The organism is Luteibacter yeojuensis, assembly GCF_011742875.1.
In the GTDB taxonomy this organism is placed as follows: Bacteria; Pseudomonadota; Gammaproteobacteria; order Xanthomonadales; family Rhodanobacteraceae; genus Luteibacter; species Luteibacter yeojuensis.
Map to the genome: position 1 here is coordinate 1990868 of NZ_JAAQTL010000001.1, position 53567 is coordinate 2044434.

The 53567-nt window shown below is 66.5% G+C and carries 61 protein-coding genes and 2 pseudogenes (1 of these 63 cut by a window edge); 10 read left to right on the forward strand and 53 right to left on the reverse strand.

Annotated features, from left to right (window positions below):
• On the forward strand, nucleotides 1-1126 hold the final stretch of the coding sequence (gene rapA, locus HBF32_RS09055) for an RNA polymerase-associated protein RapA (protein WP_166699334.1). It extends 1706 nt beyond the left edge of the window; only the last 1126 of its 2832 coding nucleotides appear in the window; the start codon falls outside the window, past its left edge; it ends in the stop codon at nucleotides 1124-1126.
• 161 nt (nucleotides 1127-1287) lie between these two features.
• On the opposite strand, the gene HBF32_RS09060 is transcribed toward rapA, so the two are convergent.
• The 4 genes and pseudogenes from HBF32_RS09060 to HBF32_RS09075 form a co-directional block, all read right to left on the reverse strand.
• Complete coding sequence (locus HBF32_RS09060; RefSeq protein ID WP_166699335.1) at nucleotides 1288-1938, reverse strand: rhomboid family intramembrane serine protease; 651 nt, start codon at nucleotides 1936-1938, stop codon at nucleotides 1288-1290.
• Between the two features lie 53 nt (nucleotides 1939-1991).
• Nucleotides 1992-3582: pseudogene (locus tag HBF32_RS09065) on the reverse strand (hypothetical protein).
• 161 nt (nucleotides 3583-3743) lie between these two features.
• Nucleotides 3744-4841: an OmpA family protein gene (locus HBF32_RS09070; RefSeq protein ID WP_166699336.1), complete on the reverse strand. Its 1098-nt coding sequence runs from the start codon at nucleotides 4839-4841 to the stop codon at nucleotides 3744-3746.
• A gap of 197 nt (nucleotides 4842-5038) precedes the next feature.
• Nucleotides 5039-6490: a bifunctional 2-methylcitrate dehydratase/aconitate hydratase gene (locus tag HBF32_RS09075; RefSeq protein ID WP_166699337.1), complete on the reverse strand. Its 1452-nt coding sequence runs from the start codon at nucleotides 6488-6490 to the stop codon at nucleotides 5039-5041.
• Between the two features lie 288 nt (nucleotides 6491-6778).
• On the opposite strand from HBF32_RS09075, the gene HBF32_RS09080 reads away from it, so the two are divergent.
• Nucleotides 6779-7459, forward strand: coding sequence for a TerC family protein (locus HBF32_RS09080; protein WP_166699338.1), 681 nt, complete (start codon nucleotides 6779-6781; stop codon nucleotides 7457-7459).
• A 91-nt stretch (nucleotides 7460-7550) separates the two neighbouring features.
• On the opposite strand, the gene HBF32_RS09085 is transcribed toward HBF32_RS09080, so the two are convergent.
• The 7 genes from HBF32_RS09085 to HBF32_RS09115 form a co-directional block, all read right to left on the reverse strand.
• Complete coding sequence (locus tag HBF32_RS09085) at nucleotides 7551-8405, reverse strand: outer membrane protein (protein ID WP_240147807.1); 855 nt, start codon at nucleotides 8403-8405, stop codon at nucleotides 7551-7553.
• A 149-nt stretch (nucleotides 8406-8554) separates the two neighbouring features.
• Nucleotides 8555-9949: a coiled-coil domain-containing protein gene (locus tag HBF32_RS09090; protein WP_166699339.1), complete on the reverse strand. Its 1395-nt coding sequence runs from the start codon at nucleotides 9947-9949 to the stop codon at nucleotides 8555-8557.
• Nucleotides 9950-9952: 3 nt separating this feature from the next.
• Nucleotides 9953-10561: a hypothetical protein gene (locus tag HBF32_RS09095; protein ID WP_166699340.1), complete on the reverse strand. Its 609-nt coding sequence runs from the start codon at nucleotides 10559-10561 to the stop codon at nucleotides 9953-9955.
• Nucleotides 10558-11241 (reverse strand): C39 family peptidase, encoded by a 684-nt coding sequence (locus tag HBF32_RS09100; protein ID WP_338039751.1) that lies wholly within the window; start codon nucleotides 11239-11241, stop codon nucleotides 10558-10560. The genes HBF32_RS09095 and HBF32_RS09100 overlap by 4 nt, the downstream gene beginning before the upstream one ends.
• Entirely contained in the window at nucleotides 11238-11597 is a 360-nt protein-coding gene (locus HBF32_RS19305) for a hypothetical protein (RefSeq protein WP_240147808.1), read from the reverse strand. The genes HBF32_RS09100 and HBF32_RS19305 overlap by 4 nt, the downstream gene beginning before the upstream one ends.
• Nucleotides 11598-11681: 84 nt before the next feature.
• On the reverse strand, nucleotides 11682-12608 hold the full coding sequence (locus tag HBF32_RS09110) for a hypothetical protein (protein ID WP_166699341.1): 927 nt from the start codon (nucleotides 12606-12608) through the stop codon (nucleotides 11682-11684).
• A complete protein-coding gene (locus HBF32_RS09115; protein ID WP_166699342.1) occupies nucleotides 12601-12879 on the reverse strand; it encodes a hypothetical protein in 279 nt (92 codons plus the stop codon). Before HBF32_RS09115 ends, HBF32_RS09110 begins: the two co-directional genes overlap by 8 nt.
• Nucleotides 12880-12907: 28 nt before the next feature.
• Between HBF32_RS09115 and HBF32_RS09120 the strand changes: the two genes are divergently transcribed.
• The gene (locus HBF32_RS09120; RefSeq protein WP_166699343.1) at nucleotides 12908-14926 is read left to right on the forward strand and encodes an FAD-dependent oxidoreductase; all 2019 of its coding nucleotides are present in this window, start codon (nucleotides 12908-12910) and stop codon (nucleotides 14924-14926) included.
• A 110-nt stretch (nucleotides 14927-15036) separates the two neighbouring features.
• On the opposite strand, the gene prpC is transcribed toward HBF32_RS09120, so the two are convergent.
• The 3 genes from prpC to HBF32_RS09135 form a co-directional block, all read right to left on the reverse strand.
• A complete protein-coding gene (gene prpC / locus HBF32_RS09125; protein WP_166699344.1) occupies nucleotides 15037-16191 on the reverse strand; it encodes a bifunctional 2-methylcitrate synthase/citrate synthase in 1155 nt (384 codons plus the stop codon).
• Between the two features lie 11 nt (nucleotides 16192-16202).
• A complete protein-coding gene (gene prpB / locus HBF32_RS09130) occupies nucleotides 16203-17090 on the reverse strand; it encodes a methylisocitrate lyase (protein ID WP_166699345.1) in 888 nt (295 codons plus the stop codon).
• A 173-nt stretch (nucleotides 17091-17263) separates the two neighbouring features.
• Complete coding sequence (locus HBF32_RS09135) at nucleotides 17264-18847, reverse strand: alpha/beta hydrolase (RefSeq protein WP_166699346.1); 1584 nt, start codon at nucleotides 18845-18847, stop codon at nucleotides 17264-17266.
• A gap of 146 nt (nucleotides 18848-18993) precedes the next feature.
• Here HBF32_RS09135 and HBF32_RS09140 point away from each other — a divergent pair, with 146 nt between their 5' ends.
• From HBF32_RS09140 to HBF32_RS09155, 4 genes are all read left to right on the forward strand, one after another.
• Nucleotides 18994-19950, forward strand: coding sequence for a diacylglycerol/lipid kinase family protein (locus tag HBF32_RS09140; RefSeq protein WP_166699347.1), 957 nt, complete (start codon nucleotides 18994-18996; stop codon nucleotides 19948-19950).
• Nucleotides 19947-20744: a metallophosphoesterase family protein gene (locus HBF32_RS09145; RefSeq protein ID WP_166699348.1), complete on the forward strand. Its 798-nt coding sequence runs from the start codon at nucleotides 19947-19949 to the stop codon at nucleotides 20742-20744. Before HBF32_RS09140 ends, HBF32_RS09145 begins: the two co-directional genes overlap by 4 nt.
• Before the next feature lie 108 nt (nucleotides 20745-20852).
• Nucleotides 20853-21296, forward strand: coding sequence for a DUF2231 domain-containing protein (locus tag HBF32_RS09150; RefSeq protein WP_166699349.1), 444 nt, complete (start codon nucleotides 20853-20855; stop codon nucleotides 21294-21296).
• Complete coding sequence (locus HBF32_RS09155; RefSeq protein ID WP_166699350.1) at nucleotides 21289-22605, forward strand: PQQ-dependent sugar dehydrogenase; 1317 nt, start codon at nucleotides 21289-21291, stop codon at nucleotides 22603-22605. Before HBF32_RS09150 ends, HBF32_RS09155 begins: the two co-directional genes overlap by 8 nt.
• A 12-nt stretch (nucleotides 22606-22617) precedes the next feature.
• Here HBF32_RS09155 and HBF32_RS09160 read toward each other — a convergent pair whose 3' ends face one another.
• Complete coding sequence (locus tag HBF32_RS09160; protein WP_240147809.1) at nucleotides 22618-23424, reverse strand: SDR family oxidoreductase; 807 nt, start codon at nucleotides 23422-23424, stop codon at nucleotides 22618-22620.
• A gap of 55 nt (nucleotides 23425-23479) precedes the next feature.
• Nucleotides 23480-25039, reverse strand: a complete 1560-nt coding sequence (locus HBF32_RS09165) for a POT-type proton-dependent oligopeptide transporter (protein ID WP_166699351.1) — start codon at nucleotides 25037-25039, stop codon at nucleotides 23480-23482.
• Nucleotides 25040-25136: 97 nt separating this feature from the next.
• Here HBF32_RS09165 and HBF32_RS09170 point away from each other — a divergent pair, with 97 nt between their 5' ends.
• Nucleotides 25137-26168: an oxidoreductase gene (locus tag HBF32_RS09170; protein ID WP_166699352.1), complete on the forward strand. Its 1032-nt coding sequence runs from the start codon at nucleotides 25137-25139 to the stop codon at nucleotides 26166-26168.
• 75 nt (nucleotides 26169-26243) lie between these two features.
• Here the strand turns inward: HBF32_RS09170 and HBF32_RS09175 are convergent, their stop codons facing one another.
• From HBF32_RS09175 to HBF32_RS09185, 3 genes and pseudogenes are all read right to left on the reverse strand, one after another.
• Nucleotides 26244-27110: a sulfurtransferase gene (locus tag HBF32_RS09175; protein ID WP_166699353.1), complete on the reverse strand. Its 867-nt coding sequence runs from the start codon at nucleotides 27108-27110 to the stop codon at nucleotides 26244-26246.
• A pseudogene (locus tag HBF32_RS09180) lies at nucleotides 27104-27894 on the reverse strand (CoA pyrophosphatase). The gene HBF32_RS09175 and the pseudogene HBF32_RS09180 overlap by 7 nt, the downstream one beginning before the upstream one ends.
• 120 nt (nucleotides 27895-28014) lie before the next feature.
• Nucleotides 28015-28731, reverse strand: coding sequence for an FKBP-type peptidyl-prolyl cis-trans isomerase (locus HBF32_RS09185; protein WP_166699354.1), 717 nt, complete (start codon nucleotides 28729-28731; stop codon nucleotides 28015-28017).
• 151 nt (nucleotides 28732-28882) lie between these two features.
• Here HBF32_RS09185 and HBF32_RS09190 point away from each other — a divergent pair, with 151 nt between their 5' ends.
• Nucleotides 28883-29665 (forward strand): enoyl-CoA hydratase/isomerase family protein, encoded by a 783-nt coding sequence (locus HBF32_RS09190; protein ID WP_166699355.1) that lies wholly within the window; start codon nucleotides 28883-28885, stop codon nucleotides 29663-29665.
• Nucleotides 29666-29771: 106 nt separating this feature from the next.
• Here the strand turns inward: HBF32_RS09190 and HBF32_RS09195 are convergent, their stop codons facing one another.
• The 5 genes from HBF32_RS09195 to HBF32_RS09215 all read right to left on the reverse strand — a co-directional run bounded on the left by HBF32_RS09195 (nucleotide 29772) and on the right by HBF32_RS09215 (nucleotide 36232).
• Complete coding sequence (locus tag HBF32_RS09195) at nucleotides 29772-30596, reverse strand: DUF1684 domain-containing protein (protein ID WP_166699356.1); 825 nt, start codon at nucleotides 30594-30596, stop codon at nucleotides 29772-29774.
• 123 nt (nucleotides 30597-30719) lie between these two features.
• Nucleotides 30720-32561, reverse strand: a complete 1842-nt coding sequence (mutL, locus tag HBF32_RS09200) for a DNA mismatch repair endonuclease MutL (protein WP_166699357.1) — start codon at nucleotides 32559-32561, stop codon at nucleotides 30720-30722.
• A gap of 61 nt (nucleotides 32562-32622) precedes the next feature.
• Complete coding sequence (locus HBF32_RS09205) at nucleotides 32623-34155, reverse strand: N-acetylmuramoyl-L-alanine amidase (protein WP_166699358.1); 1533 nt, start codon at nucleotides 34153-34155, stop codon at nucleotides 32623-32625.
• Nucleotides 34156-34301: 146 nt separating this feature from the next.
• On the reverse strand, nucleotides 34302-34763 hold the full coding sequence (gene tsaE / locus HBF32_RS09210) for a tRNA (adenosine(37)-N6)-threonylcarbamoyltransferase complex ATPase subunit type 1 TsaE (RefSeq protein WP_166699359.1): 462 nt from the start codon (nucleotides 34761-34763) through the stop codon (nucleotides 34302-34304).
• Nucleotides 34760-36232: an NAD(P)H-hydrate dehydratase gene (locus tag HBF32_RS09215; RefSeq protein ID WP_166699360.1), complete on the reverse strand. Its 1473-nt coding sequence runs from the start codon at nucleotides 36230-36232 to the stop codon at nucleotides 34760-34762. The genes tsaE and HBF32_RS09215 overlap by 4 nt, the downstream gene beginning before the upstream one ends.
• Before the next feature lie 35 nt (nucleotides 36233-36267).
• On the opposite strand from HBF32_RS09215, the gene queG reads away from it, so the two are divergent.
• Complete coding sequence (gene queG / locus HBF32_RS09220; RefSeq protein ID WP_166699361.1) at nucleotides 36268-37338, forward strand: tRNA epoxyqueuosine(34) reductase QueG; 1071 nt, start codon at nucleotides 36268-36270, stop codon at nucleotides 37336-37338.
• A 20-nt stretch (nucleotides 37339-37358) separates the two neighbouring features.
• On the opposite strand, the gene HBF32_RS09225 is transcribed toward queG, so the two are convergent.
• From HBF32_RS09225 to rpsJ, 29 genes are all read right to left on the reverse strand, one after another.
• Nucleotides 37359-38732, reverse strand: a complete 1374-nt coding sequence (locus HBF32_RS09225) for a class II 3-deoxy-7-phosphoheptulonate synthase (protein ID WP_166699362.1) — start codon at nucleotides 38730-38732, stop codon at nucleotides 37359-37361.
• Nucleotides 38733-38757: 25 nt separating this feature from the next.
• Nucleotides 38758-39261, reverse strand: a complete 504-nt coding sequence (locus HBF32_RS09230; RefSeq protein ID WP_166699363.1) for a disulfide bond formation protein B — start codon at nucleotides 39259-39261, stop codon at nucleotides 38758-38760.
• 258 nt (nucleotides 39262-39519) lie between these two features.
• Nucleotides 39520-39903: a 50S ribosomal protein L17 gene (rplQ, locus tag HBF32_RS09235; protein ID WP_166699364.1), complete on the reverse strand. Its 384-nt coding sequence runs from the start codon at nucleotides 39901-39903 to the stop codon at nucleotides 39520-39522.
• 209 nt (nucleotides 39904-40112) lie between these two features.
• Nucleotides 40113-41111 carry a DNA-directed RNA polymerase subunit alpha gene (locus HBF32_RS09240; protein ID WP_029213872.1) on the reverse strand — a complete coding sequence of 333 codons (999 nt, stop codon included), beginning with the start codon at nucleotides 41109-41111 and terminating at the stop codon, nucleotides 40113-40115.
• Between the two features lie 16 nt (nucleotides 41112-41127).
• Nucleotides 41128-41754 (reverse strand): 30S ribosomal protein S4, encoded by a 627-nt coding sequence (gene rpsD / locus HBF32_RS09245; RefSeq protein ID WP_029213873.1) that lies wholly within the window; start codon nucleotides 41752-41754, stop codon nucleotides 41128-41130.
• 11 nt (nucleotides 41755-41765) lie between these two features.
• Complete coding sequence (rpsK, locus tag HBF32_RS09250) at nucleotides 41766-42152, reverse strand: 30S ribosomal protein S11 (protein ID WP_007513384.1); 387 nt, start codon at nucleotides 42150-42152, stop codon at nucleotides 41766-41768.
• Nucleotides 42153-42164: 12 nt separating this feature from the next.
• Nucleotides 42165-42521 carry a 30S ribosomal protein S13 gene (rpsM, locus tag HBF32_RS09255; RefSeq protein WP_166699365.1) on the reverse strand — a complete coding sequence of 119 codons (357 nt, stop codon included), beginning with the start codon at nucleotides 42519-42521 and terminating at the stop codon, nucleotides 42165-42167.
• A gap of 125 nt (nucleotides 42522-42646) precedes the next feature.
• On the reverse strand, nucleotides 42647-43969 hold the full coding sequence (gene secY, locus HBF32_RS09260) for a preprotein translocase subunit SecY (protein ID WP_166699366.1): 1323 nt from the start codon (nucleotides 43967-43969) through the stop codon (nucleotides 42647-42649).
• Between the two features lie 4 nt (nucleotides 43970-43973).
• Entirely contained in the window at nucleotides 43974-44405 is a 432-nt protein-coding gene (gene rplO, locus HBF32_RS09265) for a 50S ribosomal protein L15 (protein WP_166699367.1), read from the reverse strand.
• Nucleotides 44406-44410: 5 nt separating this feature from the next.
• Complete coding sequence (rpmD, locus tag HBF32_RS09270) at nucleotides 44411-44614, reverse strand: 50S ribosomal protein L30 (protein ID WP_166699368.1); 204 nt, start codon at nucleotides 44612-44614, stop codon at nucleotides 44411-44413.
• Nucleotides 44607-45116 carry a 30S ribosomal protein S5 gene (gene rpsE, locus HBF32_RS09275; protein WP_072322784.1) on the reverse strand — a complete coding sequence of 170 codons (510 nt, stop codon included), beginning with the start codon at nucleotides 45114-45116 and terminating at the stop codon, nucleotides 44607-44609. Before rpsE ends, rpmD begins: the two co-directional genes overlap by 8 nt.
• A 121-nt stretch (nucleotides 45117-45237) precedes the next feature.
• Nucleotides 45238-45588: a 50S ribosomal protein L18 gene (rplR, locus tag HBF32_RS09280; protein ID WP_090054978.1), complete on the reverse strand. Its 351-nt coding sequence runs from the start codon at nucleotides 45586-45588 to the stop codon at nucleotides 45238-45240.
• A gap of 30 nt (nucleotides 45589-45618) precedes the next feature.
• Entirely contained in the window at nucleotides 45619-46146 is a 528-nt protein-coding gene (gene rplF, locus HBF32_RS09285) for a 50S ribosomal protein L6 (RefSeq protein WP_166699369.1), read from the reverse strand.
• An 11-nt stretch (nucleotides 46147-46157) separates the two neighbouring features.
• Entirely contained in the window at nucleotides 46158-46553 is a 396-nt protein-coding gene (gene rpsH, locus HBF32_RS09290) for a 30S ribosomal protein S8 (RefSeq protein ID WP_166699370.1), read from the reverse strand.
• A 127-nt stretch (nucleotides 46554-46680) separates the two neighbouring features.
• Nucleotides 46681-46986 (reverse strand): 30S ribosomal protein S14, encoded by a 306-nt coding sequence (gene rpsN, locus HBF32_RS09295; protein ID WP_166699371.1) that lies wholly within the window; start codon nucleotides 46984-46986, stop codon nucleotides 46681-46683.
• 13 nt (nucleotides 46987-46999) lie between these two features.
• Complete coding sequence (gene rplE, locus HBF32_RS09300; RefSeq protein ID WP_166699372.1) at nucleotides 47000-47539, reverse strand: 50S ribosomal protein L5; 540 nt, start codon at nucleotides 47537-47539, stop codon at nucleotides 47000-47002.
• 12 nt (nucleotides 47540-47551) lie between these two features.
• The gene (rplX, locus tag HBF32_RS09305) at nucleotides 47552-47863 is read right to left on the reverse strand and encodes a 50S ribosomal protein L24 (RefSeq protein WP_166699373.1); all 312 of its coding nucleotides are present in this window, start codon (nucleotides 47861-47863) and stop codon (nucleotides 47552-47554) included.
• A gap of 14 nt (nucleotides 47864-47877) precedes the next feature.
• Entirely contained in the window at nucleotides 47878-48246 is a 369-nt protein-coding gene (gene rplN / locus HBF32_RS09310; protein ID WP_072322777.1) for a 50S ribosomal protein L14, read from the reverse strand.
• Between the two features lie 11 nt (nucleotides 48247-48257).
• Entirely contained in the window at nucleotides 48258-48518 is a 261-nt protein-coding gene (gene rpsQ, locus HBF32_RS09315; protein WP_166699374.1) for a 30S ribosomal protein S17, read from the reverse strand.
• 12 nt (nucleotides 48519-48530) lie between these two features.
• Entirely contained in the window at nucleotides 48531-48716 is a 186-nt protein-coding gene (rpmC, locus tag HBF32_RS09320) for a 50S ribosomal protein L29 (RefSeq protein WP_166699375.1), read from the reverse strand.
• A complete protein-coding gene (rplP, locus tag HBF32_RS09325) occupies nucleotides 48716-49129 on the reverse strand; it encodes a 50S ribosomal protein L16 (RefSeq protein ID WP_166699376.1) in 414 nt (137 codons plus the stop codon). Before rplP ends, rpmC begins: the two co-directional genes overlap by 1 nt.
• Before the next feature lie 11 nt (nucleotides 49130-49140).
• On the reverse strand, nucleotides 49141-49875 hold the full coding sequence (gene rpsC, locus HBF32_RS09330; RefSeq protein ID WP_166699377.1) for a 30S ribosomal protein S3: 735 nt from the start codon (nucleotides 49873-49875) through the stop codon (nucleotides 49141-49143).
• A gap of 15 nt (nucleotides 49876-49890) precedes the next feature.
• Complete coding sequence (gene rplV / locus HBF32_RS09335) at nucleotides 49891-50226, reverse strand: 50S ribosomal protein L22 (protein ID WP_029213891.1); 336 nt, start codon at nucleotides 50224-50226, stop codon at nucleotides 49891-49893.
• On the reverse strand, nucleotides 50226-50498 hold the full coding sequence (gene rpsS / locus HBF32_RS09340) for a 30S ribosomal protein S19 (RefSeq protein ID WP_029213892.1): 273 nt from the start codon (nucleotides 50496-50498) through the stop codon (nucleotides 50226-50228). The genes rplV and rpsS overlap by 1 nt, the downstream gene beginning before the upstream one ends.
• Nucleotides 50499-50510: 12 nt before the next feature.
• The gene (gene rplB / locus HBF32_RS09345; RefSeq protein WP_166699378.1) at nucleotides 50511-51332 is read right to left on the reverse strand and encodes a 50S ribosomal protein L2; all 822 of its coding nucleotides are present in this window, start codon (nucleotides 51330-51332) and stop codon (nucleotides 50511-50513) included.
• Nucleotides 51333-51350: 18 nt separating this feature from the next.
• Entirely contained in the window at nucleotides 51351-51644 is a 294-nt protein-coding gene (gene rplW / locus HBF32_RS09350) for a 50S ribosomal protein L23 (protein WP_046967254.1), read from the reverse strand.
• Nucleotides 51641-52243: a 50S ribosomal protein L4 gene (rplD, locus tag HBF32_RS09355; protein WP_166699379.1), complete on the reverse strand. Its 603-nt coding sequence runs from the start codon at nucleotides 52241-52243 to the stop codon at nucleotides 51641-51643. Before rplD ends, rplW begins: the two co-directional genes overlap by 4 nt.
• Nucleotides 52244-52254: 11 nt before the next feature.
• Nucleotides 52255-52896, reverse strand: a complete 642-nt coding sequence (gene rplC / locus HBF32_RS09360; RefSeq protein WP_072322771.1) for a 50S ribosomal protein L3 — start codon at nucleotides 52894-52896, stop codon at nucleotides 52255-52257.
• Between the two features lie 20 nt (nucleotides 52897-52916).
• Nucleotides 52917-53228 (reverse strand): 30S ribosomal protein S10, encoded by a 312-nt coding sequence (gene rpsJ, locus HBF32_RS09365; protein ID WP_014402136.1) that lies wholly within the window; start codon nucleotides 53226-53228, stop codon nucleotides 52917-52919.
• Nucleotides 53229-53567: the final 339 nt, after the last annotated feature.

Sequence of the window (53567 nt, forward strand, 5' to 3'; positions counted from 1 at the left end):
CATCGGCCAGAAGCACGACATCGTCGTCCATGTGCCCGTGCTCGAACAGAGCGCGCAGCACGTGCTGGCCCGCTGGTACGACGAGGGCCTGGATGCGTTCCGTACCAGCCCCGCCGACGGGCGCGAGCTCCTGCGCCGCTTCGGCAGCCTGCTTGCCGGCCTCGCCGACGAACACGCGCGCGAGGACGACGACCGCGACCAGGAACTGGACGCCCTCATCGCGGAAACGCGCGGCGCGCATGAGGAGCTCTCCGCGCTGATCCACGCCGGTCGCGACCACCTGCTCGAACTCGCCGCCAGCCGCGATCCGCATGCGGGCGACCTCGCCGGCAGCTTCGCCGCCGAAGACGACGACCCGGTGCGCGACCTCTTCGTGCAGCGACTGTTCGAAACCTATGGCGTGCATGCGGAGGAACTCGCGCGCGGCATCGTGTTGCTCGATCCGCAATACCTGTCCACGGACGGCCTGCCCGGCTTCGCCGATGGCCCGGTCTCGGTGACGTTTTCCCGCGACATCGCGCTGGCCCGCGAAGACCTTCCCCTGCTCCGTCTCGACCACCCGATGGTGGCCGCGGCGATGGACCTCCTCGTCTCCGGCGAAGACGGCAACGCGGCGTTCCTCGTCGACGATGCCCTTCCCGTCCGCACGGCGCTCTTGCAGGCCGTATTCGTGCTCGAGATCGTCGCCGACCGCACGCTCGACGCGGGCCGCTTCCTTCCCGCCACGCCGCTGCTGCTCACGGTGGATACGAAGCTGGGCGAGCGCCCCCAGTTCCGCCCGAGCGATGTCGCGTTGCGCCGCGCCGCCGACCGCAACATCGAAGTGCCGCGTTATCGCAAGTTCCTGTCAAAGCTGGTGCCGCCGATGCTGGACCGCGCACAGGATCTCGCCGCGGCGCGCGCCGACGTGCTCAAGGCCGAGGCCATGGACGCCGCGCGCCGCGAGCTGGATGCGGAACATGCGCGCCTGGTCGCGCTGCACTCGGTGAATCCCTCGATCACCGACGAGGAGGTGGACGCCATCGCCGCCGAGCGCGACGCCCTGCTCGCCGCCATCCCGGAAGCGCGCGTGCGCCTGGATGCCGTGCGCTTCGTGGTGAGCCCGGATTTCCTGGCGCTGCGCTAGGGGCACCCGGATGCAGGAGCCGCTATAGCGGCTCCTGCAGAAGCGGGCCTAAGGGAACCTTGTGGGAGCCGGCTACGCCGGCGATCCCGCGGCAGCGGGCCAGCGTGCCGCGAGCACCCATCGCCGCTGAAGCGGCTCCTACAAAGACAGTTGCTACAGGGTCAGCGGTAGCTTGGTGGCCTCACGCCCCACGCCCAGAGCAGGCAAAGCCCTGCCACGAGGCCACCCAGGTGGGCGAAGTGCGCAATGCCGGACAGCGTACCGGTGACGCCGAAGATGAGCTCGGCAGCACCGTAGAGCGTGACGAACAGCCACGCGGGAAGGCCGATGGGGATCGGAATCAGGATCAGCTTCTCGCGCGGGAACAGCATCGCGAAAGCGCCGAGCAGGCCGAACACGGCACCGGACGCGCCGACCGTCGGATACATGCGCTCCGACTCGAAGAGGTAGACGACGACGAGCTGCGCGACCGCCGCCGCCACGAGACAGGTGAAGTAGTAGATCGTGAAGCGCTTCGCGCCCATCACGCGCTCGATCAGCCCGCCGAACATGTACAGCGCGTACATGTTGAGCAGGATGTGCATGATGTTGCCATGCATGAAGCCGTAGGTGACGACCTGCCAGATCCGGAAGCCGATGCCCGCGACATCGCCGCCACCAAGGTCCACGGCGACATCGTGGCCGTACGGCCACAAGGCGAACCAGCGCGTCAGCGCCAGCGTGTCCTGGTCGCGCAGGAAGTATTGCAGAGCGAACACGAGGATGTTCGCGATCAGGAGGTTCCGGGTGACCGGCGGCAGGTTCGTCGGCATCGTCTCGATATCAGTCAGTCAATGCCCAAGGGTGGCTGCGCCGGCGGTCCAATTCAAGCGTGCGTCGCGGCAGACGAACGGCCGAACGACAGCAGGAACAGTACCCCCGCCAGGGCGCCATAGGCCGCGACGAAGGGCCAGACCAGCGCCTGTGCCGCCGCATCCAGCGTCCACGGCAGGTAGACCGCGCCGATGGGCTCCACCGAATGGATCAGCCCGAAGGCCGTCAGCACGGCACCCAGCGCCACGATGCCGGCTGCCTTGCGCACCTGTCCATCGATCATCGCCACGACGAAGCTGGCCCAGACCATCGACGTGACGATGAAGCCGTTGCCCAGGATCACGATCACCGCCATGCTGGGGAGGCCATGGCTCGCATCGGCGTACAGCGCGGCGAAGCGCGCCGGATCCACGATCGTCGGATCGCCCAGCTTGATCGCGAGCATGCGCGCGATCGCGGGGAAGAAGGCGAAGACCACCGCGCCCGCATAACGCAGCGGTGTCGCCTCGAACGCCTGCGTGGTGATGCCGATCGACACGAACACGAGGATCGGCGCGAGCACCGCCACCGGCAGCAGTTCCACCAGGTTCGACAGGTACCCGAGCACGCCGCCCAGGCCGATCACGAGGCCCGTCGCCAGCGTGTAGCCCGTGCGCGCGCCCATCGCCTTGTACGCCGGCTGCCCGATGTACGGCGTGGTCTGCGCCACGCCGCCGCAGACGCCGGCCACCAGTGTCGCCAGGGCTTCCACAAGCAGGATGTCGCGTGTGGGGTAGTCGTCGCCGGCGGCGCGCGCACTCTCGGTCACGTTGATGCCACCGACGACCATCAGCAGGCCGAACGGCAGGATCAGCGGAAGATAGGGAACCGTCGCGGCAAGACCTTGCACGAAGCCCAGGTTAGGCCACGGGAAGCCCAGCCGCCATTGCCAGTGATCCGGCGCGTCATAGCCGCTGCCCAGCCATCCCATGGGCCCCAGCCCGTAGTAGAGCAGCACGCCGACCAGGAAGGCGCCGAGCACGCCCGGCACGCCGAAAGGCAGCCGGCGCTTCGCCACCAGGCCATAAAGCACGACGCCCAGCCCGGCGAAGCCCACCACCGGCACGCGCATGATCTCCACCAAGGGCAGAAAGCCCATCAGCACGAGCGCGATGCCGGCGATCGATCCGAGCAGGCCCGCGCGCGGCACCGAGCGCTGCACCCATGCGCCGAAGAACGAGAGCACGAACTTGAGGAGGCCCATGACGACCAGCGACGCCATGCCCAGCCGCCACGTGGCCTCGCCCGCGGCCGTCGCGTCCAGGCCCGCCTGCCGGTATGCCGCGAAGGCTGGCCCCAGTACCAGCAGGGCCATGCCGATGGTCGTCGGCGCATCGATGCCGAGCGGCATCGCGGTGACATCCGAACGGCCGGTGCGCGCCGCCAGCCGGTGGGCCATCCATGTATAGGCGAGGTTGCCCAACAGGACGCCGAGCGGCCGTGCCCGGGAACATCCGGCGAAAAACGATATCCGCCGGTATCCCGAAGAGACCCACCAGCGCGCTCGCCATGAAGGCCAGCAACGAAAGGTTGTCCACCACCAGCCCGAGGACACCGTTGAGGTCGCCACCGCCGAAGCGGCGTCGATGAGGAGATGAAGTCATTCCAAACCCTGTCTTTTCGGGACCCGACGTTGTCGGTAGGGCTAGCGTACCGCTGTCGCGGGGGCGACGGGTCCTCAAATACTCCCGCTCGTCCATGGTGCACAAAAAAAAGAGCCCGGCTTGCGCCGGGCTCTTTTCTGTTGCTACCGATCGTGCCTGGATTACTGCTGGACCTGCAGTTCCGTGCGACGGTTGCGAGCGCGGCCTTCGGCCGTGTCGTTCGTGTCGATCGGGTTGTTCTCGCCGTGGCCGATGGGGCCTTCCAGACGATCCGCGCCAATGCCGTGCGAGGTCAGGTAGTCGTACACGATCTTCGCACGACGCTCGGACAGGCCCTGGTTGTAGGCGTCCTTACCGACGCTATCCGTGTAACCGGCAACCGTGACCTTGACCTGCGGGTAACGCTGCAGGGTGTCGACAGCCTGGTCGAGGACGCCCAGCGATTCGCTGGTCGGCTCCTGCAGGGTCGGGCCGATGTTCGTCTCGCCCTTCTTCGGACGGTCGAACTTGAAGTTGACGCCGCGCAGGTCGATGACGACCTTCTGCGGGCAACCATCCGGGCCGACGATCGTGCCAGCCGGGGTGGCCGGGCACTTGTCGTCGCAATCGTTCACGCCGTCGCCGTCGGTATCGAGCGTCGAGCAGTCCGGAGCGGCCGGGGCCGGAGCAGCGGCCGGAGCCGGAGCAGCCGGCGGCTCGCCGAAGCGCGAAACGATCGAGAAGCCGAGGAACCAGTCGCCGTAGCCGTTCTCGCTATCGTTGGTCTTGTCGTCCCAGTCGTAACGGTAGCCGGCTTCGACACGGATGTCGGAGCTGTCGGTGATGGTCTTCGACACGCCGACGCCGAGCTGAGCGGCCGGGGACCAGCCGTTGTCCGACGGGTTGTGATGGTACGAACCCATCACGCCGGCGAGCAGGTACGGACGCCAGCTGTCCCACGCACCGGCGTAGAAGCGGGCGGCAACGCCGTAGCTGTTGTTCGACCAGTGGCCAGTGCCATCGTTGTCGCGCTTGGTGCGGTCGGCGAAGATGTCGATCGACGCGTTGTTGGAGATGAACTTGCCGAAGCCCAGGCCGTAGTAGACCTGGCGGCTGTTGGTGTTGCGGTCGGTGTCGTTGTAGTAGCCGCCGACGGTGGGGGCGATGTACCAGCGGCCGTCATAGCCGTTACCCGCCGTGTCGGCGGACTCCTGCGCGTGAACGGCACCCACGCCGCCCAGGGCCAACCCGATCAGCAAAAACAAGCCCTTACGTTTCATCGGTGTCTCCTCATTATTGGTATTCGCGTCCGCGCTCCACCCCAGACGGAAATCGCGCGTAGAACTCTTTGTCGAATCCGGGGACTTCGGCTGTCCCTCGCTTTGGTACCCCTTTAACGGGCGGCGGCAGTTTAGCAAAAATCAAACAATTGGGCACATGCCCAAAACCGCCGTTCATACTCGAGTCACGGCGATTATCAAGCCGTGAAGAGCGTCATGAACTCGTGAATGGGCATGGCGTCCAGCGTCTCCGGCGACGATGTGATCGCCAGCAGCTTCTCCACGCGCTCGGCGGGCCATTCGGCGCGCAGGGCGGATTCGAACTTCTTCAGCAGCACGGGAATGCCTTCGGCGCGGCGCTTGCGGTGACCGATCGGATAATCGATGGAAACCTTTTCGGTCGACGAACCGTCCTTGAAAAACACCTGGACCGAGTTGCCGATATAGCGTTTTTCGGCATCGAAGTAGTCCTTGGTGAACTGCGGGTTCTCCACCACGGTCATTTTGTCGCGCAGCGCGTCGATACGCGGATCGGCCGCCACCGAATCGTTGTAATCGTCGGCGGTCAGGCGGCCGAAGATCAGCGGCACGGCCACCATGTACTGGATGCAGTGGTCGCGGTCGGCATAGTTGGCCAGCGGACCGGTCTTGTCGATGATGCGGCAACCGGCTTCCTGGGTTTCGATCACCACCTTCTCCACCTCGTCGAGGCGGCCGCTCACCTGGGCGTGCAGCGCCATGGCGCACTCCACGGCGGTCTGGGCATGGAACTCGGCCGGGAAGCTGATCTTGAACAGCACGTTCTCCATCACATAGCTGCCGAACGGGCGCTCGAACTCGAACGCGTTACCCTTGAAGGCCACGTCGTAATAGCCCCAGGTCTTCGCCGAAAGCGCGGACGGATAGCCCACCACGTTGCGATAGACGGCGTTGATCGCGTGGGTGACGGCACGGCGGCAGGCGTCGCCGGCGGCCCAGCTCTTGCGCGGGCCCGTGTTCGGCGCATGGCGGTAGGTGCGCAGGGCGCCGTTGTCGATCCAGCTGTGCGAGACGGCCGTCGTGATCTGTTCCTTGCCACCGCCCAGCATGGCCGTGGTCACCGCCGTGGAGGCGAGGCGCACGAGGATCACATGGTCCTGGCCCACGCGATTGAAGCTGTTCTTGAGGGCGTAGCAGCCCTGGATCTCGTGCGCCTTGATGGCGTAGCCCAGCACGTCGCGCACGGTGAGCGGCTTGCCGCCCTCCTTCACCGCCTTGCGGGACAGGTAATCGGCCACGGAAAGGATGGCACCGAGGTTGTCCGAGGGGTGACCCCACTCGGCCGCGAGCCAGGTGTCGTTGAAGTCGAGGTAGCGGATCTGCGTGCCGATCGCGAAGGCGGCCTGCACCGGGTCCAGTTCGTGCGAGGTGAACGGCACGCGGGAACCGCCGGCGAGCGTCGCGCCGGGGACGACCGGGCCGAGATGCTTCACGCAGTCCGGGAACTTCATGGCCAGGGCGGAGCAGGCCAGCGAGTCGAGCAGCATGTAGCGCGCGGTGTCGTAGGCCTCCTGCGAGTCGATCTGGACATCGGCCACGTAGTTGGCGATGTCCACCAGCGGCTGGTCCGGATCGGGACGCGTGGCGGAACGGATGTCGTGTGCGCTCATGGACTTCACTCGAGAGAGTTGGGAAAGCCGGCGATTTTAACCGGTCACCCCGGGTCGATGTCTTGCCGCGCTGCATCCCAACAGGGACAATGGGTTCCACTACCACCCGAAGGGGAGTAGTTCCGCGGGCCGTCCCGGTCCGCGTGCGTCGATCGTCAGTACGGGCGCCCCATGCGCCCCGGTCGTCGCGGCGGCTTCGCGCCGGGAACGAGACTTTTGCGGTGACGACGGGCGCGCGTACCCGTCGCCGCCGCATGGGTCCACCCCAGCGCGCCAAGGCCCTATCGCATGGATTTCCTGAGTCCCGAATTCTTCTCCGGCCTCGCCGCCATCATCCTCCTCGACCTCGTGCTGGCCGGCGACAACGCCATCGTCATCGCCCTGGCCGCGCGCAACCTGCCGCCGCACTTGCAGAGGAAGGCCGTGTTCTGGGGCACCTTCGGCGCCATCGCCGTACGCGTCGCCCTCACCTTCGCGGTGATCTGGCTGCTCAAGTTGCCGGGCCTGATGCTGGTGGGCGGCCTCCTGCTCCTGCCGATCGCCTGGAAGCTGCTGAAGCCCGGCGAGCACGATCCGGAGGTTTCGGCCGCCTCCGGCTTCTGGTCGGCGATCCGCACCATCGTCGTGGCCGACGCCCTCATGGGCCTGGACAACGTCCTGGCGATCGCGGGCGCCGCCAAGGGCCATATGGGCCTGGTGGTGCTAGGCCTGGCGATCAGCGTGCCGCTGGTGGTGTGGGGCTCCACCCTGATCCTCAAGCTCATCCACCGCTTTCCGATCATCATCTATATCGGCGCGGGCGCCATCGCATGGACGTCCGCGCGGATGATCGCGCACGACGGGCTGGTGGCGGCCTGGTTCCAGGCAAACGCCTGGGCGCCGTGGACGCTCGACGCGGTGCTGGTGCTGGGCATCTGCCTTGGTGGCTGGCTGTGGGCGCGCAGGGCCGGGCGTAAGGCTTTGGCCTAGGCTCTCTGTAGGAGCCGCTATAGCGGCGAGGGAACCTTGCGACAAAACGGCAAGACTGCTCTCGCCGCTATGGCGGCTCCTACACGAGCGCTTAGAAGCGGAAGCGGACGTAAGCCGCCGGGCCGTGCAGCTTCATGTCGAGGTCCAGATCGTAGTTGCGCTTGTCCTGGTTCAACTTGATCCGCGTATACGCGTATTCGGCACCGAAGCCCACGTTCTCCCAGGGGAACCACTCGACGCCTACCGCGGCATCCCAGATGTGCCCGTTGAGCCGGCCGCCGTTCTTCTTCACGCCGTTGGCGTTGACGTACATGCGCCACTGGTCGCTGAACGCATGGCGCCAGCCCAGCTGCAGGTTCGGCGCCCAGGCGTCGGTACTGGTGCTCGCGCCTTCCTGGAAGGTCTCCCCGTTCACCGTCGCGGAGCCGAAGATGCTGCCGTGTACCTTGTAGTACGCCGCGCCCAAGCCCACACCGAAGACGTCGTCGCCGGTTCCGAACCACCACTTGTAAGCCGCGCTGCCGAAAGTGAACTTCAGGTCGCCCTTGACCCGCGCCGTGGCGTCGATCGGATTGCCGAGGAAATTGATCTGCTCGGAGAGGGTCTTCGAGTGGGAGCGATCGACCTCGTAGTAATCGAAGGAGAAGCCCTGGTGCTCGCCGATGAGGAAATCGAGGCGGACCCGGGGCACGGTCTTGTGCTTCTTGAAGTCGAGATCGTCCTCGAGGTTCACGTCGCCGCTGGTGTTCATGATGCCCGTATGGGCGCCGATCGTCGTGTCGTTGTTGGTGTAGTAGCCGCCGGCCCAGATGCTGACGTTGTCCAGCGCGCGCGACTGGGATTTCTTTCCGCCGTCCTGCGCGTGCGCGGCGGCGCCGAAGGCCACGAGAGAAGCGATGGCCAGGCCGGTGGCGGCCTTGGCATGACGATGTGAACGTGTGCGCATTCCAAACTCCCTGCAAAGTTTTTTGTTCGTACCCCCGGACGAAAGATTAACGAGCGGTTACGTGTGCATCGTGTGCACGGGAACCTTCGCGCATGAAAGTGCGTTCAGGCACGGTCGGTGAAGCACAGGTGAAGACGAAATCCACGACGTCAAAGCGTGATGGGTACGCGTACCGTGATCGTCGTATCGGGCGTGTCGCGCGTGATGCCCACGCCGAGCGTCACGTTCAACGTCTCCTTGTCGTTGAAGCGGTACGAACCGCCGATCAGCAGCGAACCCAGCGTGGCCCGCGCGGAACCGGGCAAGGGATGGTTGTTCTGCCGGGTGCGGCCCACGAACGCCTGGTCGTAGCCGATGCTGATGGAGGCCTTCTCGTTGAGCGAGAGGCCCATGCCGATGCTGATATCGGCGATGTCGCCGGCCTTCACGTCGCCCAGGAACTGCTTGCCGGCGCCGAGCACGTTGCGGCTCACGTTCTTGCGTTCGAAGTTGTGCAGGTAGCTCAGGTTGCCGAAGAAGACCACGGGATCGGAGGGATACAGCCAGGTGACGCCCAATTGCGCGGAGTAGAAGCCCGTACCCGTCGGGCTGCGTAGCGGCAGTCCCGTACCGGTGAAGTTCTCCACGCAGCGCGTGACGCAATCGCTGGTGACTTCGAACGGATCCCGGCCGGTACGCGACTTGGCGCGGAACCAGCCGATGTAATACGGCTTGTCGGCGCCACCGTCGTTCAGCTGGTAGCGCAACGTGGCCTCGATGTCGCCGAGCCCCTTGCCGCTCGTGGTGAACAGGCGGTCCTGCGCCGTGCCGGTGAATATCTCGCGACTGATCGTGTCCGTGTGCGTGTCCACGTAGGGCACGCGCACTTCCACTTCCATGCGATTGGTGAGGCCGTAGCGGAAGGCCAATGCGCCGGTCTGCGTCGTGGTCTTCACCTGGCGCACGTCGACCAGACCGATGAGGATCGCCGGAATCACGGTGTAGCCGACGAGCGCCACGCGATCGCTCGAGGAATAGCCGTACTGGTAGGACGGCTCCAGTATCAGTTTCCCGCGCGGCGTCAGCACACCGGGCTGGTCGAAGATCGGCGCGACCTCGGGCGGGCGCTCGTCCTGCTCGGGGCGCCTGCCCACCGGCTGCGTGGCGGCCACCGGCGCGGACGCCGGGGCGACAGGCGCGCCGGGAGGCGGCGCACCCGGCGGTTGTTCCTGCGCGGGGGCGGCCTGCGCCCTCGGATCGGCGAGGGCGGCGGAGCCGCCGCGCGCCTCCTCCAGCGCATTCAGCCCGATCGCACGGCGCAGGTCGTTGTACTGGACTTCCTGCGCGGCCAGCTCGCGCTTCATCTGCTCGAGCTCGGCCAGCTGCTCCGCCATGCGGCTGCGCATCGCGTCGATGCGCCTGCCTTGCGCCTCGATCTTCTCGCGCAAGGCCGGATCGACCGGCGAGTCCTGCGCGAGGCAAGCACCCACCCACATCGGAAGCACGGCGAGTGCGAGTGCACTCGCGCATGTCCTTGCCTGCATCACCCTGCCATTGCGATACATGCGTCAGTTCCCCCGGTACTGGATCACCGCGTTCTGGATCGACTCCGCGACGCGCATGTTCTGCAACATGTTCGCCGTGTTGACCGAAGCGTCGATCGTGGTCGTGGCCGAGATGGCCTGGTTGTCGAGCGAGTTCTGCACGATGAGTCCCGGCAGGCCGGAAGACGGAAGGCTGGCCGTCACCGCCGTCTGCGGGATCTGTACGGATGCCGCGCCCGGTGTCGCCGCGGACACCGTAACGGGGGGCACGCCCACCGACGGCGCCTGGGAGACGACGACGGGCATCGTCGGGACGGCGTCGGCGACGCTGCCCATGCCGTTGGTCACCACCGTGGTGCGCAGCGCCTCCTGCAGCGCGGTTGCCTGCTCGTTGGTGATCTTCGCGATGTCCGGCACGCTGATGCTCGTGCGTATGGCCTCCATGCCGTTGACGAGCACCGTGCGCTGCAGCGCGAACGATGCGCGCAAGTCGTCGCCGAAGTCGAAGCCGCCGCGGATGCTGTCCAGTCGCGCGTCGGAAACCGCCCGGTTCACCGGAAAATCCGCAGCGCCGGCGGTGGCAGGCAGGCCACTGGCCAGTACGGCGGCAATAAGGAGGAGTCGGGTGTTCATATGTCCCCCGGACCGCGCTTGGGCATGACGAGAGGACCGAGCCCGTTGCGCTCGATGCCCTCGCCGATGGGCGCCGCGGGTGCGACGGCCCAGTCGCGCGGACTGTTGAAGATGGCGTGGTCCCGCTGGTTGTGGATGACGAAGACAACGCGGTTGGTCCACATGGCGTCGAACCGACGCTTCGACATCGCGCGCGTGCCGCGGGCCGGATCGCCCACCAGCACACGGCCGTTCTTGTATCCCTTCACCACGACGAAGTGGTGGTACCCGCGCTCGTTGATCAGCACGATCGCCGGAATACCCTCGTCGTCGAGGCGCTCCAGCGGCACCTCGAAGCCGTCGGCATCGAAGCCGCGCGAAGCGAGGAAGCGCTTGATGTCGAGCAGCGAAAACCCTTCCTTGCCGATCTTCGCGCGGTCGCCATGGATGTACATGGTGTCGAACGCCGACTGCTCGTCCACCGGATAGCCATACTGGTAGGTGAGCAGCGTCGCCACCGCCGCGGAGCCGCAGCTGAAATCGTATTTCTGCCGGATCGTGTTGCGGAAGCGTGCCTCCTTCAAGCTGGTCATCCGCACCGGATACGACGTGCCGGGACTCGTCTGCACCTCGACCTTCATCGCCGGTGCGGCGGGCGCCGCCAGCAGCAGTCCGAGGGCGAGGGCGCAGGCGATCTTCACGGGTTCATCCGCACGGTGACGATCGTCGAGTTCTGGATCAGCACGTTGTTGCCCGAGTTCTGGATCACCGTCGGCAAGCCGGTCGCGTTGCCGAAGGCACTGCCCGAGATGTAATTGCCGCCGGTGACGTTGTCCGTCGCCTCGGTGTTGGTCATCGTGCCGTTGAGGTTCTGCTGGTTGGTGGTGGTGGCGCTGCCGCCGGTCATGTCCTTGAGTCGCTCGGGGGATGTGGCCGGTCCGAACGAAGGGGGCGGTCCTCCTTCGCCGGGTGGCGTGGCGTACGCCGCTCCACAGGCGCAGGCCAGGGCCAGCAAGGCCGCCGGCACGCGCATTCGATATTCGCGAGACTGCCGCATGGGTGCTCTCCTGAAGGTCTGCGCACTGCCCTTCGGGTAACCGCGGAACGCGCGAGGCGCCCCGCGGTTCCTCCGCTGTCGCCGTTACGGGGACGGAGCCGAGCCGACGCTCAGGTTGGCCTGGACGTTCACGCCCTGCTGGATCAACGACGCCGCGCCGCTGTTCTGCGCGAAGTTGGAGATGCCCGCAGCCGCGGCGCCCGCGCTGCCCATGTCGTTGTACATGTTGAACGCACCGGCATCGGCATAGGCCGTGCCGCCCGCGCCACCGGCGCCACCCGCGGCACCCGTGCCCGAACCGCCCGTGCCCGCTGCGCCCGCGCCACCGGCGCCGCCGGCGCCGCCGGCCGCCATGGCCGTGCCGCCCGCGCCACCCGTGCCGGTCGACGCACCGGAGGTGCTCGTCGCCGCGCCCGAGGTACCCGCACCGCCCGTGCTGGCGCTCGCGCCGCCCGTGCTCGCCGTGGATCCGCCCGTCGCCGTGTCGTTACCGGCGCCACGCGCGTTGGCCCTGCCGCCGTCGCCGGAAGCATCGCCGCCGTCGCCATGGGCACCACCGCCCCACGCGACGCTCATTGACCCGGCGTCGCCACTGGAGGACGAGCCGTCTCCACCGACAGCACCACGCGCACGCGCGTTACCGCCGTCACCGCCGGATCCGCCACGACCGCCATACCCTTTGGCGCCGTAACCGTCGCCGCCGGATCCGCCACGTCCGCCGTTGGCGTCACCCCAGTTTTTGGCCACGTTACCGATGCCGCTGACGCCAACATCGCTGACGCTGCCGTTGAGCGTGGTGTAAGACACCGCATTGGTGGTGTTGAACGACCCGCTGGTGGTCTTGGTGTGGGTCGAGCTGTCCGTGTAGGTGGAACTGTCTGAGTACTGCACGGCAATCGACTTGCGCTGCGCCGAAGGTCCGGCGCCTCCGGTCTGAGTGTCGTCGGCCATGGCCGGCAAGGCCAGTCCGGTGGCGAGGCAGATCGCCGTGGCGATAAGAGTCTTACGCATGGGAGAGTCTCCTGTGAGCGACGCGAAACCCCTGTTTTTTCTCGATGACCGGCGGTCCTGCCAACGCACCGGGTTCCATAGAAGGAGCAAATTGCGTGCCTTCCGTCGCGTCGGCGACGAGACCTGCTGCGATGCGGGTTTCCACGCTTTTCTTCGGCTTACGAACGGCATCGGTTGTAACGGCGCCGATACACGCCGTAACGCGGCTAATGCGGATGATTTCGTGAAGGCGCGAGGGCCTATTGCCGTTCTTGCCCGTTACGCCCATCATTCGAACGATCGTTTGAACGGAGCCTCCCGTGGCCTACCCGCACCTGCTCGCCCCGCTCGACCTCGGCTTCACCACCCTGCCCAACCGTGTGCTCATGGGGTCCATGCACGTCGGCCTGGAGGACAAGGCCGCGGACTTCGACAAGCTGGCGGCCTTCTACGCCGAACGCGCCCGCGGCGGCGTCGGGCTCATCGTCACCGGCGGCATCGCACCGAGCCTCCGCGGCTGGCTGAAACCCATGGCGGGAACGATGTCGATGCCCTGGCATGTCGCACGGCACCGGAAGGTCACCCGCGCGGTGCATGCGGAAGGGGGGAGGATCTGCATGCAGATCCTCCATGCCGGGCGCTATGGCTATCACCCGTTCTCCGTGGCCCCCTCGCGGATCAAGTCGCCCATCACGCCCTTCACGCCGCGCGCGCTGTCGGCCCGCGGCGTGGAACGCTGCATCGACGCCTTCGTGCGCAGCGCGAAGCTCGCGCGCGAGGCCGGATACGACGGCGTGGAGGTGATGGGCTCGGAGGGTTACCTCATCAACCAGTTCCTCACCGCGAGGACGAACCGGCGCACCGATCGCTGGGGCGGCTCCGCGGAGAACCGCATGCGCTTCCCCATCGAGATCGTGCGGTGCATGCGCGAGGCGGTCGGCAAGGACTTCATCATCGTGTACCGGTTGTCGATGCTCGACCTCGTCGACGAGGCCCAGTCGTGGACCGACATCGTCGCGCTCGGCAAGGGCATCGAGGCAGCCGGGGCGACCCTGATCAATACCGGCATCGGCTGGCACGAGGCGCGCGTTCCCACCATCGTCACCAGCGTGCCGCGCGGTGCCTTCTCATGGGTCACGCGGCGGATGAAGGGCGAGGTGTCGCTTCCGCTCGTCACGACGAACCGGATCAACATGCCCGACGTGGCCGAGCAGATCCTCGCCCGCGGGGATGCCGACATGGTGTCGATGGCGCGCCCCTTCCTCGCCGACCCCGAGTGGGTGAACAAGGCGCGCGCGGCGCGGCCGGAAGCGATCAACACCTGCATCGCCTGCAACCAGGCCTGCCTCGACCATGTCTTCGTCAACCGGCGCGCGTCCTGCCTCGTGAACCCGCGCGCCTGCCACGAGACGGAGCTTAACGTCCTGCCCGCGACAGCGAAGAAGCGCGTCGCCGTCGTCGGCGCCGGCCCCGCGGGCCTCGCCGCCGCGACCACGCTCGCCGAGCGCGGGCATGCCGTGACGCTGTTCGATCGCGCGCCGCGCATCGGCGGCCAGTTCAACATGGCGAAGCGGATCCCGGGCAAGGAGGAATTCCATGAAGCGCTGCGCTACTTCGACCATCGGCTCGACGCGACGGGCGTGGAGCGCCGCCTCGGCACGGAGGCCGGGGCGGATGTGCTCGCCGCGGGCGGCTTCGACACCGTGATCCTCGCCACCGGCGTGCTGCCACGCGCGCTCGACCTGCCGGGCGCCGATCATCCCAAGGTACTGAGCTACCTCGACGTGCTGCACGGCGACGCGCCCGTGGGGCACAAGGTGGCGATCATCGGCGCGGGCGGCATCGGTTTCGACGTGGCCGAGTTCCTGACCGAGGCCGCGCCCTCCCCCAGCACCGACATCGCGCGCTGGACGAAGGAATGGGGCGTGGACATGGCGGTGGCCACCCCCGGCGGCCTGATGCCCGCCCAGCCGGAAAAGCCGGAACGCCAGGTCTGGCTGCTCCAGCGCACGGCCGGACGCCCGGGCGGACGGCTCAACAAGACCTCGGGCTGGGTACATCGCGCCACGCTGAAGAACAAACGCGTGCAGATGCTCGGCGGGGTGGGTTACGACCGCATCGATGATGCGGGGTTGCACGTCGTGATCGACGGCCAGCCGCGAGTGCTGGATGTGGACAACGTGATCGTCTGCGCGGGGCAGGAGCCGAACCGCGAGCTGCACGATGCGCTGCTGGCGCGTGGCATGGACGTGCGCCTGGTAGGCGGCGCGGACGTGGCGGCCGAGCTGGACGCGAAGCGTGCGATCGACCAGGCGACGAGATTGGCGGCTGCCCTCTGACAAGGCCGTCCACCTTTTTGCAGGAGCCGCTACAGCGGCGAGAGCAATCTTGCGGTGTGTCGCGAGATTTCCTCGCCGCTGTAGCGGCTCCTACAAGGTGCCGCGAAGGATCAGCGCTTCTCGATCGGCGTATACGCCTGGTCTTCCGGACCCGTGTAATTCGCGCTCGGGCGGATGATCTTGCCGTCCTCGCGTTGCTCGATCACGTGCGCGCTCCAGCCGGAGGTGCGCGCGATGACGAAGAGCGGCGTGAACATCGCCGTCGGCACGCCCATCATGTGGTAGGCCGAGGCCGAGTACCAGTCGAGGTTCGGGAACATCTTCTTCAGTTCCCACATCAGCTTCTCGATCTTCTCCGACACCTCGAACAAGCGGGGGTTACCGCCATCGGTGCAGAGCTTGCGCGAGATCTCCTTGATGATCTCGTTGCGCGGATCGGACACGGTGTACACCGGATGGCCGAAGCCGATGATGATTTCCTTGCGCTCGACGCGCGCGCGGATATCGGCTTCCGCCTCGGCCGCGTTGCGATAGCGTGCGATGATCTCCATCGCCACCTCGTTCGCGCCGCCGTGCTTCGGGCCGCGCAGGGCGCCGATCGCACCCGTGATGGCCGAATACATGTCCGAGCCGGTACCCGCGATGACGCGCGCGGTGAACGTGCTGGCGTTGAACTCGTGCTCCGCGTACAGCACCAGCGAGCGGTCCAGCGCGTGCGAGTGCAGGTCGCTGGGCTTGCGACCATGCAGCAGGTGCAGGAAGTGCGCCGCGATCGACTCGTCGTCGGTCTCGGTCTCGATGCGCTTGCCATTGTGGCTGAAGTGGTACCAGTACAGCAGCATCGAGCCGAAGCTGGCCATCAGGCGGTCGGCGATGTCGCGGGCGCCGGTGAGGTTGTGATCGTCCTTCTCCGGCAGCACGGTGCCGAGCACCGAGGCGCCCGTGCGCATCACGTCCATCGGATGCGTGGCGGCGGGCAGCAGTTCCAGCGCGGCCTTCACCGGCGCGGGCAGGCCACGCATGCGCTTCAGCTTGGCGCGGTACGCATTCAGCTCCATCCAGTTCGGCAGCACGCCGTGGACGAGCAGGTAGGCGACTTCCTCGAAGGAGCCCTTGGCGGCGAGGTCGTGGATGTCGTAGCCGCGGTAATGCAGGTCGTTGCCGCTGCGGCCGACCGTGCACAGCGCGGTGTTGCCGGCTGCCACGCCGGACAGCGCGACCGATTTCTTGGCCTTCGGCTGCGTGGTGGTTGTCGTGTCGCTCATTCGGTGACTCCTTAGCCCTTCTTGGAGAACAGTTCGTCGAGGTGACGTTCGTAAGCGTGGTAGCCGATGCGGTCGTAAAGCTCCTCGCGCGTCTGCATCGTATCGATGACGTTGCGCTGATGACCGTCTCGGCGAATGGCGGTGTAGACGTTTTCCGCGGCCTTGTTCATGGCGCGGAACGCGGACAGCGGGTAGAGCACGATGCCGACGCCCACGCTGCCCAGTTCCTCGGTGCTGAACAGCGGCGTCTGGCCGAACTCGGTGATGTTGGCGAGGATCGGCGCCTTCACGGCGTCGACGAAGCGCTTGTAGGTGGGCAGGTCGTAAGCCGCTTCGGCGAAGATCGCATCGGCACCGGCTTCCACGCAGGCTATCGCGCGCTCGATGGCCGCGTCCACACCGTCCACGGCGATGGCGTCGGTACGGGCGATGAGGAAGAAATCGGGATCGGTCTTCGCGTCGGCGGCGGCCTTGACCCGGTCGGCCATTTCGCCGGCGCTGACGATTTCCTTGCCGGGCCGGTGACCGCAACGCTTGGCGCCCACCTGGTCCTCGATGTGGCACGCCGCCGCGCCGAACTTGATGAGGCTCTTCACCGTGCGCGCTATGTTGAACGCGCTGGGGCCAAAGCCCGTGTCGATGTCGACCATCAGCGGCAGGTCGCAGACGTCGGTGATGCGGCGGACATCGGTGAGCACATCGTCGAGGGTGTTGATGCCCAGGTCCGGCAGGCCCAGCGAACCCGCGGCCACGCCGCCGCCGGACAGGTAGATGGCGCGGAAACCGGCCCGCTTCGCCAGCAGGGCATGGTTGGCGTTGATCGCCCCGATCACCTGCAGCGGCTGCTCCGCCGCGAGCGCGGCGCGGAAACGGGCGCCGGGCGAGGGTTGCTGTGCCATGGAACTCTCCGCGTAAAGAGGACCATTTTAGCGCACCGGCGGCCCCGACCCGTGCTGCGTCGCGGCGGACACCCTGGCCCCTTGTAGGAGCCGCTATAGCGGCGAGAGCAACCTCGCGGCGCCCCCGCAAGATTCCCTCGCCGCTATAGCGGCTCCTACAAGGTCGGCCCGGCTTACTTCTCCTGCCCCGGCCTCGCCACGCCGTACATCTCCCAGGCGATCTTCTTCAGGAGCGCCTGGCCGTCGCCGCCTTCCTTGTAGAGATCGAAGTGGGTCTTCCCGGGCAGGAAACGGATGTCGCTCTTCGCGTGCAGTCCGTCGAGGGTCTCCTTGAGCAGCTTCGCGGCACCGTCGAGATAGAACGTGTCCGCCGTCCCGACGATGACGTGGATCTTGCCGTCGAGATCCGGCTTCAGCACCGGCCACTGCGTGCGGAGGCGCTGGGCGATGTCGTAATGCGCACGCCAGTATGCCGCCACGTCGGCGTCCACGGCGCCGGTGTCGCGGTTGAACATCGGCTGCGGCCGGCCGTCCTTGCCGCGCGGCGAGAACACCCATTCGAACGAGGCGAGCTGCCCGCCATAGGCGCCGAGCACGCGCTCCAGCCTGGCGAATGTCTCGAAGGTGGCGATGACCTTGCCCTTGTCGCGCACCAGCGGATTCTCGCTGCCGTCGGGCTTGCGGTAGGCGTTGGCGCCCGGCCGGGTCAGGTCGATGCCGGTGAAGTCGCGGAAGTCGCTGGGATCGGGCGATGTCGACCAGGTACCGCCGAAGATCTTCGGATAGCGCGTCTGCAGCCACAACGTGGCCCAGCCGCCGGACGAGTGACCCTGGAGGAAGCGGCCGGACGGCTTCGCATCCATGCGGTAGCGGCCTTCGAGCCAGGGGATGTATTCCGTGGTCAGCGCCTGGCCCCACGGGCCGTTGTTGACGGAATCGGCGAACTCGTGGGTACCGGTGGGGCCCGATTCGTCGAGCAGCACCCAGATCATCGGCGGCATGTCCTTCTTCGACATGGCCAGCCAGAGGCCCGCGATGGTGCCGGCGTAGCGATCGAAGCCGCCCGTGAAACCATGCGTGAGGAACACGGTGGGATAACGCGCCGCGCCGTCGGGGTCATAACCCGGCGGCGTGACCACCCACGCGCGGATGGACTGGGGATGTCCCGCGAAGGCGGTGAGCAGCGGGCTCTCGAGCACTTCCGCATGGGCGTGCCGGCGTGCCTCCGGCAACGCGTCGCGCACGTCCTGCGGTACCTTCGGCGAAAGTGTCCAGGGATCCCTGGCGGGTACCGTCCTGCTCAGCTTCAGCGCGGGCAGGACGCCGCCCGGCACGAGCCTGACCGGCACGACCTCGCTGATGAGGTCGCCCTCGTGACGGCCGCTGTAGTTGTAGTCGTGACCGACGTCGAGCACCGCCTGGAAGAAGTAGTCGCCCGGCGGCAATGCGGAAAAGCCTGCCGGAAACGCCTCGCCGTCCGTGTCCAGGTCGACAGGCTGCCCCGGCGCGATCCAGCTCACCTCGCGCGCGGCGACGGACACCGCCTTTGGCTGGAACGGGTTCGTATCGACCTCCGCGGGCCTTTCCGCGGTGGCGGGCATCGCGAAAAGGAGGAGCCGGCCGGACGTGCCCTTGTCGCCCACGCCGTCGAGCGAGACGCGGACGATGCGATGCGCGAGCGGCGCCTCGTCCGCATCGACGGCGAAGCCTCCAGCAAGGAACGCGAGCGCGGCGAGCGTGCGGGAAAGGTTTTTCATTGGGCGATCCCCTTCTCGGGCCGCGGCAGCGCGGCATGGCGGTGGCGCCGATCCTGCCACGGGACACCGGGCGGGCGAAATGGACCATCGGTCACGCCGGTGCCCCTTTCATGCGCCCATGACGGCGCGGATGGTTGTTTGTAGCGATGCCTACTCCACCCGAATCCTTTCCCTTCGCCATCGTCATGAATGCCGGCTCGGGCCACGGCGAAGCCGATGCGGCCCGAGAGGAGATCGCCGCGATCCTGGACGCGGCGGGCCGTTCCCACCGGTTTTTCCTCATCGAGGGCGAGGACGATATCCAGAAGGTCGTGCGCGCCGCCGCGACCCATGCGAAAGCCACCGGTGGCGCCCTCGTGGCCGCCGGTGGCGACGGCACGATCAATGGCGTGGCGGGCATCGCGTGGGAGGAAGACCTCGTGATGGGTGTGCTGCCGCAAGGCACGTTCAATTTCTTCGGTCGCACGCACGGCATTCCCAGCGGCACGCGCGAAGCCACGGAGGCCCTTCTGCGCTCGACGCCCCACGATGCGCAGATCGGCAGGGTCAACGACCGCATCTTCCTGGTGAACGCCAGCCTGGGCCTCTATCCGCAGGTTCTCGAGGACCGCGAGGCGTGGAAGCAGCGCTTCGGACGCCATCGCATCGTGGCGCTGTGGTCGGGGCTCGCCACGATGATGCGCGGCTACCGGCCGTTGCGCATCGAAGTGAGCGACGGCGAGCGCACGCGTTCGCTGCGCACGCCCACCCTTTTCGTCGGCAACAACGCGCTGCAGCTGGAGAAGATCGGACTGCCCGAGGCAGAGGACGTCCGCTGCGCCGACGGCCGGCTGGCGGGCCTCGTCCTGAAGCCCATCGGCAGGCTGACGATGCTCGGCATCGTCCTGCGCGGCGCGCTCGGCAAGCTGGGCGAGGCGGAGAACGCCGTGAGCTTCGCATTCCGCGAGATCACGGTCGTCCCGAAACACGAACGCCATGCGATCAAGGTGGCGCTCGACGGCGAGATCGTCTGGCTCGCTCCGCCCATTGCCTTCCGCGCGGCGCCTCGCCCGTTGCGTCTCCTGACCGACCGCGTGCGCCAGCCGGGGGAGGACCCGGGTTGAGCCTCGTCGTCCAGATCTCCGATCCGCACTTCGGCACCGAACGCCCGGAGGTGGTTGAGGCCCTGCATGCATCCATCCGGACGCTGCGGCCGGACCTCGTGATTCTTTCGGGCGACGTGACCCAGCGCGCGCGCCGTGCCCAGTTCACGGCGGCACGCCGGTTCGTGGACGCCTGCGCGCGCCCCACCCTCGTCATCCCCGGAAACCACGACATTCCGCTGTTCAATCTTTTCGCCCGCCTGTTCGATCCTTTCGGGAACTACCGGCGGGCATTCGGCGACGACCTCGAGCCCGCGTTCGAGAACGACGAGCTGCTGGCGATCGGCGTCAATACCGTGCGCGCGGCACGGCATACGGTCGGCGAGGTGTCGGACGCGCAGATCGAGCGCGTATGCCGGCGGCTGGAGAAGGCCGCCGACGCACAGCTGCGCATCGTCGTCACGCACCAGCCCGTGCACGTGATCCGCGAAAAAGACATCGCGAACCTGCTCGTCAACCACGAGCGCGCCATCGCGGCATGGGCCGAGGCCGGCGCCGACCTCGTGCTCGGCGGGCACATCCACCTGCCCTATGTGAGACGGCTCGACGCGGAGGATCGCAAGCTCTTGCGGCCCCTCTGGTCCGTGCAGGCGGGAACGGCGCTGTCCACGCGCATCCGCGAGGGGATCGGCAATTCGTTCCATGCGATCCGCTACGAGCGGACGGATGCCTGCAGCGTGGAACAGTGGGATTACGACGAAGGGGTGCGGCGGTTCGGCGCAGGGCGGCGCACGGCGATTCCGTTACGGCGCTGAGCGGCCCTGCGAGCCGGTTCCCATCGGCACTGTCATAAAGCACGCCCATACGCGTTATCGACGTATAACGGGTCTACTATCTCCGGGTCCATCCAAGGGGCACCACCCATGAGCTATCCACCCGCACCAGGCCGTTCCGCCGTGGCCAACGCCGTCTATGGCCTGCTCAATCCCATTCCCTTCGGTTTCTTCGTCGCCGCGCTGGTCTTCGACATCGTCTATGCGAAGACCGGCACGATCCTGTGGGCGAAGGGCGCCGCCTGGCTGATCGTCATCGGCCTGCTCTTCGCCGTGATCCCCCGCCTGCTGAACCTGGTCCAGGTATGGATCACCTCGCGCCGGTTCAGTACCGGGGCGGACCACGTCGATTTCTGGCTGAACGTCGTGGCCATCGTCGCCGCGATCCTCAACGCCTTCGTCCACAGCCGCGACGCCTACGCGATCATGCCCGCGGGCGTATGGCTTTCCGTCGTTACCGTGACGTTGATCGCCGCCGGCCACGTCGTTATCGCCGTACGCTACTCGACGGCCCGGGAGATCCTCCATGACTAAGACCTTCCATCGTGGCGCGCTTGCCCTGGCCTGCGTGGCCTTGCTTGGCGCATGCAGCGAGAAAACCTCGCAGGACGCCATCGAGCAGACCGGCGCCGATCCATCCCTGCCCAAGGCGAAGAACTTCCTGGTGCCGCCGATGCAGGTGCCCGAATACGCCGGCTGGAAACAGGGTGCGGCGCCTACCGTCGCGCCGGGGCTGAAGATCGAGAAGATCGCCAGCGATCTCAAGCATCCGCGCCAGTTGCTCACCCTGCCCAACGGCGACGTGCTGGTCGTCGAGGCCAACGGCCCCGGCGAGGAAGCGGTCACGACACCGAAGCAGTTGATCGCCGGAATCGTGAAGAACCGTTCCGGCAAGGGCGCCAAGGGCGGCAACCAGATCACCCTGCTGCGCAAGACGGCTGCCACTGGCGAGTGGGAGAAGCACACCTATATCCGGAACCTGCATTCGCCGTTCGGCGTGCAGCTCATCGGCAATACGCTGTACGTCGCCAATACCGGTGCGATCGTCACCTTCCCTTATACGGAAGGGGCGAACGAGATAACGACACCGGGCGTCGAGTTCACCGACCTGCCGTCGACGGTCAACCACCACTGGACGAAAGCCCTTCAGGCCAACGGCGACGGCACCAAGCTCTACGTGGGCGTGGGTTCGAACAGCAACATCACCGAGAACGGCATGGAGGTCGAGTACCGTCGCGCCGATGTGCTGGAAGTGGACGTCGCCACCCGCGGCAGCCGCATCTACGCCTCGGGCATCCGCAACCCCACCGGCCTGCAATGGGATTCGACCACGAACACGCTATGGGCCATCGCGAACGAGCGCGACGAGATCGGGGCGAACCTCGTTCCCGATTACATGACGTCCGTGACCGAAGGTGCCTTCTACGGCTGGCCCTACAGTTATTACGGCCAGCATGTGGACAGCCGCGTGATGCCGCAACGGCCCGACATGGTGAAGAAGGCGATCAAGCCCGATTACGCGCTGGGCTCGCACGTCGCGGCGCTCGGTTTCCTGCTCAGCCAGCGGAACGCCCTGCCGGCGAAGTACCAGAACGGCGCCTTCGTCAGTGAGCACGGCAGTTGGGACCGCTCGCCGCTCAGCGGCTATGCGGTGGTCTTCATACCGTTCCAGGGCGGTAAGCCGGCCGGCAAGCCCGAGACGCTGGTAAGCGGCTTCTATTCGAAGGACGAGAAGCAGTTGTACGGGGCGCCGGTGGGCGTCGTGTTCGACAAGGACGGCGCGCTGCTCATCGCCGACGACGTGGGTAATGCGGTGTGGCGGGTGACATCCGCCACGCCGTGACGCAGAGCAGGATCACACGTAGTGCATCCTGCGTGTCATGCCGCCGTCCATGGTGATGTTCTCGCCGGTGATGAAACCGGCCTGCGAGGACAGCAGGAAGACCGCCAGCGCACCGATATCGGGCGGCAGGCCCACGCGCCCCACCGGATGCTGCGCGTGGTCCGCCGCCGAGAGCTTCGGCTTGCGCCGCGCCGACGGCTTTCTCCACTCGTCCACGACAATCCAACCCGGATTGATGGCATTCACCCGCACCGGACCGGCGCTGATCGCGAGCGCATGGGTGAAGGCCACGATGCCGCCCTTGCTCGCCGCATAGGCCTCGGTATCCGGTTCGGACTGGTGCGCACGGGACGACGAGATGTTGACGATGGCGCCGTTGCTTTCGCGCAGGGCCGGCAGCGCATGCTTGCAGCAGAGGAAGGTGCCACCGAGGTTGGTATCGATGCGCCGCTTCCATTCGCTCCATTCGAGCCGTTCCAGCGGGCCGTTTTCCGGTCCGGCGATGCCGGCGTTGTTCACCAGCCCGTCGATGCGTCCGTACCGGCGCAGGGCGGTTCCGACGAAGCGCTTCACGCTCGCCTCCTTCGCCACGTCCAATACGAGGAACGCGGCGCGGTCGCCCACCTTCCATTCGTCCAGGCAGGCCTTGCCCGCCTCGGCGTCCAGGTCGCCGATCAGGACGTTGCCGCCCGCTTCGAGCACGGCCTGGGCGATGCCCTTGCCGATGCCCTGCGCGCCGCCCGTGACGAGGACGACCTTGCCCGGCCATTCGGTCGCGGCAGGCATGGGAATTGGCGAAGCGTGCTTCGGAGCGGCCATGGTGTCGTTCCTTCGGGGCATCGTGGATCGTCCGCGCGGCGCCGTGGAGGAAACGTCACGCGTGGCGGTAATAATCTACCTCGCGGTACCTTCGCGCATACAGGCCGAAGGCCAGCGCGGCCACGGCGGCGAACGCCGCGAAGAAGAACATCTGGAAGGCCGTGGCGCCCACGCCCGTCCCGGCGATGCCCGCGAGCACCGACTCGTTGCGGACGCCCGCGTTGGCCAGGAGGACCCACAGGTTGCCCACCGTCACGCTGAGCGTCCAGAAGCTCATCAGCGTGCCCTTCATCGAGGGCGGCGCCTGGCTGTAGGCAAACTCCAGCCCTGTGGCGGACACCAGCACCTCGCCCATCGTCAGGAACGCATAGGGCAGCAGTTGCCAGGCGATGGAGACGGCGTCGCCGCCGTCGATGGCAAGCTGGATCAGGCCCACGATCACCCACGCGACCGCGGAGAAGACGATGCCGGCGGTCATCCGGCGCAAGGCCGTCGGCTCGATGCCCAAGCCCCGCAGCAGGGGGAACAGGACGAGGTTGTTGAAGGGGATCAGCAGCAGCACCAGCGCCGGATTCACCGCCTGCATCTGCGCGGGATGCAACCAGTCGGGCATGCTCATCGCCTGGGCCTGCAATACCCAGGTCGAAGCCTTCTGGTCGAACAGCGACCAGAACGGCGTGACCAGCGCAAAGACCAGCAGCACGCGCAACACGACGGCGACGGCGTCCACCGCCTCGTCGGGGTGCCTTCCGCGCGCGCGCTCCAGCTGCATGCGCGTGCCGATGCCCACGCCGCCAAGCACCAGGACGAAGGCAAGGCACAGCGCGGCGACAATGCCTAGCGCCGGCACGAGGGCGAGCGAGGCGATGGCGGCGACGAAGGCCGCGACGGTCACGACGAGGCCGGGCCTTCCCTGCCCCGGTGCGTGCGCCAGCAGCGCGGTACGCGCGACCTTGGTGAAGCCGTCCGGGTTGCTCCCCGAAGGAGGAAGCATCACGTAGTGCTTGCGCCCGCTCCAGAACACCACGGTCGCCACGAACATCAACGCGCCCGGCACGCCGAACGCGACCGCCGCACCGTAATGGCGCAGGAAATACGGCATCGTCAGCGAGGCCAGGAACGAACCGACGTTGATCATCCAGTAGAAGGCGTCGAATACCACCTTCGCCAGGTGCCGGTTGCTTTCGTCGAACTGGTCGCCAACGAAGGCGGATACGCAGGGCTTGATGCCCCCCGCGCCGAGCGCGATCAATGCCAGCCCCGCATAGAATCCCGCGACGCTATGCTCGAACACCGCAAGGCAAAGGTGCCCGAGGCAGTACAGCAGGCTCAGCCAGAGCACGGTCCGGTACTTGCCGAACCAGCGATCGGCGAGCCATCCGCCGAGCAGCGGGAAGAAGTACACGCCGATGACGAAGGTGTGGAAGACGTCCTTCGCCGCCCCGGGCCGCTCCGCCTCCGGCAGGTACATCAGGAGGGAGCTGACCAGGAATGGCGTCAGGATGTTGCGCATCCCGTAAAAGCTGAAGCGTTCGCATCCCTCGTTACCCACGATGTAGGGGATCTGCCGCGGCAGTCCTGCGCGCGGCGCGGTGTCGGTGTCGGGTGGGCTCATGGGTTTCCGGCTATCGGGACGCAACCGCAGGATCCTAAACGAAACGCTCAGGAGGTCCGCGCTACGCTTTCCCATCATGCCCATCCTCGGAGCGACCATGCAGCCCATCCCCACCGGCCTCGTCGGCTACGGCACGGCAGGCGCCGTCTTCCACGCACCGCTCATCGCCGCGGCCAAAGGGCTGCGCCTGGCCGCCATCGGCAGCCGCCGCGCCGACGACATCCTGCGCGACTTCCCCGAGGCAAGGGCTTACGAAAATCCTCAAACCCTCATCGCCGATCCCACCATCGAGCTGGTGGTGATCGCCACGCCCAACGAAACCCATGCGGCCCTGGCACGCGCGGCGCTCCAAGCGGGGAAGCATGTGGTGGTCGACAAGCCGTTCACCCTCGAGGCCGCCGAGGCGGAGGCGTTGATCGCCCTTGCCGACGCGGCGGGCCGCCGGCTCTCGGTATTCCAGAACCGGCGCTGGGACAACGATTTCCTGACCGTCCGCCGGCTCGTCGAGGACGGCCGGCTCGGCGAAGTCGCCTATTACGAGGCGCACTTCGATCGCTTCCGTCCGGAGATCAAGCAAGGCTGGCGCGAAACCGACGTCCCGGGTGCCGGGCTGCTCTACGATCTCGGCGCACACCTCGTCGACCAGGCCCTGGTGCTGTTCGGCATGCCGCGCGCCGTCACCGCCGACGTGATGCGGCAGCGCGCCGCCGCGAAGGCCGACGACTATTTCCATCTCGTGCTCGACTACGGGCGGCGCCGCGCGGTGTTGCATGCATCGGTGCTCGTGCGCGATCCGGGCCCGCGCTACCTCGTGCATGGCGACGGCGGCAGTTTCGTGAAGTATGGCATCGACGCGCAGGAAGCCGCGCTGCGCGAGGGACGGCGCCCAGGCGGCGAGGGATGGGGCGAAGACGATCCCGCGCTGTTCGGCCGGTTCACCGATGCCGACGGCACGGTAGCGACCATCGACACGCTGCCCGGCCGCTATACGGCGTTCTATGAAGGCATCGCGGCGGCGATTCGCGAAGGTGCGCCGCTGCCCGTCGAGGCGCGCGAGGCACGCGATGTGATCCGTGTGATCGAGGCCGCCCAATTAAGCGCCCGCGAGCATCGCACCGTATTTCTGTAGGAGCCGCTACAGCGGCGAGAGCAATCCTGCGAAGCTTTCGCGAGGTTTCCTCGCCGCTATAGCGGCTCCTACAACTCAGTCGCCCGTGGCGACGGGGCGCGAGGGATCGCTCACCCAGCCGCTCCACGATGGCGCGAACAGGCGCGACCCGCACAGCCCCGCGTAATCCATCGCGAGCAGGTTATGGCAGGCGGTCACGCCGGAGCCGCACATGTGCACGACGTCCTCCGGCGGATGCGGGCCGATGAGCGCGGCAAAGGCACGGCGCAGTTCATCCGGCGAGCGGAAGCAGCCCTCCGCATCGAGATTCTCGGAGAACGGACGGTTCCGCGCGCCCGGCACATGCCCTGCCACGGGATCCAACGGTTCGACCTCGCCGCGGAACCTCGGTGCGGCACGCGCATCCAGGAGCAGCAGGCGGCCACTGGCAAGGCCTTCCGCCAGTTCATCCACCGTGATCGCCGGGTGGAAGTTCGCATGCACGGCGGTCGGCTCGCGCAGGGGCAGCAGGTTGTCGGTCGGAAGGCCCGCCTTCATCCACGCCGGCCATCCCCCGTCGAGCACCGCGACGTTATCGATGCCGGCCAGCCGCGCCAGCCACCAGAAGCGCGCGGCGGCGAGCGCGCCGCCCGCGGCGTCGTACACGACCACCTGGAGGTCCGGACGCCATCCGGCGCGCGAGAGCCATGCGGAAAACACGTCGGCCGACGGCAGCGGATGGCGGCCGCGCCCATTCGACGGCGTGACCATGTCGGCCAGGTCGCGGTCGAGATCGGCGCGCACGGCGCCGGGTATATGCGAGAGCGCGTAATCCTGGTCGCCCTTCCCCGGGTCGCGGCCACCGGGCTGGTTGAGGTCGAACTGCGCATCGACGAACAGCACGTCGTGCCCCGGCAATCGCGCGGCCGTGGCGGCGTCGATGAGCGTGCGAGAAATCAGCATGGGTGTCCCATCCGCTTGAGCAGGTTCAACAGGATGGCCGCCGTCACGCCCCAGATGCGGTAGCCCGCGTGGAGGAACTCGACCATGTCGCGGCGGTGGCCGCGGAAATCCATCGTGTACCGGCGCAGGTTCGCCGGGTCCATGAAGAACGCGAAAGGCACCTCGAACACCTCCGCCACCTCGCCCGGGTCGGGCCTGAGCATCGCGTCCGCCGAAACGCGGGCCACCACCGGCGTCACCGAGTAGCCACTGATCGTCTCGAAGCTTTCGAGGAACCCCAAGGGGGTGACCATGCCGGCTTCCAGGCCGATCTCCTCGTGGCTCTCGCGCAGGGCCGCGGCCACGACATCGACATCCGTCGGCTCGACACGCCCGCCGGGAAAGGCCACCTGCCCCGCGTGTTGCTGCAGGGTATCGGTACGCAGGGTGAGCACGAGGCTCTGCTCGCGGTCGTCGCGAATGCCGATCAGTACCGCCGCCGGGCGCCGCGGGGCATGGCCGATCAGCTCCGCCATGTCCTCGTGGTTCCAGCCGCGCGGACCCGGCGGCGCTTCCAGCGGAAGCAGCGCGCCATGGAGCCTGGCCAGCATATCGTCCATCAGCCCGTCTGCCGGTGCGGGAGCACGTCGTCCATGAGCCGGATCTTTTCCGCGTCGCTCATCCTCGTCCAGCGCGCGATCTCGTCGCCCGTGCGCAGGCAGCCCATGCAGAGGCCGCGCGCATCGAGGCGGCAGACGCCGGTGCAGGGGCTCAGGGGAAGCGTGGTGGAAAATGCGGGAACCATATCGCGGCATTGTAGCCCGACTCCCTTGTAGGAGCCGCTATGGCGGCGAGGGGAGCCCGCCCTACCGCTCATCGCTTCGTTGGCTTCTCGCCGCCATAGCGGCTCCCACAAGGTGGAGTCCTACCGGATATCCATCAGTTCGATTTCGAAGACCAGCGCCTCGTTCGGGCCGATGCGGGGCAGCTCCCCGCGCTCGCCATAGGCCAGCGACGGCGGGATCACCACCTTCCAGCGGTCGCCGACATGCATCCGCGGGATCACGTCCTGCCAGCCCGGAATGACCCGGTTCACGGTGAACGTGACCGGCTTGCCATGCGCGTACGAGCTGTCGAATTCCGTGCCGTCGATGAGCGCGCCGCGATAATTCACCACGACGGTGCTCGTGACCTTCGCCTGCGGGCCGTCGCCCTTGGCCAGCACGGCGTACTGGATGCCGGACGGCAACGTGACGACACCCGGCCGCTTGCGGTTGCTGGCGAGGAAATCCGCGCTGCGCTTCGCGTTGGCGGCCGCCACGCGGCGGAATTCAACGACGGAATCGCGCTGCACCTTGGCGTCGAAGTTCACCAGCTGCTGCTGCATCACATCGATCGGCACGCCGGGCGCACGCTTCGCGTAACCGTCCTGCAGGGCCTTGACGAGCACGGCGATGTCGACGTCGGGCTGCGCGCTGTTCGCGAACTGCGTGCCGATCTGGTAGCCGATCGCATACGACAGCTTGGTCTTGTCGATCGCCGGCGCGCCCGAGACGGGAACCGCGGGCGCCGACTGCGCGCACGCGGCACCGCCTGCCAGCGACAGTGCGACGAACGCGACCAGGAAACGCAAGGGTGACATCCCGTTCTCCGTGAAGCCGGAACCTTTGGCGTGCGTGGAGGATAGTCCATCGGCGCAAGGCTCGCCCATTGGCCTTGAGACGCCGCGCAGGGGGTAAAGGTTCCCCTCCCTTGCTACCATCCGCCTCTTAGCCACCTGCCGGAGCCCGTCCATGGCCTTTCGCACCCTCGCCACCGCCGATCGCGGCGCCGTCCGCACGATCGCCGTCAATCGTCCCGACAAGCTCAACGCGCTGAACCGCGAGACCATCGGCGAACTCACCCTGGCCTTCCGTCAGGCGGCGCAGGACGATGGCGTGCGCGTGGTGGTGCTGGCCGGTGCGGGCGAAAAGGCCTTCGTGGCCGGCGCGGATATTTCGGAAATGACCGCATGGTCGCCGGTGCAGGCCCAGGCCGCGTCGCGTGCCGGGCAGGACCTGATGCTCACCATCGAGCGCCTCGGCAAGCCGGTGATCGCGAAGATCCAGGGCTACGCACTGGGCGGCGGCATGGAACTGGCGATGGCCTGCCACCTGCGCGTCGCGAGCGAGAAGGCCCGTTTCGGTCAGCCGGAGATCGGCCTCGGTCTCATTCCCGGCTTCGGCGGCACGCAGCGGCTCACCCGCCTCACCGGCCGCGGTGCCGCGCTGGAATTGTGCCTGCTCGGCCAGCAGGTGGACGCGGCCCGCGCCGAACGGCTGGGCCTCGTGACGCGCGTGGTCGCCGCGGACGAACTCGACGCGACGGTGGACGCGATGGCCGACCAGCTGGCCGCGGCGGCACCGCTGGCGCTGAAGGGTATCCTCGACACGGTGATCGAAGGCGGCGAATGCGCCATCGACCAGGGCCTGGCCTTCGAGACGCAAGGCTTCGCCATCGCGTTCTCCACCGAAGACATGCGCGAGGGCACCACGGCGTTCATGGAACGCCGCAAGCCGAGTTTCAAAGGCGCCTGAAAGCACCGAACTGTGGGAGCCGCTATAGCGGCGAGAAGCCAACAGGGCGGCGAAGCGGCGAGGTACGCTCCCTCGCCGCCATGGCGGCTCGTACGACAAGCAGCACTCAATGACCGCCGCGGTATTTCAGCTCGCCGGCCTCCACCCGCACATCCATCCGGTTCTCCGGCGGCGCGAGCTGGCAGGTGGCGTAGGGCGTGAACGAGCACGGCGGGTTGCGCGCCTCGTTGAAATCGATGACCAGCTTCCCATCCACCGGAAGACTCGTGTCGAGGAAGCGTCCCGCGCCGTAGGTTTCCTTGCCGGAGGTCAGGTCGCCGAACACGAAGAACAGCGCGTCGGGCGTTTCCTGGATCGGATACAGCTCGAAGGTGCGCCCGTCGCGGACGAACACGGCCTTGCCCGGCACCTTTTCCTTCTCGATGGTACCGAGTACCGTGCCGAGCTCCAGCTCGTACGGCGGATCGAACGGCACCCAGTCCGCGACGACGCGCCACGAGGGATCGATAGGGAAGTAATCCAGTCCCTGGAAATCCGTGCGCGTCCGCGCCTGCTCGTCCTTCACGCGGATGGCCTTGCGGCCGTCGCGCTCGATGACGAAAAGCTTCGCGGAACCGAAGTGGACCTCGCTCGGCGTGCTTCCCTTCGCATCGTCGCGCAGCGTTGCCTGCCGCACCGCCTGACCGTCCACCAGCGCGCCGCTGTCCTGGGCCAGTTCGATGGTGGCGCTGCCGTCCGGCGCGAGCACGATCGTGCCGAGATGCGCCGGGCCGGCGCTCAGGACGATATCGTTATCCCTCGCGCTGCCGACGCGATTGGCGCCCTCCCTCAGCCATTCGAAGCCGATCAGGCTGAGCCAGCCGCCAGGGGCCTTGAGCAGTTCGAGCCGCCGGGCGCGCGCCGCGGCGACGGCGTTTTCATGGAAGGTCATCGCAATCTCGCAGAAGAAGGAGTGTTCTTGTAGGAGCCGCTATGGCGGCGAGGGGAACCTGCATTGCGGCTTCATCGCTCCGTCGGCTTCTCGCCGCTATAGCGGCTCCCACAGTTAAGAGCATTAGCGGCCGCGCAGGAACAGTTTGTCGAGCTCGCCCAGCGAGAGCTGGACCCAGGTGGGCCGGCCGTGGTTGCATTGGCCGGAGCGTTCGGTCGCTTCCATCTCGCGCAGCAGCGCGTTCATCTCGGGAATACCGAGGCGACGGCCCGCACGGACGGAGCCATGGCACGCCATCGTGGAGAGGAGTTCGTTCTCGAGCTCCTCGAGCCGCCGCGAACTGCCGTGCTGCGCCAGTTCGCCGAGCACGTCGCGGGTGAGCTGGGCGACGTCGGCGCCTTCAAGCAATGACGGGATGCGACGCACGACGACGGCGCCGGGGCCGCTGCGCGAGAGCTCCAGGCCCCACGCGGCGAGCGCATCGGCGTGCTCCTCGGCGGCGGCGGCTTCCTTCGCGCTCACGGCGATCGACAGCGGCACCAGCAGCATCTGCGAACGCAGGTTCGCGGTAACGCGCCCGTTCTTGAGCTTCTCGTACGTGATGCGTTCGTGCGCCGCGTGCATGTCGACCAGCACGAGGCCGTGCGCGTTTTCCGCGAGCACGTAGATGTTCTTCAGCTGCGCGATGGCATAGCCGAGCGGCGGCACGTCGCCCTCATCCGCCTCGTTGCCCGCCGGCGGCGTCCAGGAGGATGCCGGAGGCCCCTGCACCGTGGATGCACCGAACAGCGTGGCGTAATCGGCCAGCGGCTGGTCGCGCACGCCAAGGTTGAGACGCGACTGGCTCGACGACTGCGGCCACGCGGGTATCGACGACGGCGCTCCCATGGGGCGATGTTCGACGAAGGACGAACCCGCGCCGGCCGCCATCGGCACGGTCGCGTCGACCGCCGGCATCGCCGCGCCGGCGCGCGTCGTCGCCAGCGCCTCGTGCAGCGTACGGAACAGGAAATCGTGGATCAGGCGCTGCTCGCGGAAGCGCACTTCGTTCTTCGCCGGATGGACGTTGACATCCACGCCGGCGGGATCGAGTTCCAGGAACAGCACGAAAACGGGATGGCGGCCATGGAACAGGACATCCGCGTACGCCTGGCGCACGGCGTGCGCGACGATCCGATCGCGCACGAGACGGCCGTTGACGTAAAAGTACTGCTGGTCCGCCTGCGACCGCGACGCCGTGGGCAGCCCGACCCAGCCGGACAGGCGCATGCCCGCCGCTTCATGCTCGACGCGCAGGGCCTGCCCCGGGAACTCGGGACCGAGCACCTCGGCGACGCGCGCCAGCGCGGCGTTCTCGTCGCGCGCGGGCTTGAGCAGGCGCACCGGCTTGCCGTTGTGGCTGAGGCGGATATCGACGCCTTCGCGTGCCAGCGCCAGCGATTTCAGGAGATCGTCGATGTGCGCGAACTCGGTACGCTCCGCGCGCAGGAACTTACGGCGTGCCGGCACGTTGTAGAAGAGGTCGCGCACCTCGATGGTCGTGCCCTGCGGGTGCTGGGCGGGACGCACGTCCTGCATGCGGCCGCCGTCCACCTCGATACGCCAGGCGGAATCGTCGCCCGCCTGACGCGATGTCAGCGAGAAACGCGCCACCGAGGAGACCGAAGCCAAGGCCTCGCCACGGAAACCCATGCTCGCGACGCGCTCGAGGTCATCGAAGCTGCCGATCTTGCTGGTGGCATGGGAGGCCACCGCCAGGGGAAGTTCGTCGCGGGGAATGCCGCCGCCGTCGTCGCGCACGCGGATGAGCCGCACACCGCCCTGCTCGATGTCGACTTCGATCCGTCGGGCACCGGCATCGATACTGTTCTCGACGAGCTCCTTCACCACCGACGCGGGACGCTCGATGACTTCGCCGGCCGCGATCTGGTTGATCAGTTCCGGCGGCAAGGGACGGATTGGCATGGCATCACCTGACAGGCTTGCAAGCCTGGAAGGATAGCCGAATAGACCACCCCCGTAGGGACTAACCGGAAGGGATCACCATCACCGTGCCGATGCGCACGGTGTTGTCGGTCATCTTGTTGGCGAGCTTCAACGCGCCGACGGACACACCGTACTGCTGCGCGATGCCGGTGAGGGTCTCTCCCCGGTTGACCCGGTGGACGTCGCGAACGTTGTCGTCGGCGCGGCCACCGGATTTCCTCGCGGGAACGGGCACGTCCGCCTTGGCGAGGGTCCTGGCGGGAGCGGCGGCCTTCGTGGGGGCCGTGCTATCGCCAGCCGGGCGGGTCGCCGCCACCATGGTGCCGTTGCGACGGGCCGCCTGTGCGGCGAACCATGTTCCCGGCGGCGGCATCGATTCGAAGTAGTTGCGCACGCCACCGAGCACGGCCGTGGCCAACCGGCGACGATGCTGCTCGTCGCGCAGGCGTCTTTCCTCGGTGGGGTTCGTGATGAAGGCCGTCTCGACCAGGATGGAGGGGACGTCCGGCGAGCGCAGCACCACGAAGTTGGCGCGCTCCACGTAGCCGCGATGGGTGGGGCCGAGCTTGCCCAGCGCCTTCAGCACATTGCCGGCGATGGATTCGCTGGCCTGCATGGCATAGCCCTGCTGCAGGTCGAGCAGTACGGCGGCCAGGGTGTCGTCCTTGTCGTCGAGCGACACGCCGCCGACAAGGTCGGCGCGGTTTTCGCGGTCGGCCAGCCATCGCGCGGCCTCGGAGGTCTTGCCACGCGGCGAAAGCACCCACACCGAGGAGCCCTTCGCGTCGCTGTTCTTGAACGCGTCGGCGTGGATCGACACGAACATGTCGGCATTGTGCTCGCGCGCGATCTGGTAGCGGCGCTTCAGCGGGATGAAATAGTCGCCGTTGCGCGTGAGCACGGCCTGCATGCCCGGCTGGCGATTGATCTGGTCGGCGAGTTCGCGCGCCACCATCAGCGTCACGTCCTTCTCGCGCAGGCCCGTCGCGCCGCGCGCGCCCGGGTCTTCGCCGCCATGGCCCGCATCGATCGCGACGACCACCTTGCGCTCTTCGGCCAGCATCGGCGGCTTGCCCGGCGGCACCGTCTTCGCGCGCGGAGCGCTCGATGCGACCGCCTTGGCGATGGTCGGCGTGTCGTCGTCCACCGGGTTGTCGCCCGGATCGCTCTGGCCACCCGGATAGAGGTCCAGCACCAGACGGTAGCCGTAATCGCCGGCCGGCTTCAGCAGGAAACTCTTCGGTTTCGACGTGGGATCGACGCTCGCGACCATGCGCGCGGCACTTCCCTGCCTGGCGTTAGCCAGCGATTTATAGAGGCCCTGGCCGCCCGGTGCCGAGAAGTCGCCGGCGACGGAACTGCCGGCGATGTCCAGCACCACGCTCCCCGGCGTATCGCCCTGGGACATCTTGTAGGTGGCCGGGCCGGACAGATCGAACACCACACGGGTGTATTCGGGCCCTGCCCAGACGCGCGCGGCCTTGATGTCGGCGGCCGTGGTGACGGCAGGCGCCAGCGTCGCGATGGCAGTCGCGCATGCAAGGAGGCAAAGTTTGGCGATGATTCCCCTCATACGGACCGAATTGAACTGCAAGCGCCCGCTGAATGCAAGAGATTTTCCCTTGCTAATCCATAACCTGCGAATACTTCGTCAACACCCGTACAGGAATGGCCCGCAAATCGACGGAAAAGTGACGGTCTCTGCCACCTTGTAGACCGTCATTCGGCCAGGCCCTGGACAAGCCGGCGCCCTGCATCCGTAAAGGGCTCGAAACGCACGGCGCGTCCCGCGTCCTCGTGCCGGAAGTGGATCTCGAGATCGGCCCGCGGCAGGGCGCCCCTGCCCCGCTCGGGCCATTCGACCAGCACGACGGCGCCGGGCTCGGCGAGGTTGTCCAGTCCCAGCCATTCCAGCTCGCCGGGATCGGCGATGCGATAGAGGTCCAGGTGAAAAGCGCGCCGCTCGCCAAGGTCGTAACCTTCGACGAGGCTGTATGTCGGGCTCTTCACCCGTTCGCCGACGCCCAGGGCGCGGAGGAACGCACGGGCGAAGGTCGTCTTGCCCGCGCCGAGGTCGCCATGCAGGTAGATGACCCCTCCGCCCGGCAGGAGGCCCGCGAGTCGACGGCCAAGTGCCGTCGTGGCTTCCTCGTCGGGAAGCAGCCGGTCGTGCATCGTCATGCCTCGAGTCCGTTGACGAGCCGGCGCAGCGGCTCGAGCAGGTCGCCGGCCAACAGTCCGCGCTGCCCTGCGCGGGCGGCGACGTCGGCGGCACGTGCGTGCAAGCCCACACCGAGGCAGGCGGCCCGGTAGGGATCGCATCCCTGCCCCAGCAAACCGGCGACGATGCCCGTGAGCGTATCGCCCATCCCTCCGCTCGCCATCCCCGGATTGCCCCACGGACAGACCGACACCTCGCCGTCCGGCGAGGCGATGAGGCTGCCGTTGCCTTTCAGGACGACGACGGCGTGATGACGGTGGGCCAGCTCGCGCACCGCGGCGAAGCGGTCGGCCTGGACATCGGCCGTCGCCATGCCGAGCAAGCGGCCGGCTTCGCCGGGATGTGGCGTCAGCACGGTCTTCGCCGGCAGGTGGCGCGGTTCCGCCTGAAGCAGGTTGAGGCCGTCGGCATCGAGCACCGTCGGCAGCCCGGCATCCAGGGCCGTGGTCCACAGCGCATGTCCCCAGGCACCCTGCCCGAGACCGGGGCCGAGCGCCACGACCGTCGCCTTCTCCAGCATCGGCTGCAGGGCCTGGGGGCCGTTCGCGCCGCGCGGCATCAACTCGGGTCGCGCCGCGTTGATCGCAAGCACGTTCTCCTCGCGGGTGGCGACGCTCACGAGGCCGGCGCCCGTGCGCAACGCGGCCTCCGCCGCCATGCGCACCGCTCCGCCCGTGCCGTGGTCGCCGCCGATGGCCAGGACATGGCCGTTGGCGCCCTTATGCGAATCCCGCGGCCGCGGCGGAAGACCCGCGGCGACGAGGAGCCGTGCGTCGGGGGTTCCGAGGATGTCGCCCGACAGGTCGAGCGCGTGCAGTTCGATCTCGCCCGCCACCTCGGCCCGATGGGTGTAAAGACCGCGCTTCCGCACGATGAAGGTTGCCGTGGCGTCGGCGCGCACCGCCACGCCGGGACAGGCGCCCGTATCCGCCGACAGTCCGGATGGCACGTCCAGTGCGAACACCGCTGCGCCGCTCGAATTGATCGCCTCGATCCCCTCTCGCGCCTCGCCCTCCGGCGCACGATTGAGGCCGGTGCCGTAGATGGCGTCGACGATCACGTCCGCCGGCGGCAGGCCCCGCCATGCGGACAGCGGGAGCACCGTGCCCCCCTGGGCCTCGAAGGCGCCGCGCGCACGCGCGGCGTCGCCGCCCTTCGGCTCGCCCAATGCGATCAGGTCCACGGCAAGACCGCCGGCGAGCGCGTCGCGCGCCACGAGATACCCGTCGCCGCCGTTGTTCCCCGTACCGCAGACGACGCGCAATCGCCGCGCTTCCGGCCAGCGCCTGCGCAGCATGGCGAAAGCCGCCGCGGCCGCCCGGGTCATCAGGTCGAATCCCGGAATACCCAGGTCGTCGATGGCGCGGCGATCGATCGCGCGCGTCTGGGACGATGTGAAGAGGTCGATAGCCGGATCGTGGGCGCTCATCGGCCGATTATAGGAGGGCCGGTAGAATAGGGAGCATGTCCGTCCCCTCCCCCATCGACTACGCCGCCCTGGCCGCCGACATCAAGCGCTGGGCGCGCGAACTCGGCTTCGCCGACGCCGGCATCGCCGGCACCGATCTCGGCGACGACGAGGCGCACCTCGAGAGCTGGCTGGCGGAGGGCAACCACGGCGAGATGGATTACATGGCGCGCCACGGCACCCGCCGCAGCCGCCCGGCGGAACTGGAACCTGGCACGCTGCGCGTGATCTCCCTGCGCATGGACTACGTCCCACCCGGCATGCCGAATGCGTGGGATGTGATCGGCGACGGCGAGAAAGCCTACGTTGCCCGCTACGCGTTGGGCCGCGACTACCACAAGCTCATGCGCAACCGCCTGCAGAAGCTCGCCTCCCGCATCGAAGAGCGCATCGGCGGCTTCCAGTACCGCGCCTACGTCGATTCCGCGCCGGTGCTGGAAAAGGCGATCGCCCGCAACGCGGGCCTTGGCTGGATCGGCAAGCACACCGTGCTGATCAACAAGCGCGCCGGCTCGTACTTCTTCCTCGGCGAGCTGTACACCGACCTGCCGTTGCCGATCGACGCACCGGCGAGCGCCCACTGCGGCAGCTGCCGCCGCTGCATCGACATCTGCCCCACCCAGGCCATCGTCGCGCCCTACCGTCTCGATGCGCGTCGCTGCATCTCGTACCTCACCATCGAGCTGAAGGGCAGCATCCCCGTGGAACTGCGCGAGCCCATGGGCAACCGCGTCTTCGGCTGCGACGATTGCCAGCTGATCTGTCCATGGAACAAATTCGCGCAGGAAGCGACGGAGCCCGATTTCGCGCCGCGCCACAGCCTGGACGGCCCCAGGCTGGTGGAACTGTTTTCATGGAGCGAAGAGGAATTCCTCTCGCGTACGGAAGGCATGGCCATCCGGCGGACGGGTTACGAAGGCTGGCTGCGCAACCTCGCCGTCGGACTCGGCAACGCGCCGCATGGGGACGAGATCGTCGCCGCGTTGCGTGCACGTGCCGATCATCCCTCGGAGATGGTAAGGGAACATGTCGCATGGGCACTCGCCAGGCACGTCGACATCGGTTAGCTCGCTAACGCGAGTTCATGTCAGAGCATCCCGCCAGACTTGCGAACGATCAGCATCGCGAGCTCCAGCGACTGCTCGTAGTTCAGGCGTGGATCCACCATCGACTTGTAGGCACGGTTGAGGTCCTGTTCCACGAGGCCGCGCGCGCCGCCCAGGCATTCGGTGACGTTCTCGCCCGTCAACTCCAGGTGCACGCCGCCGAGGCGCGTTCCCGCCGCGGCGTGGATGTCGAACGCCTGGTCGAGTTCGCCCGCGATGTTCGCAAAGCGCCGGGTCTTGTAGCCATTGCTCGTGCTCTCCGTATTGCCGTGCATCGGATCGGCCACCCACAGCACGCGGCGGCCCTCGCGCTTCACCGCCTCCAGGAGCGGTTGCAGCTGGGTGGCGATCTTGTCGTTACCCATGCGATGGATGAGGGTCAGGCGACCCGGCTCCTCGCCCGGGTTGAGCACGTCGATGAGGCGCAGCAGGTCGTCCGGCTGGACGGTCGGGCCCACCTTCACCGCGATCGGATTGCGGATGCCGCGGAAATATTCCGTGTGTGCGCCGTCCAGTGCGGCCGTGCGCATGCCGATCCACGGGAAATGCGTCGACAGGTTCAGCCAGCCTTCCTGGCGCGGCACGCGACGGGTGAGCGCTTCCTCGTAGTGCAGCAGCAGGGCTTCGTGCGAGGTGTAGAAATCCACGCGCGAGTAGCTGGAGATCGACTGGCCGGCCAGCGTTTCCATGAAGCGCAGCGAATCGCCGATGCTCGCGACCATGCGCTTGTACTCGGCCGCGAGGGGCGAATGCTCCACCCACGCGAGATCCCAGTACTCCGGATGGTGCAGGTCGGCGAAGCCGCCGTCGATCAGCGCGCGAACGAAGTTCATCGTCATCGCCGAGCGTGCGTGGGCCTTGATGAGGCGCTGCGGATCGGCGCGGCGGGCTTCCGCGGTGAACTCGGGGCTGTTGACCAGGTCGCCGCGGAACGCGGGCAAGGTCACGCCGTCGCGGGTTTCCGTATCCGCCGAGCGCGGCTTCGCATACTGGCCCGCGAAGCGGCCGACGCGCAGTACCGGCTTCTTCAGGCCATGCACGAGCACCAGGCTCATCTGCAGCAGCACCTTCAGGCGGTTGGAGATGATCGGACTGGTGCAGTCGGCGAAGCTTTCCGCGCAGTCGCCGCCCTGGAGCAGGAAACGTTCGCCCTCCTGCGCCTCGGCGATCCGCTGCTTCAGCGCGAGGATCTCCCAGGACGTGACCAGCGGCGGCAACTCGCCAAGCTGGCCAAGCGCACGCTCGAGTTCGGCGGCGTCTTCATAGCTCGGTTGCTGGAGGGCGGTCCTCGACCGCCACGAGCCCGGCGTCCAATCGGCGGACGGGGGAGTTACGGCTTTGAGGGAGTGTTGCATGACGGTGCTGCCTGCGTGGGGAAAGTCAACGAACGGAACGGCGGATGGCGAGGAAGGCCCAGACGATGAGCACGACGAACCAGAACAGCGTCCAGCCCGGCATGGGGATGCCCAGGATCGGTTCGACCTTGGCGCATTCGCCTGAACCGGTGAAGGCGAGTTTCAGCATCTTGGTGAAGGGGAACGCATCGAACAGGTAGCCGAGCCCGGGACCGCAGGCCGGTACCTGGTCCGGGGACAGCGACTGCAGCCAGAGATGCCGGCCTGCCGTGGCGATGCCCCAGAGTCCGCCCAGCGCGATGAGGACCGCGTAGACGGCGCGACCGGCCGTGCGCCGTGGCGCGTGCAGCCCGCCGACGAGGAAGAACAGACCCATGAAGCACACGGCGATGCGCTGGAAGATGCACAGCGGGCACGGATCGAGGTGCATCGCGTACTGCGCGTACAGGGCGAACGCCATGAGACCGGCGCAGACGAGGAAGCCGGCAAGGTAACGCGCGCGGAAGGACCAGGTACGGAGGAGGCTCATGCGTGGGATGCTGCGATGCGGGACACCCACGTTAACGCTTTGTGGAGATAGTTGTAAGTCCTCGCCTGAAGTTTCTTTTGCAACCAAGACAGGCACTTGGCAAGAGACGCCACCCCTTGTGGAAGCCGGCTATGCCGGCGATCCCGCGGCAGCGGGCCAGCGTGCCGCGAGCACCCATCGCCGCTGGAGCGGCTCCCGCAAACGAAAAAACCCGGCAGGTCGCCCTGCCGGGTTTCTCGATCGATCAGGCCGGAAGCCTTACTCGGCGTCGACGGCGTCGGCCTTGGCCGGGCGGTCCACCAGCTCGACGTAGGCCATCGGCGCATTGTCGCCCGGGCGGAAGCCGCACTTCAGGATGCGCAGGTAGCCGCCGGGACGCTCGCGGTAACGCGAGCCGAGCTCGAACAGCTTGCCCACGGCTTCCTTGTCGCGCAGGCGCGAGAAAGCGAGGCGGCGGTTGGCGACACCGTCGGTCTTGGCGAGCGTGATGAGCGGCTCGGCGACGCGGCGGAGTTCCTTGGCCTTGGGAAGGGTGGTGCGGATCAGCTCGTGCTTGATCAGCGACGCGGCCATGTTCTTGAACATGGCTTCGCGGTGGCTGCTCGTGCGGTTGAGCTTGCGACCGGATTTCTGGTGGCGCATGGCGTTTACTCTCTAAGGTCTGTTGTTATGAAAAGACGGCCAGGAGGGCCGGCTTCCCGCGGTTACCCGCTTTTCGAGGCTCTCAAAACGCCTCGTTATAAGAGCACGGTCTCTATGGACCGCTTTGGAATGCCGGTGGAAATGCGCGAGGCATCCGCCGGATGGCGCAAAGAATCGGGGCGATCGAAAGGCGATCGCCCCGTGGAACATCAGCCCAGCTGCATGCCGTGGGACAGACCCGGCGGCGGCCAGTTCTCGAGCTTCATGCCGAGCGCGAGACCACGCCCGCCCAGCACGTCCTTGATTTCCGTCAGCGACTTCTTGCCCAGGTTCGGCGTCTTCAACAGCTCGACCTCGGTCTTCTGGACCAGGTCGCCGATGTAGTAGATGCTCTCGGCCTTGAGGCAGTTCGCGGAACGGACCGTCAGTTCGAGGTCGTCGATCGGGCGCAGCAGCAGCGGGTCGAAACCGCCCTTCTCCGCCTTGGTCGAATCGCTCTCGCGGCGCGAGAAGTCGCCGAAGACCGACAGCTGGTCGTTGATGATTTCGGCCGCCTTGCGGACAGCGTCTTCGGCGCCGATGGTGCCGTTCGTCTCGATGTCGAGCACGAGCTTGTCGAGGTTGGTGCGCTGCTCGACACGAGCGGCGTCCACTTCGTAAGCGACGCGCAGGACCGGCGCGAACGACGCGTCGAGCTGCAGGCGACCGATCGGGCGCGTCTCGTCGTCCGGATGCTGGCGCGCGCTGGCCGGCTGGTAGCCGACGCCACGACGCACCTTCAGGCGCATGTTCAGGGCCACATCCTTGGTGAGGTGGCAGATCACATGCTCCGGATTGACGATTTCGACGGAGTGGTCGACCGCGATGTCGCCGGCGGTGACCACGCCCTTGCCCTTCTTGGCCAGCGTCAGGGTGACTTCGTCACCGGTATGCTGGCGGATGGCGACGTCCTTCAGGTTCAGCAGGACTTCGATCACGTCCTCCTGCAGGCCTTCCAGGGTGGTGTACTCGTGCAGCACGCCGTCGATTTCGACCTCGACGATCGCGCTGCCCGGAATCGAAGAGAGCAGCACGCGACGCAGCGCGTTGCCCAGGGTGTGACCGAAGCCACGCTCGAGCGGCTCGACCACCACCTTCGCGCGGTTCGCTCCAAGCTGCTCGACGCTGAGGCCACGAGGCCGCAGCACACTAGTTGACGAAACTGCCATGCAAGGCTCCGGTGGATTACTTCGAGTAAAGCTCGACGATCAGGGCTTCGTTGATATCGGCCGGCAGATCGCCACGATCCGGGACGGCCTTGAACGTACCCGCGAACTTCTTGCTGTCGACCTCGACCCACGACGGACGCAGGTCCATCGTGTCGTAGATCGTCGCCGCTTCCTGCACGCGCAACTGCGTGCGGGCCTTCTCCGTCAGCGAGACCTCGTCGCCCGGACGGACGTGGTACGAGGGCACGTTGACCTTCTTACCGTTGACCGTGACGGACTTGTGGGCCACGAGCTGGCGAGCCTGGGCGCGGGTGACCGCGAAACCCATGCGGTAGACGACATTGTCGAGACGGCTTTCCAGGAGGCGAAGCAGGTTTTCACCCGTGTTGCCCTTCTGGGTCGAAGCCTTGGTGTAGTAGTTGCTGAACTGACGCTCGAGCACGCCGTAGATGCGCTTGACCTTCTGCTTCTCACGCAACTGCACGGCATAGTCGGACAGACGGGCGCGCTTGTTGGCGCCATGCTGACCGGGCTTGTTTTCGAGCTTGCACTTGGAATCAAGCGCGCGAGCCGGGCTCTTCAGACCGAGGTCGGCACCTTCACGACGCGCCAGCTTGCAGGTAGCTCCACGATAACGGGCCATGGTTATGCTCCTTAGACGCGACGCTTCTTGGGGGGACGGCAGCCGTTATGCGGAATCGGCGTGACGTCGATGATGTTGAGCACCTTGTAGCCCAACGCGTTCAGAGAGCGCACGGCCGACTCGCGGCCCGGGCCGGGGCCCTTGATGCGCACTTCCACGGTCTTCACACCGTAGTCGCCGGCAGCGCGGCCGGCCTTCTCGGCGGCAACCTGCGCAGCGAACGGGGTCGACTTGCGGGAGCCGCGGAAACCCGCGCCGCCTGCGGTCGCCCACGACAGGGCGTTGCCCTGGCGGTCGGTGATCGTGACGATGGTGTTGTTGAAAGAAGCCTGCACGTGGGCCACGGCATCCGTGACGACGCGCTTGATCTTCTTCTTGGTCTTAACCGGCTTAGCCATAATCGGTATCCGTTACTTCTTGATCGGACGACGCGGACCCTTGCGGGTACGGGCGTTGGTACGCGTGCGCTGGCCGCGCACCGGCAGGCCGCGACGATGGCGCAGGCCACGGTAGCAACCAAGGTCCATGAGACGCTTGACCGCCATGCCAATTTCGCGGCGGAGGTCGCCTTCGACCGTGTACTTCGCGACTTCGGCGCGGATCTTCTCCACCTCGCCTTCGCTCAGCGACTTGATGGGGGTGGTCGCAACCACGCCCGCGTCGACGCAAACCTTCTTGGCCCGCGACCGGCCGATTCCATAAATGCTCTGCAGGCCAACCCAGACATGCTTCTGGACCGGCAAATTGACACCCGCGATGCGCGCCATGATGTACTGTCTCCGATGCGTTTCGTGCGCGGTAAACGCGCAATTCTAACCGTAATTAACCTAAACGGGAAGTCCTGCGGCGCCAGGCGCCGCGGCCTCCCCCTACCTGGGGCTTCCGTCGCGTCTCAGCTGCGACGGAGATTCGACTTCTTAAGCAGACTCTCGTACTGGTGGCTGACGAGATGGGCCTGGACCTGAGCCGTGAAGTCCATCACCACCACCACCACGATCAGCAGCGAAGTGCCGCCGAAATAGAACGGGACGTGCCAGGCGTTCTGCATGAACGTAGGCACCAGGCAGACCAGGACGATGTAGATCGCGCCGACGCCGGTAAGCCGGGTCATGACGCCATCGATATAGTCCGCCGTGGCGCGACCCGGACGGATGCCCGGAATCAGCGCACCCGAACGCTTGAGGTTATCGGCCGTTTCCTGCGAGTTGAACACGATCGCCGTATAGAAGAAGGCGAATCCGATCACCAGCACCGCGAACACGATGTCGTGGACCGGCTCACCCGGGCTCAGCGCCGTGGTCAGCCATTGCAGCCAGCGGGACTGGTGGGCAGAGCCGAACCAGGTCGCCGCGGTCGCGGGGAACAGGAGCAGACTGGTCGCGAAGATCGGCGGAATCACACCCGCCATGTTGATCTTCAGCGGCAGGTGCGAGGTCTGGCGCTGGAACTGACGCTGGCTGCCCTGCTTCGCGTAGTTCACGGTGATGCGCCGCTGGGCGCGCTCCATGAACACCACGAACGCCGTGACCGCCAGGATGACCGCCAGGACCATCAACAGCTTCAGGACCGACAGCTCGCCGTTGTTCGCCATGCTCAGCGTGTGGACGATGGCGGCCGGAAGCCCCGCGACGATACCGGCGAAGATCAGCATCGAGATGCCGTTGCCGATGCCCCGCTCCGTGATCTGCTCGCCCAGCCACATCAGGAACATGGTGCCGGCGGTGAGGCCGACGACCGATGCCATGACGAAGCCGGCTCCCGGCATGTAGACCACCGGCGCCCCGCCCGCGGCAACCTGCTTCTGCAGGGCCACGGCGATGCCGAAAGCCTGGAATGCCGCCAGACCGACCGTGCCGAAGCGCGTGTACGTGGTCATCTTGCGACGACCCGCCTCGCCTTCCTTGCGCAGCGCCTGGAGCGACGGAATGACCGAGCCCATCATCTGCACCACGATCGATGCCGAGATGTACGGCACCACGCCGAGAGCGAATACCGAGAAGCGGGACAGCGAGCCACCCGAGAACATGTTGACCATGTTCAGCAGGCCGCCGCCGCCCTCGACCAGGCTCGTCATCGCGTCGGGGTTCACGCCCGGAACGGGAATGAACGAACCGAGGCGGAAGACGATCAGCGCACCGATGAGGAAAAAGATGCGCTGACGCAGTTCCGTCAGTTTGCCCAGCGAGCCGAGCGTTGTGCCCTGCGCTGCAGCCACTTGATTACTCCACGCTGCCGCCGGCGGCTTCGATGGCCGCCTTGGCGCCGGCCGTCGCAAGCACGCCCTGGAGCTTCACGGCGCGGTTGATCTCGCCCTTCAGCACCACCTTGACCTTCTTGGCGCGGCTGCTCACGAGACCGGCCGCGTGCAGGGCGATCAGGTCGATCGTGTCGGCCTGGACCGAGGCCAGCTGATAGAGCATGACCTGCTCCGTATCGGCCTTCTTCAGCGAGCGGAAGCCGACCTTCGGCAGGCGACGCTGCAGCGGCATCTGGCCGCCTTCGAAACCGACGCGGTGCGTGTTACCGGCACGGGCGTGCTGACCCTTGTGGCCGCGGCCGGCGGTCTTGCCGAGGCCGGAGCCGATACCGCGGGCGACGCGGGTGCGGGTCTTGCGGGCGCCCTTGCCGGGCTTGATGTCGTTAAGACGCATGATGCTTACTCCTCGACCCGGACCAGGTAGTAGACCGTGTTGATGAGGCCACGGACCTGGGGGCTATCCTTCAGTTCGCGCACATCGTTGAGCTTGTTCAGGCCGAGGGCCTTGACGCTCAGGCGATGACGACCCTGTACGCCGCGCAAGCCCTTGACCAGGCGCACGCGGACGGTGCCGGCGGCGGCGGTTTCGTTCTTCTTAGCCATTGCCCAGCACCTCTTCGATCGTCTTGCCACGCTTGGCGGCGATACGCTTCGGCGAGGCGACGGCCTGCAGACCCTTGATCGTCGCGCGGACGAGGTTGATCGGGTTGCGCGAGCCGACGGCCTTCGCGAGCACGTTCTTCACGCCGACCACTTCGAGCACGGCGCGCATGGCACCGCCGGCGATGACGCCGGTACCCTCGGAAGCGGGCTGCATGAAGACGCGGGCCGCACCGTGGTTGGCCTTGATGGCGTACCACAGCGTGCCGTTGTTCAGTTCGATGCTCACCATGTTGCGGCGGGCGCGCTCCATGGCCTTGGAAATGGCGACCGGCACCTCGCGGGCCTTGCCGTAACCGAAGCCCACGCGACCCTCGCCGTCGCCGACCACGGTCAGCGCGGTGAAGCTCATCTGGCGGCCACCCTTGACGGTCTTGGCCACGCGGTTGACGGCGATCAGCTTTTCAAGCATGCCGTCCGAATTTTCGCGATCTGTCGAGGACATCTCTTTTCCTGGATAGCCCGGCGGAGCCGGGACTTCTGTTTACGGCTCGGTCGCCGCTTGGAGTTGTAGTTACATCGGGCGGCACCGGCCCCTGGAGGCCGATGCCGTGGCCTGACGCCTCTTAGAACTTGAGGCCGGCCTCACGCGCCGCGTCGGCGAGAGCCTTGATGCGACCGTGATAACGGAAACCCGAGCGGTCGAACGCGACGGCCTCGATGCCGGCGGCCTTGGCGCGCTCGGCGACGATGCGGCCAACGGTGCTGGCGGCTTCGACGTTCTTCTTGCTCTTGAGGCCTTCGGCCACCGACTTCTGCACGGTCGAGGCGGCTGCCACGACGGTGCCGTTCGGCGCGAAGACCTGGGCGTAGATGTGCTGACCGGTGCGGTGCACGCTCAGGCGGGCGACGGCGAGCTCACGGATGTGGGCGCGGGTCGACTTGGCGCGGCGCAGGCGGGATTCGTTCTTGTTCATCGTCTTGTCTCCAGGAAGCGGATAGGCCGATTAGGCCTTCTTGGCTTCCTTCAGGATGATCGTCTCGCCGGCGTAGCGGACGCCCTTGCCCTTGTAGGGCTCCGGCGAACGGAATGCGCGGATCTTCGCTGCCACCTGGCCCACGAGCTGCTTGTCGGCGCCCTTCACGAGGACTTCCGTCTGCGTCGGGACTTCGATGGTGATGCCTTCCGGCGCGTCGAACACGACCGGGTGCGAATAACCCAGCGACAGGTTGACGGACTTGCCGGTGAGCTGCGCGCGGTAACCCACGCCGACCAGCTCGAGCTTCTTCTCGAAGCCATTGGCGACGCCATGGACCATGTTGGCGACGATGGCGCGGGCGGTGCCGCCGAACTTGTCGTCGGCGCCGTCGGCGAGGACGATGTTCGCCACGCCATTCTCCTGCTGGAACGAGACGCCCGGCAGTTCATGGGTGGTCAGGGTGCCCTTCGGGCCCTTGACGGTGACGGTGCCGTTGGCGACCGAGAGTTCGACGCCCTTCGGGAGGGTGATGGGCTTCTTGGCTACACGTGACATGTCGGGACTCCTTACGCCACCTGGCCGATGACTTCGCCGCCCAGACCCTTGGCACGGGCCTGCGCATCGGTCAGGAGACCGGCGGAAGTCGAGATGATCGAGATACCCAGGCCGCCGAGGACCTTCGGCAGCTCGTCCTTGCCGCGATAGACGCGGAGACCGGAACGGCTGACACGGGAAATGGACTCGATGGCCGGACGGCCTTCGAAATACTTCAGCTTGATCTCGAGGACCGGCTTGCCCGCCTCGTCGGCGGTACGGGCGTCGAGGACATAGCCTTCGTTCTGCAGAAGCTTGGCAACCGCCAGCTTCATCTTCGACGACGGCATACGGACAACCGACTTGCCAGAGGCCTGGCCATTGCGGATGCGCGTAAACAGATCGGCGATGGGATCAGTCATGCTCATAAGAAAACCCTTGAGAGTGCACCGATATCCGAATTACCGGAAATCTTGAATTGTAAAGCCGACAATCGTCGGTCTGCGTTGCGCAGACCGACGACTATAACAGCTTGACCCGCCGTTGGCGAGTTTTTTACCAGCTAGCCTTGCGCAGGCCCGGCACGTCGCCACGCATGGTGGCTTCGCGGAGCTTGTTGCGGCCCAGGCCGAACTTGCTGTAGACGCCGCGCGGACGGCCGGTCAGGGCGCAGCGGTTACGCTGGCGCACCGGGCTGGCATCGCGCGGAAGCTTCTGCAGCTTGGTCTGGGCTTCCATCTTCTCGTCGTACGACGCGGTGGCGCTCAGGACGATCGCCTTCAGTTCGGCGCGCTTGGCGGCGAACTTCTTGACGAGCTTGGAGCGCTTGAGGTCGCGCTCGACCATCGAGGTCTTGGCCATGTTCTACCTGTGATCAGTTGCGGAACGGGAAGCTGAAAGCTTCCAGTAGCGCCTTGGCTTCTTCGTCGGTCTTGGCGGTGGTGGTGATGGAGATATCCATGCCACGCAGCGCGTCGACCTGATCGAAGTCGATTTCCGGGAAAATGATCTGTTCCTTGATGCCGAAGTTGTAGTTACCGCGGCCATCGAAGGCACGGCCCGAGACACCACGGAAGTCGCGCGTACGCGGCAGCGAGATGTTGATCAGGCGGTCCAGGAATTCCCACATCTGGGCACGACGGAGCGTGACCTTGCAGCCGATCGGCCAACCGTCGCGGATCTTGAACGAAGCGACCGACACGCGGGCCTTCGTCGTGATCGGCTTCTGGCCGGCGATCTTGGTCATGTCGGCGACCGCGTTCTCGAGGATCTTCTTGTTACCGGCGGCTTCGCCGACGCCCATGTTGAGCGTGATCTTCGTGATGCGCGGGACTTCCATGACGTTCTGGTAACCGAAGCGCTCGGTGAGCTTCTGCATTACCGACTCTTTGTACATCGATTCAAGGCGGGTCATGACTTCGGTTCCTTACGCGTCGACCACTTCGCCCGAACGGAACACGCGCACCTTGCGCCCGTCCTCGAGCTTCTTGGTGCCCACGCGCTCGCCCTTGTTCGTGGCGGAGTTGAAGAGCTGGACATTGGAGATATGGATCGAGGCCTCACGCTCGACGATTCCGCCCGGCTGGTTGGCCTGCGGGTTCGGCTTGGTGTGGCGCTTGATCAGGTTCACGTTCGAGACGACCACGCGGTCGCCGTCGACGCGCAGCACGTCGCCGCGCTGGCCCTTGTTCTTGCCGGTGATGACGACGACGTTATCACCCTTGCGGATACGGTTCATGGTCTGGCCTCCGCTCAGAGCACTTCGGGCGCGAGCGAGACGATCTTCATGAACTTCTCGCTGCGCAGCTCGCGGGTAACCGGCCCGAAGATACGGGTACCGATCGGCTCGAGCTTATTGTTGAGGAGCACGGCCGCGTTACCGTCGAAACGGATCAGCGAACCGTCGGCACGGCGCACACCCTTGGCGGTACGGACCACCACGGCGTTGTACACCTCGCCCTTCTTGACCTTACCGCGGGGGATGGCGTCCTTGACGGTCACCTTGATGACATCGCCGACGCTGGCATAACGGCGCTTCGAGCCGCCCAGCACCTTGATGCACATCAGTTCCTTAGCGCCGCTGTTGTCCGCCGCGGAAAGCGTGCTTTGCATCTGGATCATCGCAGCTCTCCTTAAACTTCAGCGCGCGTGACGATTTCGACCACGCGGTGATGCTTGGTCTTCGACAGCGGGCGGCACTCCGCGATACGGACCACGTCGCCCTCGTTCGCACCGGTTTCGTCGTGCGCGTGGAGCTTCGTGGAGCGGCGGATGATCTTGCCGAGCAGCGGATGCTGCACCTGACGCTCGATCAGCACCGTGACCGTGTTGGCCATCTTGTTGCTGATGACGCGGCCTTCGAGGGTACGCGCCGTTTTCTGGTTATCGCTCATATCAGCCGTCCCTTACTTCTTCGCGCCGAGCACGAACTTCGTGCGGGCGATGTCGCGCCGAACGCGGCGCAGCTGGTGCGGCTGGGTGAGCTGGCCGGAGCCCTTCTGCATGCGCAGATTGAACTGCTCCTTGCGAAGGTCCAGCAGATGCTGATTCAGCTCTTCCGCCGACTTGTTCTTGATTTCTTTGATGGCCATCACATCACCGCCCTGGACACGAACTGGGTCTGGACCGAGAGCTTGGCCGCGGCCAGGCGCATGGCCTCGCGCGCGGTCGTCTCGTCGACGCCTTCGATTTCATAAAGCATGCGGCCCGGCTGGATCAGGGCCACCCAGAACTCGACGCCACCCTTACCGGCACCCATTCGGACTTCGATGGGCTTGCGGGTGATCGGCTTGTCCGGGAACACGCGGATCCACAGCTTGCCGCTACGCTTCACGTAGCGCGTGATGACGCGACGGGCCGCCTCGATCTGGCGCGCGGTCAGCTGACCGTGCGTCGTCGCCTTCAGCCCGTACTCGCCAAAGCTCACGAGGTTGGAGTTGAATGCCAGGCCGTCGTTACGGCCCTTATGCATTTTGCGGAACTTGGTACGCTTCGGTTGCAACATGGCAACGCTCCTTACTTGGCAGAGCGCTCGCCGCGCTCACGGCGGTTTTCACCACCTTCGCGACGCGACGACTGCTGCGGCTGCTGTTCTTCCTTCGACTCGGCCGTGGCGGCCGCCAGATCGAAGATCTCGCCCTTGTAGACCCACACCTTGACACCGATGATGCCGTACTGGGTCTTGGCCTCGGCGGTGCCGTAGTCGATGTCCGCACGCAGCGTGTGCAGCGGAACGCGACCTTCGCGGGCCCACTCGGAGCGCGCGATCTCGGCGCCGTTCAGACGGCCGGAGACGTTGATCTTGATGCCGAGGGCACCGAGGCGCATCGCGTTGCCGACCGAGCGCTTCATGGCGCGGCGGAACATGATGCGACGCTCGAGCTGCTGGGCGATCGATTCGGCGACGAGCTGGGCGTCGAGCTCCGGCTTGCGGACTTCGCTGACGTTGATGTGCGTCGGGACGCCCATCATGTCGGTGACTTCCTTGCGCAGCTTCTCGATGTCCTCACCCTTCTTGCCGATCACCACGCCCGGACGGGCGGTGTGGATCGTCACGCGGGCGGTCTTGGCCGGACGCTCGATCTGGATCTTCGAGATGCCGGCGGCGGCGAGCTTCTTGCGCAGCATCTCGCGGACCTTCAGGTCGGCCGCAAGGTACTGGGCATACTCGCCCTTATTGGCGTACCACTTCGAGTTCCAGTCCTTGGCAATGCCGAGGCGGATACCGGTGGGATGAACTTTATGACCCATCGTTTCTTACCCCAGTCAGTTGCCGACAACCACAGTGATGTGGCTGGTGCGCTTCAGGATGCGCGAGCCGCGGCCTTTGGCGCGGGCGTACATGCGCTTCATCGCCGGACCTTCGTCGACGAAGATGCGAGCCACCTTCAGCTCGTCGACGTCGGCACCGAGGTTGTTCTCGGCATTCGCGACGGCGGAGAGCAGCACCTTGCGGACAAGGTGGGCGGCTTTCTTGTTGGTGAAGGCGAGCACGTCGCTGGCTCGGCCCACGGGCATGCCGCGGACCAGGTCAGCCACCAGGCGTGCCTTCTGCGCCGAGATGCGGGCGCTGCGCAGGATCGCTTTGGCTTCGGTGCTCATCACTTGCCCTTCTTGTCGCCGGCGTGGCCTTTGTACGTGCGGGTCACCGCGAACTCGCCGAGCTTATGCCCGACCATGTTCTCGTTGATCAACACAGGCACGTGCTGGCGGCCGTTGTGGATGGCGATGGTCAGCCCGACCATCTCCGGCAGGATCATCGAACGACGCGACCAGGTCTTGATCGGACGCTTGTTGTTGGCGGAAACGGCGGCTTCCACCTTCTTTACGAGGTGCAGGTCAACGAACGGACCTTTCTTTAGAGAGCGCGGCATGATCGTTTCCTATTACTTGCGACGACGCACGATGAACTGCTGGGTGCGCTTGTTGTTGCGCGTCTTGTAACCCTTGGTCGGCGTGCCCCACGGGCTGACCGGATGACGGCCGCCGGAGGTACGGCCTTCACCACCGCCATGCGGATGGTCGACCGGGTTCATGACCACGCCGCGGACGGTCGGACGGATGCCCTTCCAACGCTTGGCGCCGGCCTTGCCGAGCTTGCGCAGGCTGTGCTCCGAGTTGCCGACTTCGCCGATGGTGGCGCGGCACTCGACCGGCACGCGGCGCATTTCGCCGGAGCGGAGGCGCAGCGTGGCGTAGCCCTGCTCGCGGGCCACCAGCTGGACCGAGGCACCGGCGGAACGCGCGATCTGCGCGCCCTTGCCCGGCTTCATCTCGATGCAGTGGATGGTGGAACCGACCGGGATCGAACGAAGCGGCAGGCAGTTGCCCGGCTTGATCGGGGAGTCGGAACCCGACACGAGACGGTCGCCCACCGCCACGCCCTTCGGCGCGATGATGTAGCGGCGCTCGCCGTCGGCGTAGCACAGCAGCGCGATGTGCGCGGTGCGGTTCGGATCGTATTCCAGACGCTCGACAACGGCGGCGATGCCTTCCTTGTCGCGCTTGAAATCGATGATGCGATAAGCCTGCTTGTGACCGCCGCCGCGATGACGCGTGGTGATGCGACCGAAGTGGTTACGGCCGCCGGTCTTCGCCTGCGATTCGGTCAGGGGCGCGTACGGTGCGCCCTTGTGCAGACCTTCGGTCCGCACGCTGACTGCGTCGCGGCGGCCCGGGGAGGTCGGCTTGTGAGTGATCAGTGCCATCTCAATTCAACTCCTGGCTCAGGCCTTGGCCGACACGTCGATCGTGTGACCGTCGGCGAGGCGCACATAGGCCTTACGCTTGCCCTGGCGGTTGCCAGTGCGGAAGCGGAACGACTTGACCTTGCCCTTCGTGTTCACGAGGTTCACGTCCACGACCTTGACGTCGAAGAGGTGTTCCACCGCGGCGCGGACGTCGGCCTTGGTCGCCTCGGGCGCCACGACGAAAACGTACTGGTTGTTCTCAGCAAGGCGAGCCGACTTCTCGGAGATGTGCGGCGCGCGAAGCGTGTTGAGCGTGCGTTCGGTGCTCATGCGAGCCACTCCTCGACCTTCTTGACCGCGTCCACTGTCATGACGACGTAGTCGCTGCCGACCAGGCTGACCGGATTGAGGGCCAGCACGTCGACGACGTGGATGTACGGAATGTTGCGGGCGGACAGGTAGAGCGCCTCGGTGGCGTCTTCCGACACCAGCAGCACACGACCCTTGACTTCCAGCTCGGCGAGCTTGGCGATCATGCCCTTGGTGGTGGGCTTGTCGATCGACAGCTCGGAGACGACCTTCAGGCGATCCTGACGGTTCAGCTCGGCGATGATCGAACGGATCGCAACGCGGTAAGCCTTGCGGTTGACCTTCTGCTCGAAGCTGCGCGGCTTGGCCGCGAACGTCACACCGCCGCCGACGAAGATCGGGGCACGGTAGTCGCCGTGACGGGCGCCGCCGCCCTTCTGCTTCTTGAACTTCTTCGTGGTACCCGACAGTTCACCGCGCGACAGCTGCGCCTTGGTGCCTGCACGACCGCCCGCCTGGTAGGCGGTGACGACCTGGTGCACGAGGGCCTTCTTGTACTCGCCGCCGAACACGTCGTCCGACACGGTGAGCGACTTGGCGCCAATAACGTTAAGTTCCATGGCGTCTCTCCTCAACCCTTGGTCGTCGGACGGATCACGACGTCGCCACCGGTCGCGCCAGGGACTGCGCCCTTGACCGCGATCAGATGACGCTCGGCGTCGACCTTGACCACTTCCAGGCCCTGCACGGTGCGATTGACCGCACCCATGTGGCCCGCCATCTTCTTGCCAGGAAACACGCGGCCCGGCGTCTGACGCTGGCCGATCGAGCCAGGGGCGCGATGCGACAGCGAGTTACCGTGCGTGGCGTCGCCCATCTTGAAATGGTGACGCTTGATGGTGCCCTGGAAGCCCTTGCCCTTCGACACGCCGGCGACGTCGACCGTCTGACCGACGGTGAACACGGCTTCGGCGGTGATCTCGGCGCCAACCTCATACTTGCCCGCGTCGTCCGCGTTCAGGCGGAACTCCCACAGGCCGCGACCCGGCTCAACCTTGGCCTTCGCGTAGTGGCCCTTCGCGGGAGCCGTCAGCAGCGAGGCGCGCTTCGCGCCAGCCGTGACCTGCACCGCGCTGTAGCCGTCGTTTTCTTCGGTCTTCACCTGCGTCACGCGATTCGGGGTCGCTTCAATCAGCGTCACCGGAATCGAGCGGCCGTCTTCGGTGAAGAGCCGGCTCATGCCGCACTTGCGGCCAACCAGTCCGATACTCATCTTCGTATCCTTTAGTCCGCTCAACCGAGCTTGATCTGCACGTCGACGCCGGCGGCGAGATCGAGCTTCATGAGCGCGTCCACGGTCTTGTCGTTGGGGTCGACGATATCCAGAACGCGCTTGTGGGTACGGGTCTCGTACTGGTCGCGGGCATCTTTGTCGACGTGCGGCGACACCAGAATGGTGTAGCGCTCGATCTTGGTCGGCAGCGGGATCGGGCCGAGGACCGTGGCGCCGGTGCGCTTGGCCGTCTCGACGATTTCGCTGGCCGAACGGTCGATCAGACGATGATCGAACGCCTTGAGCCGGATGCGAATCTTTTGGTTCGCCATAAAACCGTGTCCTGTTATCGAAAGAACGTTCTTGTGATTCGGAGGGGCTTCTCGCCACCCCGCACAACCCAGGTTGCTAACTACGGGTGCCGCAACGGGCCGCCCTGGAGTGGCACAAGCCACCCGGAACGACCCGAAAAAGTCGGGCAGACCGCTATAACGGCCTGCCCAGACAGAAAAGTATAGAATACGCAACAAGTTGGGTCAACAGAGCTTGCGCCCCGTGGCCCGTTGGTACCCTATTCGGCATCCTTGCCTGCGAACTCGAAGCACATTCCGTGCGCCTCATTTCGCGTGGTCCGTCCGTTCGCATGGAACGTCCGGGAGGTATAGCCCGAC

What these genes read in the sequence shown, in the direction of transcription:
- rplX (WP_166699373.1), bottom strand. Translation starts at nt 47,863, where the DNA reads ATGAACCGTATCCGCAAGGGTGATAACGTCGTCGTCATCACCGGCAAG.
- rpmD (WP_166699368.1), bottom strand. Translation starts at nt 44,614, where the DNA reads ATGGCTAAGAAGAACGAAACCGCCGCCGCCGGCACCGTCCGCGTGCGC.
- HBF32_RS09205 (WP_166699358.1), bottom strand. Translation starts at nt 34,155, where the DNA reads ATGAGGGGAATCATCGCCAAACTTTGCCTCCTTGCATGCGCGACTGCC.
- HBF32_RS09085 (WP_240147807.1), bottom strand. Translation starts at nt 8,405, where the DNA reads ATGCGCACACGTTCACATCGTCATGCCAAGGCCGCCACCGGCCTGGCC.
- HBF32_RS09190 (WP_166699355.1), top strand. Translation starts at nt 28,883, where the DNA reads ATGGCCTTTCGCACCCTCGCCACCGCCGATCGCGGCGCCGTCCGCACG.
- HBF32_RS09165 (WP_166699351.1), bottom strand. Translation starts at nt 25,039, where the DNA reads ATGAGCCCACCCGACACCGACACCGCGCCGCGCGCAGGACTGCCGCGG.
- rpsD (WP_029213873.1), bottom strand. Translation starts at nt 41,754, where the DNA reads ATGGCCCGTTATCGTGGAGCTACCTGCAAGCTGGCGCGTCGTGAAGGT.
- HBF32_RS19305 (WP_240147808.1), bottom strand. Translation starts at nt 11,597, where the DNA reads ATGCGGCAGTCTCGCGAATATCGAATGCGCGTGCCGGCGGCCTTGCTG.
- rplC (WP_072322771.1), bottom strand. Translation starts at nt 52,896, where the DNA reads ATGAGTATCGGACTGGTTGGCCGCAAGTGCGGCATGAGCCGGCTCTTC.
- rplR (WP_090054978.1), bottom strand. Translation starts at nt 45,588, where the DNA reads ATGAACAAGAACGAATCCCGCCTGCGCCGCGCCAAGTCGACCCGCGCC.
- HBF32_RS09195 (WP_166699356.1), bottom strand. Translation starts at nt 30,596, where the DNA reads ATGACCTTCCATGAAAACGCCGTCGCCGCGGCGCGCGCCCGGCGGCTC.
- rplP (WP_166699376.1), bottom strand. Translation starts at nt 49,129, where the DNA reads ATGTTGCAACCGAAGCGTACCAAGTTCCGCAAAATGCATAAGGGCCGT.
- rpsQ (WP_166699374.1), bottom strand. Translation starts at nt 48,518, where the DNA reads ATGAGCGATAACCAGAAAACGGCGCGTACCCTCGAAGGCCGCGTCATC.
- rpsH (WP_166699370.1), bottom strand. Translation starts at nt 46,553, where the DNA reads ATGAGCATGACTGATCCCATCGCCGATCTGTTTACGCGCATCCGCAAT.
- prpB (WP_166699345.1), bottom strand. Translation starts at nt 17,090, where the DNA reads ATGGCACAGCAACCCTCGCCCGGCGCCCGTTTCCGCGCCGCGCTCGCG.
- rpsE (WP_072322784.1), bottom strand. Translation starts at nt 45,116, where the DNA reads ATGTCCTCGACAGATCGCGAAAATTCGGACGGCATGCTTGAAAAGCTG.
- rpsM (WP_166699365.1), bottom strand. Translation starts at nt 42,521, where the DNA reads ATGGCGCGCATCGCGGGTGTCAATTTGCCGGTCCAGAAGCATGTCTGG.
- rplV (WP_029213891.1), bottom strand. Translation starts at nt 50,226, where the DNA reads ATGAGCACCGAAGCCAAAGCGATCCTGCGCAGCGCCCGCATCTCGGCG.
- HBF32_RS09060 (WP_166699335.1), bottom strand. Translation starts at nt 1,938, where the DNA reads ATGCCGACGAACCTGCCGCCGGTCACCCGGAACCTCCTGATCGCGAAC.
- HBF32_RS09075 (WP_166699337.1), bottom strand. Translation starts at nt 6,490, where the DNA reads ATGAGCGCACACGACATCCGTTCCGCCACGCGTCCCGATCCGGACCAG.
- HBF32_RS09070 (WP_166699336.1), bottom strand. Translation starts at nt 4,841, where the DNA reads ATGAAACGTAAGGGCTTGTTTTTGCTGATCGGGTTGGCCCTGGGCGGC.
- rplB (WP_166699378.1), bottom strand. Translation starts at nt 51,332, where the DNA reads ATGGCACTGATCACTCACAAGCCGACCTCCCCGGGCCGCCGCGACGCA.
- HBF32_RS09150 (WP_166699349.1), top strand. Translation starts at nt 20,853, where the DNA reads ATGAGCTATCCACCCGCACCAGGCCGTTCCGCCGTGGCCAACGCCGTC.
- HBF32_RS09185 (WP_166699354.1), bottom strand. Translation starts at nt 28,731, where the DNA reads ATGTCACCCTTGCGTTTCCTGGTCGCGTTCGTCGCACTGTCGCTGGCA.
- HBF32_RS09110 (WP_166699341.1), bottom strand. Translation starts at nt 12,608, where the DNA reads ATGCGTAAGACTCTTATCGCCACGGCGATCTGCCTCGCCACCGGACTG.
- HBF32_RS09160 (WP_240147809.1), bottom strand. Translation starts at nt 23,424, where the DNA reads ATGGCCGCTCCGAAGCACGCTTCGCCAATTCCCATGCCTGCCGCGACC.
- queG (WP_166699361.1), top strand. Translation starts at nt 36,268, where the DNA reads ATGTCCGTCCCCTCCCCCATCGACTACGCCGCCCTGGCCGCCGACATC.
- HBF32_RS09115 (WP_166699342.1), bottom strand. Translation starts at nt 12,879, where the DNA reads ATGATGGGCGTAACGGGCAAGAACGGCAATAGGCCCTCGCGCCTTCAC.
- rplE (WP_166699372.1), bottom strand. Translation starts at nt 47,539, where the DNA reads ATGACCCGCCTTGAATCGATGTACAAAGAGTCGGTAATGCAGAAGCTC.
- rplN (WP_072322777.1), bottom strand. Translation starts at nt 48,246, where the DNA reads ATGATCCAGATGCAAAGCACGCTTTCCGCGGCGGACAACAGCGGCGCT.
- HBF32_RS09135 (WP_166699346.1), bottom strand. Translation starts at nt 18,847, where the DNA reads ATGAAAAACCTTTCCCGCACGCTCGCCGCGCTCGCGTTCCTTGCTGGA.
- rpsN (WP_166699371.1), bottom strand. Translation starts at nt 46,986, where the DNA reads ATGGCCAAGACCTCGATGGTCGAGCGCGACCTCAAGCGCTCCAAGCTC.
- rpsK (WP_007513384.1), bottom strand. Translation starts at nt 42,152, where the DNA reads ATGGCTAAGCCGGTTAAGACCAAGAAGAAGATCAAGCGCGTCGTCACG.
- HBF32_RS09170 (WP_166699352.1), top strand. Translation starts at nt 25,137, where the DNA reads ATGCAGCCCATCCCCACCGGCCTCGTCGGCTACGGCACGGCAGGCGCC.
- rpmC (WP_166699375.1), bottom strand. Translation starts at nt 48,716, where the DNA reads ATGGCCATCAAAGAAATCAAGAACAAGTCGGCGGAAGAGCTGAATCAG.
- rpsC (WP_166699377.1), bottom strand. Translation starts at nt 49,875, where the DNA reads ATGGGTCATAAAGTTCATCCCACCGGTATCCGCCTCGGCATTGCCAAG.
- HBF32_RS09175 (WP_166699353.1), bottom strand. Translation starts at nt 27,110, where the DNA reads ATGCTGATTTCTCGCACGCTCATCGACGCCGCCACGGCCGCGCGATTG.
- rplF (WP_166699369.1), bottom strand. Translation starts at nt 46,146, where the DNA reads ATGTCACGTGTAGCCAAGAAGCCCATCACCCTCCCGAAGGGCGTCGAA.
- tsaE (WP_166699359.1), bottom strand. Translation starts at nt 34,763, where the DNA reads ATGACGATGCACGACCGGCTGCTTCCCGACGAGGAAGCCACGACGGCA.
- mutL (WP_166699357.1), bottom strand. Translation starts at nt 32,561, where the DNA reads ATGCCAATCCGTCCCTTGCCGCCGGAACTGATCAACCAGATCGCGGCC.
- rpsS (WP_029213892.1), bottom strand. Translation starts at nt 50,498, where the DNA reads ATGCCGCGCTCTCTAAAGAAAGGTCCGTTCGTTGACCTGCACCTCGTA.
- HBF32_RS09240 (WP_029213872.1), bottom strand. Translation starts at nt 41,111, where the DNA reads ATGGCAGTTTCGTCAACTAGTGTGCTGCGGCCTCGTGGCCTCAGCGTC.
- rplD (WP_166699379.1), bottom strand. Translation starts at nt 52,243, where the DNA reads ATGGAACTTAACGTTATTGGCGCCAAGTCGCTCACCGTGTCGGACGAC.
- HBF32_RS09155 (WP_166699350.1), top strand. Translation starts at nt 21,289, where the DNA reads ATGACTAAGACCTTCCATCGTGGCGCGCTTGCCCTGGCCTGCGTGGCC.
- HBF32_RS09095 (WP_166699340.1), bottom strand. Translation starts at nt 10,561, where the DNA reads ATGAACACCCGACTCCTCCTTATTGCCGCCGTACTGGCCAGTGGCCTG.
- HBF32_RS09080 (WP_166699338.1), top strand. Translation starts at nt 6,779, where the DNA reads ATGGATTTCCTGAGTCCCGAATTCTTCTCCGGCCTCGCCGCCATCATC.
- rpsJ (WP_014402136.1), bottom strand. Translation starts at nt 53,228, where the DNA reads ATGGCGAACCAAAAGATTCGCATCCGGCTCAAGGCGTTCGATCATCGT.
- HBF32_RS09215 (WP_166699360.1), bottom strand. Translation starts at nt 36,232, where the DNA reads ATGAGCGCCCACGATCCGGCTATCGACCTCTTCACATCGTCCCAGACG.
- HBF32_RS09225 (WP_166699362.1), bottom strand. Translation starts at nt 38,732, where the DNA reads ATGCAACACTCCCTCAAAGCCGTAACTCCCCCGTCCGCCGATTGGACG.
- HBF32_RS09140 (WP_166699347.1), top strand. Translation starts at nt 18,994, where the DNA reads ATGCCTACTCCACCCGAATCCTTTCCCTTCGCCATCGTCATGAATGCC.
- rplQ (WP_166699364.1), bottom strand. Translation starts at nt 39,903, where the DNA reads ATGCGCCACCAGAAATCCGGTCGCAAGCTCAACCGCACGAGCAGCCAC.
- prpC (WP_166699344.1), bottom strand. Translation starts at nt 16,191, where the DNA reads ATGAGCGACACGACAACCACCACGCAGCCGAAGGCCAAGAAATCGGTC.
- HBF32_RS09230 (WP_166699363.1), bottom strand. Translation starts at nt 39,261, where the DNA reads ATGAGCCTCCTCCGTACCTGGTCCTTCCGCGCGCGTTACCTTGCCGGC.
- rplW (WP_046967254.1), bottom strand. Translation starts at nt 51,644, where the DNA reads ATGAGCACCGAACGCACGCTCAACACGCTTCGCGCGCCGCACATCTCC.
- rplO (WP_166699367.1), bottom strand. Translation starts at nt 44,405, where the DNA reads ATGCGTCTTAACGACATCAAGCCCGGCAAGGGCGCCCGCAAGACCCGC.
- HBF32_RS09090 (WP_166699339.1), bottom strand. Translation starts at nt 9,949, where the DNA reads ATGTATCGCAATGGCAGGGTGATGCAGGCAAGGACATGCGCGAGTGCA.